The sequence below is a fragment of the Arthrobacter sp. efr-133-TYG-104 genome (genome assembly GCF_030208915.1).
GTDB lineage: Bacteria > Actinomycetota > Actinomycetes > Actinomycetales > Micrococcaceae > Arthrobacter.
In genome coordinates this window covers 171,093-221,127 of record NZ_JARVTA010000008.1, presented here as the reverse complement: position 1 = coordinate 221,127, position 50,035 = coordinate 171,093, and the positions used below count along the sequence as shown (strand labels likewise).

Here is a 50,035-nt window from a genome sequence, read left to right as displayed (position 1 = left end):
GGCCCTGGAAAAACACCTGGTCCCCGCCCGAGGGGTGGTCCTTGCCCCGGAAGAAATGATTGAACCCGACCTCATACAGGGTCGCAGCACCGGCGTAGGTGGAAATATGCCCGCCCACACCAATATCAGAACGCTGCGCACGATGAACCATCACCGCAGCGTTCCACCGCATATACGCCCGATACCGGCGCTCGAACTCCTCGTTCCCCGGGAACTGAGCCTCCTGATCCACCGGGATCGTGTTCACATAATCAGTGGTCGTCACCATCGGCACACCCACCGACCTCGCACCAGCACGCTGCAACAAACTCCGCATAATGTACTGGGCACGCTCGGTACCCTGCTCCGCGATCAACGCATCAAGGGACTCAATCCACTCAGCAGTCTCTTCCGGATCACGATCAGGCAGCTGGGCAGTCAACCCGCTGAGGATGTCTGAGGTCTCTTCTCCTACAGCCACGTCCAACCTCTCTTCATTGAATGTATGGGCGCTTTAGTGTGGAGCGCTCAATGGTCTCGCAGTAATCTCGTATTGTGAGAATAAAATTCTGTAATTCGAGATTACGCAGGGCGTTCGACGGCGTCAACACGAGCCACTGTCTGCGAAGCGGAAAGCTCATGCGGCAAGTTCCAGCAACGAAATGTGACCCGCCCTACAGTGCAAACGTCGTCGGCGAACCTTGACTGCACGTGATCTGAGTCATAGAGTGTTTTCACTATTCAATAACTAGTTTCCGTAATGTGGAAACAGTACGAAGTGGAGATCCACGATGCAGACGACTTCATCAGTCGGCGTCTCTGAGACTCCGGACGACAGTACAGGGGCCGCACCCATCCACCGTTCGGTGGGCAACACGGACCTCTGTGCCATTGCTTCCGAAGCCACGGACCGTACCATCAGCCCGAGCCTTTACAACACCGACCTCGCTCCCACTAAGGCCGCAGGCCGCAAATGGACGAGCTACAGCATCTTTACCCTCTGGGCCAATGACGTCCACAGCCTGGGTAACTATGCTTTTGCCATTGGCCTCTTCTCCTTGGGATTGGGAGGTTGGCAGATTCTCGTGGCACTCGGCATTGGCGCCGTGCTGCTCTTTACCCTCCTCACTTTCTCCGGGTTCATGGGACAAAAGACCGGCGTCCCTTTCCCTGTCATGAGCCGCATCAGCTTCGGCATTCGCGGAGCACAAATTGCCAGCCTGATCCGTGGCGCCGTCGCGGTCGCATGGTTCGGTATCCAGACGTACCTGGCCTCGGTGGTTCTCCGGGTCATGCTCGTCGCAATCTCCCCGGATTTGAAGCATTTGGACAGTAACTCCATCCTCGGCCTGTCCACGTTGGGCTGGTTTGCCTTCGTAGGCCTGTGGATCGTGCAACTGGTCATCGTCAGCTTCGGCATGGAGATGATCCGTAAGTACGAGGCGTTCGCGGGGCCCATTATCTTGGCCACCATGGCCGCAATCGCCGTCTGGGTCTTCATCAACGCCGGCGGCGCCATCCAATGGTCCGGGATCAAAGGCCTGGAAGGCGGCGAAATGTGGCTCACTATTTTCGCCGGCGGCGCACTGTGGGTCTCCATTTATGGCACGTTCGTCCTGAACTTCTGCGATTTCACCCGGTCTTCGGTGACCAGGAAGTCGATTGTCAAGGGGAACTTCTGGGGCATCCCGATCAACATGCTCGTCTTCGGTGCAATCGTCGTGATCATGGCCGGTGGCCAGTACAAGATCAACGGCACTATCATCCAGAGCCCGTCGGACATTGTTCAGAGCATTCCCAACACCCTGTTGCTGGTCCTGGCCTGCCTGGCACTGCTGATCCTGACCATCGCCGTGAACCTGATGGCGAACTTCGTGGCTCCCGTATATGCTCTGACCAACTTGTTCCCGCGGCACCTGAACTTCCGCAAGGCGGCTTGGGTCAGTGGAACCATTGGCCTGGTCATCCTCCCGTGGAACCTCTACAACAACCCGATCGTCATCGTGTACTTCCTGGGCGGTCTCGGCGCGTTGCTGGGCCCGTTGTTCGGAGTGGTCATGGCCGACTACTGGCTGGTGCGTCGGGGCAAAGTCAACGTCCCTGAGCTCTACACCGATGATCCACAGGGCGCCTACTTCTACAAGCGTGGCGTCAACCCCAAGGCCATCATCGCGCTGCTTCCGGCAGCAGCCTTGGCGCTGGCCATCGCGTTTGTTCCCGGATTGGCGGGAGCGGCACCGTTCGCCTGGTTCATTGGAGCCGGCGTCGGGGCTCTCACGTACTTCGCCGTCGCGGACAAGAAGCAAGTCCACCACGATGTTTCCGGCGAGCCGATCGCCGTCGCCAGCAACCACTGACCCGTCCGATATCCAGCGCGCCGCCCGTCCCGCCCTCACCGGCCGGGGCGGGCGCAGCCGTTGAAAGGAAACCCATGCGCATCCTCGTTGCAAACGTCAACACCACCCAGTCGATGACCGATTCCATTGCAGCCCAAGCCCGCGCCGTCGCGGCTCCGGGAACTGAGATCATCGGCATAACTCCCCGCTTCGGCGCCGACTCCTGCGAAGGCAATTTCGAAAGCTACCTTGCAGCCATCGCCGTCATGGACGCGGTGGTGAACTACCCCGAACCGTTCGACGCCGTCATCCAGGCCGGGTACGGCGAGCACGGGCGCGAGGGGCTCCAAGAATTGCTCGACGTGCCCGTGGTGGATATCACCGAGGCCGCGGCCAGCACAGCGATGTTCCTCGGCCACAAATATTCCGTGGTAACCACCTTGGACCGTGCCGTTCCCTTGATAGAAGACCGGCTGAAATTGGCCGGGCTGGATGCCCGCTGCGCTTCTGTGCGGGCAAGCGGCGTGGCGGTGCTGGAACTCGAGGAGTTCCCCGAACGCGCTGTTGAGGCGATCGTTGGGCAGGCGGAGGAGGCCGTGACCAAGGACAAGGCCGAGGTTGTGGTCCTTGGCTGCGGTGGCATGGCCGGTCTCGATGAGCAGATCCGCCAGCGGACCGGCGTTCCAGTGGTGGATGGGGTAGCCGCCGCGGTGACCATCGCAGAGTCGCTGGTTCGCCTCGGGCTGACCACGTCCAAGGTCCGAACCTACGCCACACCACGGCCGAAGGCTGTCATAGGCTGGCCCATGACAGCGGCCCCTTCAGCACAAGCCGCACGCTAAGTCCGCAGGAGCCAGACATATGAATCAGCCACGCCCGCCCGCGGCCCCGAGGGTCGCCGTCGTTACCGGAGCCGGTTCAGGTATCGGCAGGGCCGTCGCCCGGCTCATGCTGGCGGCAGGATATCGCGTTTCTTTGGCGGGGCGACGGGAGGCCCAGCTACTGGAAACGGCAGGGGATCACCCGGACGCGCTTGTGGTTCCGTGCGACGTGACCGAGTCCGACGACGTCGAGCGGCTCTTCGACGTTGTCCGCGAACGCTGGGGCCGGGTTGATGTCCTGTTCAACAATGCAGGCGTTTTCGGACCGGCCGGAGACGTGGGGGAGATCGGCCGTGATGAGTGGGAAGCTACCCTGCGCGTGAACGTCACGGGGTCCATGCTCTGTGCCGCCGAGGCCGTGCGGACCATGAAGGCCCAGGTGCCCCAAGGTGGGCGCATCATCAACAATGGTTCCATTTCTGCGCATTCGCCGCGTCCTCGGTCCGTTGCGTACACCGTGACCAAACACGCGATGACCGGGTTGACCAAGAGCATTGAGTTGGACGGGCGTGAATTCGGGATCACCTGCGGGCAGATCGACATCGGCAACACCCGCACGGAGATCATGGATACTATCGGGGTCGGCTCCGGCGCGCTCCAAGCCGATGGCAGCAGGCGCGTGGAGCCGATGTTCCCTGTGGAGGACGCTGCCCGGGCCGTGCTGATGATGGCGGATATGCCGGCGTCGGCGAGTATTGGTTCCCTGGTGGTGACGGCTGCCGGCATGCCTTTCGTCGGCCGCGGCTAGCCCGCCCAGCCCACCCTCCTGTACCGCAACCACCCACTTTGAAACCCGCCTGCCCGCGGCACGCCTGAGAAGGGGTGTGTCGCGGGTTTTTCGGCGTCAAAGTGGGTGGTGGAGGTACGCCCCTGACTTTCCCAACCAAATATTACTTCCATAATATGGAAACTAGATTTCCCCTTGCGGAATGATGTGAGCCGGATTACATTGAAAACATCCCCCGAAAATGTGGGGCTGTTCCCAAACTGATTGGTTCAGATCAATGAAGATCCCAGACCCCGCGGCGCTGAAGGCGAGTTCGGCCCCGCAGAAGAAAAAGCGGCTGTACCAGTCGCTCTTTTTTCAAATCCTGATCGCCGTCGTCGCAGGTGTGCTCATCGGTCATTTTTGGCCGAACATCGGGTCCGCCCTCCGGCCACTGGGTGATGGATTCATTCAACTCATCAAAATGATCATCGCCCCGCTGATTTTCCTGGTGATCGTCACCGGAATTTCAGCAGTCGGCGACGTCAAGGCGGTCGGTAGGGTCGGGGTCAAAGCACTCCTGTACTTCACCTGTGCCACCGTTTTCGCCCTTGTCTTCGGACTCATCGTGGGCAACCTGGTTCAACCGGGCGCAGGCCTGAACATTGACCCGTCCACGCTGTCCCAGGATGCCCTGAACGCGAAGACCGGTACTGCAGTTCCCAAGGATGCGGCTGCGTTCATCCTGGATATCATCCCCACCAGCGTCATCGGGGCGTTCGCGAGCAACAGTTTGCTCCAGGTCCTGTTTTTCTCCGTCTTTTTCGGAGCGGCCATCGTGGTCATCGGCCGTGAGCGGTGCCTGCCCGTCATCAGCCTCATGGAAACGCTGTTGGAACTGATCTTCAAGATCATGTCCTGGATCATGAAGGTCGCCCCTCTAGGCGCCTTCGGTGCCATGGCCTTCATTATTGGGCAATACGGCGTAGGCACCCTGGGTACTTACGCGTTGTTGATTGCTTCCTGCTACGGTGCGGCGCTCATCTTCATTGGCCTGCTGTTCCTGGTGGCGTGGAGTTTCGCCCGCGTGCCGCTATGGCAGTTCCTGAAGTACACCCGCGAAGAATTCCTCTTGGCACTCGGTACGGCCTCTACCGAAGCCGTCATGCCACGCATCATGACCAAGCTGACCAACGCCGGCTGCTCCCGGGCCACCACCGGACTGGTGGTTCCTACCGGCTATTCCTTCAATCTCGACGGCGCCGCGATCTACCTTTCGATCTCGCTGCTGTTTTTGGCCCAGGCATTCGGCCACCACTTGGACCTCGGCCAGCAGTTGGCCGCACTGGGAGTGCTGCTCCTGACCTCCAAGGGCATGGCCGGCGTTCCGGGGTCCTCATTCCTGGCACTCTCAGCCACAGCCGCCGCGCTCGGTATCTTCCCGGTGGCCGGCGTCGCCCTCCTTCTCGGAGCCGACCGGCTCATGGACTCCATGCGGGTGGTGGTGAACCTCTTGGGCAACTGCGTAGCGACGTTTATCGTGGCCAAGTGGGAGGGGCAGTTTGACCGCAGCGTCATGGTGCGCGCTTTCAATGGCGAAATCACCAACGAGGACACCGCGATCATGCTCGGCAAGGAAGACCTGTTCCAGCAGCAAGAGCTTGAACGGCTCAGCAAAGGACAGGAGCCTTCCCCGAAATTCCGCGGGGGCCCGGCTGTGGATGGGGTTCCACAGTTTGAGATGAGCAAACCCCGGCAAACAACCACACCGAGCAGCTCCGAATAGCGCACACGTTCCTGCAGTTGATGCCCCCAGGCCATGGTCTGGGGGCATCAGCCCTGTCGGAACACCGGAGATTCCGCCGATTCGTTCCCCTTACAGCCCTTACAGTGGCAGTAACTCGGAGAGGTTGGCCCGCAGCCCGGAGGCGGCAACCCGCCCGGCCGAGACAGCGTCGGCCCATGGGATCCGGCCGGTTACCAGCGACAGCCAGGTGGCGGCGTCGCACTCAATCACGTTCGGGGGGGTGCCCCGGGTATGGCGAGGGCCCTCCACGCACTGCGTTACACCGAAGGGTGGGACGCGGACCTCTACCGAGTTCCCGGGTGCACGGGCGGTGACTTCCTCGAGCGAATAGCGCACCGCCGTCGCAATTAAAGCCCGCGACGGCGGGATCCCGGCATCGGAGGCCGGCCCAGCGTCTGTTGAGGGCTCGACGGCGGCTTGCCAGGCTGCCAGCGCCGCTTGGCCCTCGTGGATATCAACGCGGCGACGTGCAACGGCCATCATGAACCTCCCTGTCGAGACGGATTGTCGAAACGGATTGTCCAAACAAACTAGTCGAGAAGAACTAGTCAAGAAGGGCGGAGACGGCGTGGCCCAAGCGGATCCGGCCCACGGCCCGGCCACCGCCGAGCACAGGTTCAACGATCCGTTCGAGGACGCTTGAAACGGCAGGAACGTCCACGGCGCCGCTAGCTGCAAGTAACGTCAAACCGACAAGGGATGTGGCGCGGACATTGCCGTCAAGTACCTTGACTGCCACTGCCGCACCTGTTGGCGTCGCAAGGACCAGCACACCCTCGGCCCCGATCTTGGCCAGTACGTCCAGTTCTTCCATGACAATCGTGTTGGACTCACCTCTGCCTTGGACGGCCCAGGGGTAATCGAGCATGGACGTAGCAATGGTGGCGGCGCGGGCGTTCGCGGACGAATCGCCGGGAGACTTAGCCAACCGGGAGAAGCCTCGGGCCAAGCCGATCAGCGAGATCGCGGCAACCGGAGCGCCGCAGCCGTCGATTCCCAAATGGGCAATTGGCTCGCCGCAGTATTCCTCAATAACCGAACGCACACGTTGTTGCAAGGGATGGTTGGGCTCCAGGTAGCTGCGGAGGTCCCACCCGTTTTCCGTGCACGCCCAGAGAAAAGCCGCGTGCTTACCGGAGCAGTTGAAGGCGAGCTTGGATTGCCCGCGATCGGAGCGAACAAGCCAACTGCGCGCCGTTTCATCCTGGGGCCAGGCGGCAGGGCATTGAAGGTGTTCTTCCCGAACGCCGGCCGCTTTCAGCATTCCTTCCACAACATCCATGTGGTCCAGCGAACCTGTGTGGCTTCCGCAGGCGACGGCCACTTGCGCGCCTCGAAGCGGAACTCCGGACTGCATGGACGCGAGGGCCTGGAAGGGCTTAAGGGTGGAGCGGGCGAAGACGGGGGCGTCGATGTCGCCCAGCCGAGTCACCACGGAGCCATCGCCGGCAATGAGCACCGCGGCACCTACGTGACGGGACTCGATAAAGCCGCTGCGTTCGATCACTGCAAGTTCGACGGCGGACTCAGCGTTGAACGTTTCGTGCGAACTCATGGGCATGAAGCAAGTCTATTGCTCAGCCACGGCGTTCCCGGGCCGCACCGCGCGGGCACAGGCATGGCGTGCCGATGAACCTGCCCATCCAGTGACACAGCTTAGGACGCGCGCCCTTCACAAAGTACCCTTGAAGACTGTGAAGGTACTCGTCATTGGCCCAGGCGGCCGCGAACACGCCATTGTCCGCTCTCTGCTTGAAGACCCCAACGTCTCCGAGGTCCACGCGGCGCCCGGCAACGCGGGCATCAGCAAGCTCGTCCCCACGCACGCCATTGATGGGAACAATCCCCAAGCCGTGGCCGCCCTTGCCGGCAAGCTTGGCGTGGACCTGGTTGTGGTTGGCCCGGAGGCCCCACTTGCCGCGGGCGTTTCCGACGCAGTCCGAGAAGCCGGCATTCCGGTGTTCGGCCCCAGCAAGGAGGCCGCGCAGCTCGAAGCGTCCAAGGCTTTCGCCAAGCAGATCATGGCCGAGGCAGGCGTTCCTACCGCGATGGCCCGGGTTGCCACCACCAGCGAGGAAGCAGCCGATGCGCTGGACACTTTTGGCGCTCCCTATGTGGTCAAGGACGATGGCCTGGCGGCAGGGAAGGGCGTGGTGGTCACCAATGACCGTAGCGAAGCCCTCGCCCACGCGCAGACTTGCTTCGACGCCGGCGGAACGGTGGTCATCGAGGAGTTCCTTGACGGCCCTGAAGTATCTCTGTTCGTACTCTGCGATGGCCGCACCACGGTCCCGTTGTCCCCGGCGCAGGACTTCAAACGTATCTTCGACAATGATGAAGGCCCCAACACCGGTGGCATGGGGGCATACACACCCCTTGAGTGGGCACCCGAAGGACTCGTCCAAGAGGTCATCGACAGGGTAGCCCAGCCAACCGTGGACGAAATGGCCCGCCGCGGCACACCCTTTGTGGGCGTGCTCTACTGCGGGTTGGCCCTCACCTCGCGGGGCACCCGCGTTATTGAATTCAACGTCCGGTTTGGTGATCCGGAAACGCAAGCTGTCCTTGCCCGCCTCAGGACGCCGCTCGGTACCCTGCTGCTGGCAGCTGCCAAGGGCGAACTCGACACCATCGAAAATCTGCGCTGGTCCGAGGACACAGCAGTCGCCGTCGTCGTTGCTGCCGAAAACTACCCCGATACTCCCCGCACCGGTGACCGGATCCGCGGCCTGAAGAAGGTCGATGACCTGGACGGCGTCCACGTGGTTCACGCCGGCACCACACTGGACGAAGAAGGCAAGGTCGTTTCGGCCGGCGGTCGCGTCCTCGCGGTGGTGGCGCTCGGTTCGGACCTGGTGGAGGCCCGCGAAAGGGCGTACGACGGCGTCGAACTGGTTCAGCTTGAAGGCTCACAGTTCCGCACCGACATCGCAGGTAAGGCCGCCCGCGGCGAAATCCGGGTGCCCCACGCGGCTACCGGCACCATCCCGAAAGTGCAGGCCTGACCATGACCGATTCACTTCCCACAGGCGGCCTTGAAACAGAAGCCTTGCAACTCCCCGGCTGGACCCACGTCTACTCCGGCAAAGTCCGCGACCTGTATGTACCGGCCGAAGAAGCGATCACGGAGAAGTTCGGCCAGGAGTGCGTCCTGGTTGTCGCCAGCGACCGCATCAGTGCTTACGACCATGTCCTGAGCAGCGAGATCCCTGACAAGGGGAGGGTCCTGACTCAACTGAGCCTCTGGTGGTTCGACCAGTTGGAGGTGGAGCACCACGTGCTCGCGTCCACCGTGGAGACCGGTGTGCCGACCGCCGTCGAGGGCCGTGCCATGATCTGCAAGAAGCTGGAAATGTTTCCGGTGGAGTGCATCGCCCGTGGCTACCTCACAGGTTCCGGGTTGGCTGAATACAAGGTGTCCCGCACCGTGTGCGACATCCCGCTGCCAGAAGGCCTCGTTGATGGTTCGCGCCTGGAGAAGGCGCTGTTCACCCCGTCCGCCAAGGCCGAAGTTGGTGAGCATGACGAGAACATCACCTATGACGACGTCGTAGCGATGGTGGGGGACGATATTGCCGCCCGCCTCAGCGACCTTACCCTGAAGATCTACACACGTGCCGAGGAAATCGCCCGGGAACGTGGCATTATCCTGGCCGACACCAAAGTGGAATTCGGCATCGACACCGCCTCGGGCATCATCACCCTGGGCGACGAGGTGCTCACTCCAGACTCTTCGCGGTTCTGGGACGCTGCAACGTACGCGCCCGGAAAGTCGCAGCCATCCTATGACAAGCAGTATGTCCGTGACTGGCTGACGTCCGCGGAATCCGGCTGGGACAAAGCCTCGGACACTCCTCCTCCCGCCTTGCCGGCCGACGTGGTGGAGCGCACCCGCGCCCGTTACGTGGAGGCCTACGAGAAACTCACGGGGCGCACCTTCGCCTAGCCCGCCCACCCCGCTCGATGAATGGGGCTAGCTGGCTTGGTGTTCCTTGGCGGCGCGGCGCTCGGCGAGGCGGATTTCCAGCACGGCGTCCATTGCCTGCTGAACCCTGTCCGATGCGCCCGCCGCGCTGAAGTCGTGCTGGGCCTCTTCCAGGAACCGCAGTGCCTCGGTGGTTTCGCCCGCAGCCTTGAGGGACTTGCCCAACAGCAGGGAAACTTCACCCGCGGTGTGCCGCGCCAAGACCTTGCGGTCCTCGTAGATCTCCCGGAGCTTCTCGACGGCGGCGGGAATGTCACCGTTCAGGTACAGCCACCGGGCACGAATGAAGGCGACCTCGAGTTGGTCCGTCTTGTTGCCGCCGACAATGGAGAGCGCCAGTTCCGCGCGCTCGATGGCGGACAGCGTCTCCGGCTCTACGATGCCTGAGGACAACCGCACGGCGGCCGATGCCTTGTTGAATCGCGCCCAGAGCTCGATGTCATTGGCGGGGGAGAGGAGCTGGGCCGCACGCTCGTGGTGCTTGACTCCCTCGGTGTAATCGTGGCGCATGAACGCCACATTGCCCACTACCCAAGAGACTTCGCCGGCCAGCTGGGTCATTGAATGCTCGTCCATATGCTCGATCATGGCCAGGCAGTACGTCCATGCTTCGTCGAGCTTGCCGCTCTCCGCCAACGCACCTATCAGCGCCCTGTGGGCGCCGATGATCAGCGTGGATCCTTTGGGTAATTGCTCGCTCAGCTTCACGGCATGGAGGGCATGTTCGACGGCGGTGGCCAGTTGACCTTGTCCGTGGCACACGGCGGCAAGCATCTGCCAGGCGCGCACTCCCAGGCCGGCGGACTCGGTAGCCATGGGGTGCTCAAGCAGGTGCTCCACGATCTGCTGGCATTCCTTTAGCTGGCCTTGTTTCATCATGCACTCGGCCTGCATGTACGTCATGTTCCACCAAGCACTGTTGTTCTTGGCTTCGAGGGCGATTTGGGCGGCCGTTGCCGCGTGGCTCGAGGCGAGCGGGTAGTCCCGTAGGTCCCAGGCCTGCCGGGCATACAGGCCTGCCAGGACGTACTCGGCGTCGCTCATGGAAACGGGCTGGCTCCACGCCTCCAAGGCCTTCGGCGCGAGCTCAAGGCGACGCGCAAGTTCCTCGATGACCTCTGCCGTGGGTTCACGCCGCCCGGTCTCCAGCAGGGAGATGTAGCTGGGTGAGTACAGGTTCTTGCCCAGTTCCGCCTGCGTCAGTCCGCGTTCGAGCCGTTCGGCACGTAGCTTCTCGCCGAATCCGTTTCCCACGGGGTCCTCCTGCAGGTGTCTTTTCCACCAAATCCTTGACAGTGTCTGTAGACAACATTTTACAATGTATGTCAACAGAGACCGAGTAATGACAGCAGTAAAATCCGACGTGTATTGGGGACATGATGTTCAAGAAAATCGCCGCTTCCGTTGCCCTTGCCGGCGCACTGACACTTTCAGTTGCGGCTCCCGCAGTGGTGTCGGCCGCACCGGCCTCGGGCACGGGCACGGTAAGCGCCATAGGTAACTGGCCGGATCCGATGCGCATCGTGGCGCCTACCAAATCGTCCGGCACCACGTACACGCCGTCATCCATTGGTAACTGGCCCGACCCCATGTAAGCCATCCGATCCTCTGTAAAGCAGAGGGGCGAAAAACACGATTAAAGACAAAAGAGGGTCTTCCATTTGGAAGACCCTCTTTTTGTTGGTCGGGATGACAGGATTTGAACCTGCGACCTCTTCGTCCCGAACGAAGCGCGCTACCAAGCTGCGCTACATCCCGATCCGCTGCGAAAGCAACTGTTCAAGGATAGCTGAATCGCTTCCTGATGCGAAATCGACGGGCGGTGGTCCCTGCTGCCAGCGACAACCCACAGAAACGCTAGACCAATGAGTCTTTCCAAGCCCCGTGCAGTTGCGCAAAGCGCCCTCCACCGCTGATCAGTTCCGCCGGTGAGCCGTCTTCCACGATGCGCCCGTCGTGGACCACGAGGACCCTGTCCGCGGTCTCCACGGTGGAGAGGCGGTGGGCGATGATGATGGCCGTCCGTGCCGAATTCTTGCCGGCCACCCCTTCGAGCAGATTCGCTAGGCCCTGCTGGACCATGCGTTCGGAAGGTATGTCCAAGGACGAGGTCGCCTCGTCCAGGATCAGGACGGCAGGGGCAGCCAAGAAGGCGCGGGCAAATCCGATGAGTTGGCGTTGGCCCGAGGACACACGGCCGCCGCGCTTATTGACGTCGGTGTCATATCCCTCGGGCAGCCCCGAAATGAATTCGTGAGCACCTACGGCCTTCGCCGCTTTTTCGATGTCTTCGCGGGATGCTTCGGGTCGGCCCAGGGCGATGTTATCGGCTACCGAACCGCTGAAGAGGAATGCCTCCTGTGTAACCATCACCACGGCCCGGCGGAGGTCGGTGGTGGAGAGGTCCCTCAGATCGATGCCGTCCAAGGTGATGGCGCCCGAGGTGACATCGTAAAAGCGGGCAATGAGCTTGGCCAGCGTGGACTTTCCGGCCCCGGTTTGGCCTACCAAGGCCACGGTCTGGCCTGCAGGGATGTGGAGGTCCATGGTGGGAACAACGATTGTCCCGCTTCCGTAGCCGAACTCCACCCCTGCGAAATCGATCTCCCCGCGGGAGCTTTTCAACGGAACAGGATTCTTGGGCGGGCGGACTGTTGGGACCTCTTCAAGGAGTCCCGACACCTTCTCCAGCGCAGCTTGGGCGCTCTGGAAGGAGTTGTAGAACATCGCCATCTGGTCCACCGGCTGGAAGAAACGCTTGGTGGAAAGAATCAGGGCCAACAGGACACCGACCGCGAGCTCGCCGCTGAGCACGCGGAAGCCTCCCATGAGCAGGACGACGGCGACGCAAACGTTTCCGATCAACACCAGGCCCGGTTGGAAGATGCCGTTCAGATTGATGGAGCGGACACTGTTTTTCCGGTATTCCTCAGCCAGTTCGCCGTACTGTGCCGCGTTCTCCTTCTCCTTGCGGAACGCCTTGACAGCCCGGATTCCGGTCATGGTTTCCACAAAGTGCACAATCAGCCGCGCCGAGACCACGCGCGATTCACGGTAGGCCACCTGCGAGTGCTTCTGGTACCAGCGGGACAGGAGGAACATCGGTACGCCCGCGGCGAGCATGATGACGCCGGTGCGCCAGTCCAGCGCAAATACGGTGAAGGCCGTAAAGATCATGAACAACAGACCAGAGGCCAAGGAACTCACACCCGAATCCAACAGGTCCCGCAGTGCCTCGAGGTCTGAGGTTTGACGGGCAATGATGCGTCCGGACGTGTACTTCTCATGGAATTCCAAGCTCAACCGCTGGGTGTGCCTAAAGACGCGGACCCGGAGGTCCAGCAGCATGGACTGGCTGAGTTGGGCTGTCGAGGTGACGTACAGGGCTGTCATTGACGCCGTGGCAATGGCGGCCGCGAGGTACAAGACACCGGCAAGCATCAAGGGACCGTTGTCGCCGGCTTTGAGCGCAGGCAGGGCATGGTCGATGCCGAACGCGATCAAGGCGGGCCCGGCTACGCGGGTGAGTTGGGAGACCACCACCATCGCGATCGTCATCCAGAAACGCAACCTGACCGGACGGATCAGCGAGGCAAGCAAGGCGAGGGACCGGCGTCGTACGGCTTTACTGTCTGCTTTGGTGAGGAGCGCGTTGTCCTCGTTAGCCGTTCCAAAGGTTGTGGCACTCACCGGCGGGCCTCCTCGGCTTCTTCGAGCTCGTCCAGTTCGCTATCGAGGTCCTTCGGACCGGAATCGAGGCTTGCGATGACGTAGCGGTAATGATCGTTGCCCGCCAACAGTTCCGTATGGGTTCCGACGGCGGTGATGGTTCCGTTTTCGAGCAAGGCCACGCGGTCCGCCAAGGCAACGGTGGAGGGTCGGTGTGCCACGATCAACGTGGTGGTCTCGCGCAGGACGTCGCGCAGGCGGGCTTCAACGCGTTCCTCGGTGTTGACATCGAGGGCGGAGAGCGGATCGTCCAGCACCAAGACCTCTGGCCTGGCGGCGATGGCGCGTGCCAGGGCGATCCTCTGACGCTGGCCACCGGACAGGCTGAGGCCTTCCTCGCCAATGAGGGTGTCCACACCGTCAGGCAGGGAATAGGCGAACTGCGCTTGGGCTACATCCAGTGCCTCGTCCAGGGCTGCTTCGCTGGGATCAGGGGCGCCGAGCAGGACGTTGTCCCGCACTGAACTGGAGAAGAGTGTGGTGTCCTCGAACGCAACGGAGACGATCCTGCGAAGTTCATGGAGGTCGTAATTCCGGACGTCCACGCCGTCGATGGTCACCGCGCCCTCGGTCACGTCGTAGAGCCGGGGGACCAGTTGGAGCAACGCACTCTTGCCGCTGCCGGTGATCCCCACGAGGGCCATCGTTTCGCCCGGACGGATCTCCAGGGAGACATCGCACAGGAGCGAACCGCCGTCGTCGAACCCGAATCCGGCCCGCTCAAAGCGCAAGGCACCCTTGCCATTTTCCGGGAACACGGGCTCTTCGGGAGAGGTGATCGTGTTCGGGGTATCCATGACTTCGAAGTGCCGGTCCACTGCCGTCTTGGCGGTCAGCGCCATCGCGAGCAAGGTCCCGGAGAACTCCACAGGAGTTGCCACTACGGCGGCCGTGGCGAAAAAGGCCACCAAAGATCCGATGCTCAGCTGCCCGCTGGCAACGAGCAGCACCCCCGCCACCAACCCAAAACCCAAGGCAAGTTCAGGCAGGAGCGTCACCACCAGCGTGAAACCGGCCTGTTGCTTGGCTTTCATGATCTCCGTCTGCCGGAGCTCCTCGGCCTGGCCATTGAAATTTTCCAAGGCCTCGCGGCTGCGGCCGAAAGCCTTGAGTACCCGGATGCCGTGCACGGACTCTTCCACGGTAGTGGCAAGGTCCCCGGCCTGGTCCTGGCTGAGCCGGGTCACCCGGCTGAAACGGCGCCGGAAGCGGAAGGAGTTGATCATGATCGGCACGGCGGCGGCCAGGAAAATGAGGGCCAATTGCCAGCTCATGGAGAACATCACGCCCACGCCGATGATCACCGTCAAGGTAGTGACAACGAGCATGATCGCTCCGAACGCCATCCAGCGCCGGAGGAAGCTGAGATCGGTCATGGCCCTGGAAAGCAGCTGCCCCGAACCCCAACGATCATGGAACGCCACGGTGAGCTCCTGAAGGTGCCCATACAAAGTGACACGCATCCTGGTCTCCACCGTGGTGGCCGGATTGATCACGAACTGCCGCCGCAGGGCTACTAGTCCAGCCTCAGCCACGCCTAAAGCAAGGATGACGACGGCGGCGGTCCACACCGCGGCCGGGTCACCGCCGCGCTGCAAGGAGTTGTTGACCAGCACCCGGAAAACCTGGGGGATGGTGAGTGCCACAATGCTCGCCAGCAAAGCGGACACCAAGCCCATGAACAGGCGGGGGAGGATGGGCCGCACATGGGGGTACAGGCGGCGGATGGAGGTAAAAAATGACGTTTGCTTGGACATGCCCGCTTCTCAACAGCTGGATCTTCAGATGGTGCGGAGATAGTTTCCCGTAGCAACTACCCTATGCCATGCCCATGCAGGGCTGTAGATGGGGCGCCTATGTGCGGGGCGTGAGGGTGAGCAGTACCGCTTCCGGCCGGCAGGCGATGCGGACCGGGGAGAAGCGTGAGGTGCCGATTCCGCCGGAGACGTTGACCGGCGTCGTCAGTCCGTTGCTTTCCCAATCGTGGAGGCCTTTGGCACGCCAGGTGGGGAGGTCGCAATTGGAGACCAAAGCGCCGTAGCCGGGGATGCAAATCTGGCCGCCGTGGGTGTGCCCGGCAAGAATCAGGTGGGCTTGGGCTTGCGTGAAATGATCCAGCACGCGCTGGTACGGGGCGTGGACGACGGCGACCCGCACATGCGGACGCGTGTCCTGATTGGCTGTGCCGCGATGCCAGTCGGCGTACCGTTCCCGTTTCAAATGGGGATCGTCCACGCCGGAAAAATCAAAGCGCAGGCCGTTCAGCGCGATGGACTGGGCACGGTTGGTGAGGTCGATCCAGCCACCCATCCCAAATGCCGTGCGCAACTTGGGCCAGTCGAGCTTGATCGGCTCTGTTTTCGGCCTGGAAGGTCCGCGGAAATAGCCTGCCGGGTTCTTGAACCTGGGCGCATAGTAGTCGTTGGAGCCCGGAACGAACACGCCCGGAAATTCCATCAACGGTTCAAGCGCTTGGATCAGCGGATCGATGGCGTGGGTGTGGCTGAGGTTGTCGCCAGTGTTGACCACGAGGTCCGGCTTCAACTCGGCCAAGGACTGCAACCACCGTGCCTTCTTGTCTTGCCCAGGGACGAAATGGATGTCACTGAGGTGCAGGATCCGGAACGGCGCGGAGCCTCCGGGGAGGATGGGCAACGTCTCGCGCCGGACTTCGAATTGGTCCTTCTCCCACCAACCGTAGGCTGCTGCCGCTGCACCTGCTGCTGCGCCGATGGCGGTGGTTGCGGCAAGACCGCGCCCGAGGGTTCGGGCGCGGTCTGCCAGCAAGTCAATCATGGACGCCATTAGTCGTGACCGGGCGTTCCGCTGTTGCTCGCGCCGCTGCTGTTGGGGGAGCTCGGGCTCCGCTGGGGAGCAGCACTGCCGAGCAGGTTGGACGGTGGTGTGGGGAAGGGGTTGGTTCCGTAGGCGGGGGCCACCGAGAGCATGTAGTTGGTGAATTGCGGACCGGCGATCATATAACCGTCAATGGACGGGTAGAACTTGCCGTTGACGGTGATGTTCCGTCCTGGCCGCTGCTGGGCATCCAGCGGGTCACCGAACCATGATGCCGTTGCCAGTCCGGACGTGTACCCCACCACCCACGTGGAGCTGTTGCTGTCATTGGTACCGGTCTTCGCTGCCACCGGGAAGTTGTTGTTGGTGTTCAGAGCCGGCCGGATCAGGGAGCCTGAACCATGGTTCAGCACTTCCTGCATGGCATAGGCAACGCCGTGGGCAACCTCAGGCTTGATGGCGTCCTTGCAGGAGGACGACTGGGCAGGCAAGTCCTTGCCCGCTTGGTCCTTGACGGAGGTGATGGCGATGGGTTCGCAGTACTTACCGTCAGCTGCAAAGGTCGCGAAGGCGGTGGCCATGGTCAACGGAGCGGTTTGCGTGGATCCGATGAGGTTACCGAGCGTGGTCATGGGGACCTTGGGATTCGGATCAGTGACGTTCCCAGATCCGTCCCGCGCCGGTACGCCGCCGTGTACCCCTGTAGCGTCGACGATGCCTTGGATGCCGCAGAGGTCCAACTGGGCAGCAGAGGCGAACGTGGCGGTGTTGATGGAGTTCATGAGGCCGTAGAGGACCGTCATGGGGCGGTAGTAGCCTTCGTCCGAGTTCTGCAGGTCAAAGGTGCCGCCGGTTGAGTCGTACCAGCCTTGTTCCGGGGTGGGGCAGGTGTTGCGCCATGGGAAACCTTGCCGGTATCTCCTGACCGACGCGTTGATCGTCGTGGTCATGGACTTGCCCTCATTAAGCCATTCCGCGAAAGTGAACGGTTTCATGGTGGAACCCGGCTGGAAGCCTCCAATGCCGTTGAGGTCATTGCCCTTGGCGTCCAGGACATCGACGTTGAAGTTCTGGGTCTGGTCGAACTTACCCGGTTGAGGCAGCATCACGGTGTTCTGGGCCATGCTGACGATCTGGCCCGTACCCGGCTGGACGGAAACGATGGAAGCCCCCCACTTGTCTGGGTTCGCACCGGCGGTGGCGTCAACCTGCTGCTGGGCGACGTTCTGCGCGGTCGGGTCCAGCGTGGTCTTGATAGTCAGCCCACCGCGCATGACAGTGTTCTGGCGATCCGTCGGCGTCTGCCCATACGCCGGGTTGTTCAAGAGCAAGTGCAGCACGTAATCACAGAAGTACGGTGCGGTAGCCGCGTATGCACAGCCTTGGCGGGCCGGAGTGACTTTGGTGGTGATGGGAGTAGCCACGGCTTGGTCGTACTGGGCCTTGGTGATCTTCTTTTGGTTGTACATGGCCGCGAGTACCAGATCGCGGCGCACCTTTGACGCGTCCGGGTGGACCACCGGATCAAAAGCTGCCGGGCTGTTCACGAGGCCTGCCAGGAGGGCGGCTTGCGGAAGCGTCAGGTCCTTGGCGCTGGTGCTGAAGAACAGTTTCGATGCGGCTTCGATGCCGTAGGCGTCCCTGTTGAAGAACACGATGTTGAGGTAGCCCTCAAGAATCTGGTCTTTGGTGAATTTCTTCTCCAAAGCGATGGCGAGCTTCATCTCGCGGAGCTTGTCTCCGATGCCTTTGTTGACACCGTTCAGCTTGACGTCACTGCTCTGGCCGGAGGCGACCAGCGACTCGTTGATCACGTTGTTGACGTACTGCTGCGTGATGGTTGAGGCGCCTTGTTTGTTGCCTTGGGCGGTGCTCACCAGCGCCCGCAAGATACCGGTGGTGTCGATTCCACCGTGCTCGTAGAACCGGTTGTCTTCGATGGCGATGACTGCATCTTTGACATACGGGCTCATCTGGTTCAACGGGATCTTGGTCCGGTTCTCCTCATAGATGGACGCGATCGGGGAGCCGTCCTTCGCCAGAATCGTGGTGTTCTGGCTGGGCGGATCTACCTGGAGTTCGGCCGGGAGGGTATCAAAGAACTGGATGGAACCACTTGCGGCACTGCCGGAGACGGCCGCGGCGGGGACCAAGAGGCCTGCCACCAGGACGCCACAAATCGCACTCACGCCAAGGAAGCCTAGAATCTTTCCGAGGGTGGTGGCAGTGTCGAAAAACGGGTTCGTGCGAGTCGCCATGTTTTCCACTTTACCGGCAAGGGCTAGGCTTTCTGTCATGACCAAATGGGAGTACGCCACGATTCCGCTCATTATCCACGCCACGAAACAGATCCTGGATCAGTGGGGTGAGGACGGCTGGGAGCTTGTCCAGGTCGTCGGCGGCCCCGATGGCAAAGGCCTTGTCGCATACCTGAAGAGGGAGAAGCAGTAATCATGACACCCCCCGCAGAAACCACATCTCCCGCGGATTCGGGCGCCCCTGCCTCGGCCGTGGAGCAGCGTCTTGCAGAGCTCGGACTGACCCTCCCCGAGGTCGCCGCGCCGGTTGCCGACTACGTTCCCGCCGTCGTGTCCGGTAACTACGTTTACACCTCAGGGCAGCTGCCATTTATTAACGGCAAACTCGAAGCTACCGGCAAGGTCTCGGTTGGCCAGTTGGCTACCTCGGATGAACCCACTGTGGATCCGGAAGAGGCCAAGCGCTACGCCGCCGTCTGTGCCATCAACGCCCTGGCAGCGGTCAAGAGCGTCATCGGTGACCTCGACCGCATCACTCGAATCGTCAAGGTAGTGGGTTTCGTGTCTTCAGAACCCACGTTCACTGGCCAGCCCGGAGTCATCAACGGTGCATCAGAGCTTCTCGGCCAGGTTTTGGGCGACGCCGGCAAGCACGCACGTTCCGCCGTCGGTGTGTCCGTCCTCCCCCTCGACTCTCCTGTTGAAGTCGAACTCATTGCTGAATTCAGCTAAGGAACCGGTTCACCCAATTGCCTCAGCTTTCCCGCCGTCTGTTTGCACTTCCTCCTCACCTCGAAGGGGCAGCACGGAACTGGCTTGATTTGGTCGAGCGGACCCCCAGGGCCGCACGCTACGCATCGTCCGTGGTCCTTCTGCGCGATTCCCCGACGGGTTTGGAGACCTGGCTCGGGTACCGGCCTGGCGCCTCCCCGTTGGGGGTTGTCTCGTTTCCGGGAGGGTCCCTGGAGCCGTCCGACGACAATTCCGTCGGCTGGCTGGGGCCTTCCCCGCAGCATTGGGCTGAGGTACTGGGAACGGACGACGTCGGACTCGCCCGCCGCCACGTAGTAGGCGCTATCCGGGAGCTCTTTGAGGAAACCGGCGTGCTGCTGGCCGGTCCTGATGCCTCATCCACAGTGGAGGCCAACTCCACCGTGGAGTGGATGAAGGCCCGCGAAGCCGTCGCGGCACAGGAGAAATCGTTCACCGACATCCTGACCAAGCGCGGACTGTCGTTGCGCACGGACCTCCTGAAATCCTTGGTGAACTGGGTCAGCCCTGACTTTGCGCATACCCGGTTCAATACGCGCTACTTCGCGGCCACTGTTCCCGTGAATCAGCAGCCGAGCATCCTGGCGAGCAAGGGTGTGTGGGGGCGTTGGGTGTGCGTGGCCGATGCCATTGCCCTGCGGGACACCACGGCCTTGGGCGACGAAGTGAACCAGGAAAACACCGTGGGGCTCACGCTGGGACAGTTGTTGGTGCCCGGGTCCGAAATCATGCTGGAGAAAATGGCCGCAGCCAACGGTTGCATCGCTTACCTCAGTTACAAGCGGAAAGCCCACGTTTACCAATCCCGGCTCGTCAACGAGGACGGCGAACTGATGCTTGAGGTTGCCGCTGCCCGGACCGTTGCCGGTGAACCGCAGCGCGAACGCTAAACATACAACAAAAGAGCCGCCCGTTCCCTGGAATCCAGGGACCCTTGGAATCCAGGGAACGGGCGGCTCTTTTTGGTTTTGCTTTGGTTACCGCGAACGCTGGCGGAGGCGCTGCATGTCCAGGATGACCACGGCGCGGGCTTCCAGCCGGAGCCATCCGCGCTGGACGAATTCGGCCAGGGCTTTGTTGACGGTTTCACGGGAAGCGCCGACCAGTTGGGCAAGTTCTTCCTGGGTCAGCTCATGGGCGACCAGAACGCCGTCGGTAGCCGGGCGGCCAAAGCGGTCCGCCAAGTCCAGGAGGGCCTTGGCAACGCGGCCCGGAACGTCTGAGAAGACGAGGTCCGATAGCGAGTCGTTCGTGCGGCGGAGACGGCGGGCGAGGGCCTGCAGCAGCTGGGCGGAAACCTCGGGACGGGTCCGGAGCAAAGCGTTGAGGCTCTCGTTCTTAAGGCCAGCCAGGCGGGTTTCCGAAACGGCTGTAGCCGTGGCAGTGCGCGGGCTGGGGTCGAACAATGCCATCTCGCCGAAGAGCTCACCCGGGCCGAGGATGGCAAGCAGGGATTCGCGGCCGTCGGGGGAGGTGCGGCCGAGCTTCACCTTTCCGGAAACGATGAAGTAGAGCTGGTCACCCTGGTCGCCTTCGCGGAACACCGAGGCTCCACGTGAAAGGTCCACCTCTGTGAGTTCGTCCGTCAGCAGGCGGAATGCGTCGTCGTCAAGGGTGGCGAAGAGGGGTGCGCGGCGCAGTACCTCGATGTCCATGAAGTCTCCTGAGTATAAGTTTCGGTCGTGGCGCTCCAGCCATTGTTTCAGAATTTTTGGGCTTCTGTGACGTAGTTGGCATGCGAAACGCTGAAACGGCGCGGGTTCCGGGCGTTCAACACCGTATCAGCAGGCTCAAACAGCAAGGTGAAATCACCGCAGGCTGAACTGCGGGGGCCACGAATCACCGGCTGCCGGCGAGCCTTCCTGGCGGTTGCTTGTCAGGGTGCCCAACTACAATTGGCGCAACGCGGCATAGAGGAGCATTGGTGTTTGGGTTGACGATATTGGATTTGGCTCTGATCTTGATGCTGCTGTCCTACCTGATTTACGGGCTGCGCAATGGCTTCGTTGTCACCTTGGGCGGGATTGCGGGCTTCGTGGTGGGTGCCATTGCGGCCTTCGTCGCAGTTCCGCTCGTCAGTGGCTGGGTGACCGACAGCGGCTGGAGGCTTGCCGCCACGGTGGGGGCCGCCGTCGTGCTGATCGCTTTGGGCCATGGGTTGGGCACCATGATTGGCCGCAGAGTCCGCCATGCCGTGCGGATCAAGCCCCTGCACACGGTGGACCGGTTGATCGGTGGAGTGGTCAGCGTGGTGGTTGCAGCGTTGGTGATGTCCATGCTGGCTTTCAGCATCAGCTCGCTGGGTGTTCCGTTCGTTTCACAGCAACTGGCTGAATCGCGGGTGATCCGCTACATCGATTCAGTGACGCCCACCCCCGTCAAGAGCACCATGGCGCAGTTGCGCTCCACGGTCATCGGCGATGGCATACCCCAGCTCTTTGAGGGCATCAGCCCCTCAGCTCCCGTCCAAGTGCCCAATGAATCCACCGACACCCCGGCGCTGAACCAAGCCGCGAAGTCGGTCCTCAAAATCACGGGGACGGCGTTCGAATGCGGCCAAAACCAGACCGGATCCGGATTCGTTGTTTCCCCCGGGCGCGTCGTTACCAATGCGCACGTCGTCGCGGGCGTGTCGCAGCCGGTTGTTGAGATTCCCGACGGCGGTGCGTTGCCGGGCAGCGTGGTGTATTTCGATCCGCAGCGGGACCTCGCAGTCCTTGCAGTGAACGGGCTGGCCTCATCTCCGCTGCCCCTCAGTTCTGACTTACCGGACGGCAGCAACGCGGCCTTCGCCGGCTATCCGCACGGCGGTCCGTTCCAATCAAAACCGGCCACCGTCCAAGGAATTTCACCGGTCCTGGTCCCCGATATCTATGGAAACAACCCGTCGTTGGAGTCCGTCTACAAGCTGGCGGGCGATGTCCAGCCGGGCAATTCGGGTGGCCCCCTCCTGACAGCCCAAGGCCAAGTGGCGGGGTTGGTTTTTGCCAAGACCACCACCAACGCAGCCTTGGGTTTCGCGCTGACGATGTCGGACCTGGAACCGGTTGCGGAAAAGGCGGCCGGGCTCAGCAGCCCGGTATCGGCTGGCCAGTGCACCCGGAAGTAAATTCCCTGCACCGTATAGATTGGGAGTCATGACTGAAGCCACCCCCGCCTCTGAAGCCGGTCGCGGTACCATCCTCGTGATCAACGGACCCAACCTGAACCTTCTCGGCAACCGTGAGCCCGAGAAGTACGGCACCTCCACCTTGGCCGACGTCGAGCAGCTTGCCATGGCGGCCGCCACTTCCCATGGGTTCACCGTGGATTGCGTTCAGTCCAACCACGAAGGTGACCTTCTGGACGCCATCCACGCGGCGCGGGGGACCGCCGTCGGAATCGTGATCAACGCCGGGGCCTTCACCCACACCTCGGTGGCCCTGCGTGATGCGCTGGCGGCAGTGCAGTTGCCCGCGGTCGAGGTCCACATCACCAACGTGCACCAGCGCGAAGAGTTCCGCCACCACTCCTACTTGTCGGGGGTCTGCAGCGCGATCATCGTCGGAGCGGGCGTGCTGGGATACAAGCTCGCCATCGATTACTTGGCGGAAACGGCCTGACGCCCATCTGGCGGCGACGGCTTTCCCGCAATCGTCAGCTTGGCAACGTTCTCAGCCAGCACCCGCCGGGCGTCCTCGCCAAGCAATGAATCCGTGATGAGCTCGTCTGCCTCCTCCAGCTGCGCGATCGAAGCAATCCCGGTCACGCCCCACTTGCTGTGGTCGGCCAGGACGATGGTGCTCCGGGCGGACGCCATGAAGGCGCGATCGGTTTCGGCCTCCAAAAGGTTCGGGGTGGTGAAACCGGCCTGGGTGTCCATGCCGTGAACCCCCAGGAATAAGGCGTCCAAATGGAGCTGCTTCAACGCGGACGTAGCAATAGGTCCAACTAAGGCATCCGACGGCGTTCGCTCACCGCCGATCAGGATGACCGTGGATCCGAAACGGCCCGCGCCCGACGACGCGCCGTGGTGGAAGAGGTCGGCGATCCGCACGGAGTTGGTTACCACGGTGATGCGTGGACCGTGGACCAGTTCCTTGGCCAAGGCCCATGTGGTGGTGCCGGCGCCCAGGCCAATGGCCATGCCTTGCTGCACTATCCGGGCGGCCTCAACCGCGATCGCGTGCTTTTCCTCGGTCAGCTGAGTCGATTTGAGCTCGAAGCCGGGCTCGTGGGTGCTTGAATCGCCAGGCAGCTTGGCGCCACCGTGGATGCGCTCCACACGCCCGGAGTCCTCCAAGGCCTCGATGTCCCGGCGCACCGTCATGGCGGAGACACCCAGCATCTGCGCCAAGTCCGAGACCCGGACCACGCGTTCGCGTTGGACGGCGTCGATGATGGCCGAGTGGCGGGCTGCTTGGAGCATCAGGGCCTTTCTGGGCGGTTCGTCAAACACTTGCTTGACTCTGGCATCAGTCTAGGACCGAACGCACGACGACGCCGCTCACCACGGTGGCGAGCGGCGTCGTCGTCGAGCGTTCTTGGCTTGGCGGAAAGCGCCGGACGCTACTTGCGGAGCGATTCGGCGATCTGGGTCATGATGCCGGGGTCTGCCAACGTGGTGGCGTCGCCGGTGTCGCGGCCTTCTGCGATGTCCTTGAGGAGGCGTCGGACGATCTTTCCGGAGCGTGTTTTAGGCAGTTCGGGCACGATCAGCAGTTGCTTGGGCTTGGCGATCGGACCGATTTCCTTGCCTACGTGGTTGCGCAGTTCCAAGACGGTTTCGTCGCCTCTGTTCACGGCGTCACCGCGGAGGATGACGAAGGCGACGATGGCCTGCCCGGTGGTGTCGTCGGCGGCGCCCACAACGGCGGCCTCTGCAACGGACGGGTGCGAGACCAGCGCGGATTCGATTTCGGTGGTGGACAGGCGGTGCCCGGATACGTTCATCACGTCATCCACACGCCCCAGCAGCCAGACGTCGCCGTCGTCGTCCTTCTTGGCCCCGTCGCCTGCGAAGTACATGGCCTCGAAGCGCGACCAGTAGGTGTCCTTGAAGCGCTCGGGGTCGCCCCAAATACCGCGGAGCATGGAGGGCCACGGTTCGCGGACCACCAAGTAGCCGCCTTCACCGTTGGCCACCGACTCGCCGGCTTCGTCCACCACGTCCACGGCGATTCCGGGCAGCGGCACCTGCGCGGAGCCGGGCTTGGTGGCCGTGATGCCGGGCAGCGGCGCGATCATTTGTGCACCTGTTTCGGTCTGCCACCAGGTGTCCACGATCGGGGCAGGGTTTTCCTTGCGTTCGCCGTTCTTGCCGGCGTTGCCGCCGATGACCTCCCGGTACCACATCCACGCCTCGGGGTTGATGGGTTCGCCCACGGATCCCAGAACGCGGATGGAAGAGAGATCGTACTTGGCGGGGATTTCCCGGCCCCACTTCATGAACGTCCGGATCGCGGTGGGGGCGGTGTAGAGGATGGAAACCTTGTACTTCTCCACGATTTCCCACCAGCGGCCCTGGTGCGGGGAGTCCGGGGTTCCCTCGTACATGACTTGGGTGGCGCCGTTGATGAGCGGTGCGTAGGTGACGTAGGAGTGCCCGGTGACCCAGCCGACGTCGGCCGTGCACCAGTACACGTCCGTTTCCGGGTGGAGATCGAACACCGCCTTGTGGGTGAATGCGGCCTGGGTGAGGTAGCCGCCGGTGGTGTGCAGGATGCCCTTGGGCTTGCCGGTGGTGCCGGAGGTGTACAGGATGAAGAGCGGGTGCTCGGAATCATGCCCGACGGCGGTGTGTTCGCTCGACGCCTTTCCCACAGTGTCGTCCCACCACAGGTCACGGCCTTCCACCCAGTTGACGTCCTCGCCGTTGCGCTTGACCACCACCACGTGGTTCACAGAGTGTGCGCCGGTGTTTTCCATGGAGGACAACGCCTCGTCCACGGCCGGCTTCAGGGCGCTGGGCTTGCCGCGGCGGTACGTGCCGTCCGCGGTGACTACGAGTTTGGCTTCGGCATCCTCGATGCGGGAACGCAGGGCGTCCGCGGAGAAACCGCCGAACACCACTGAGTGCACAGCGCCGATCCTGGCGCAGGCAAGCAGGGTGATGACTGCCTCGGGAATCATCGGCAGGTACACGGCCACGCGGTCGCCCTTTGCGACTCCGAGGGCTTCGAAGGCGTTGGCGGCCTTCTTAACTTCTTCGGTGAGCTCCGCGTATGTGTACGTGCGTGTATCTCCGGGTTCGCCCTCAAAGTAGATCGCTACCCGGTCACCGAGGCCGTTCTCGACGTGACGGTCCAGCGCGTTGTAGGCCGCATTGACCTCACCACCGACGAACCACTTGGCAAAGGGCGGATTGGACCAATCCAGGGTTTCAGTGAAGTCCTTGTCCCAGCTCAGCAGCTCACGGGCCTGCTTGGCCCAAAACGCCGGGCGGTCGGCGTCTGCTTCTGCGTAAACCCCTGCCGAGACCACCGCGTTCGCTGCGAACTCAGCCGACGGCGCGAAGTGGCGGTTTTCGTGGAGGAGGTTTTCGAAGGCATCGACGTGGGGGGCTTGGCCTTGAGCGGTTGAAGCTGCAGCGGTGGCCGTGGATCCGGTGGTGTCCTGAGACATGGTGAACCTCATCATTCATCGATCTTTGCTGCCACGGACGCTGCCCTGCGCCCGCACCCGGGCCGGCGTCCGGCGTCGTGCGGTCAGAGGACGTTCCGTAGTGCTCTGTCCGCCATCAACACTATCGCTTTGGGGGACATCGCACGTGTGCGTCGTCACAAAGGGGGGGGGCGAAGTCGGAGTGTCCTTCCGCGAAGCCGGTCTGTGTGCCAGCTTGGAGTTTGCTGTGGGCGAGGCCATCGAAGGGGTTTGCGCTGGAACAGTGTCTGAGGGGTGGCATAGGCTGAAGTGGTCTTGGGACTCATCAGAGGAGTGTCCTGTCCGCCCGCGCAATTCGGCGGGATTACCGGACCCGACTGTCCAAGGCGTCGCCGTACGAAGGAGAAATACATGACCCAGCTGAGCCCTGACCCGAACGACTCACAGCCGACGGGACCGGACACCACGGCTGGCGCGCCCCATTCCACGGCGGGTAGCGGACAGAAGTACGACGCCGTTGTGGGCCCCTTCACCGTCCGCGACCTGACGGTTTTTGGTTCCACCCTCCTGATGTTTGTCGCGTCGTTGCTGCCTATGTTCGCGGGTGTCTACAACCTCTGGAACGTGGGCAACCTCTTCTTCTTGCTGCTGGGAATCATCCTGCCGTTAGTGGTGGTGGCCCTCTTTGTGGCACGTCGGCTGCGCCCCAGCGTGCACCTGCGGATCGGTTCGCTCTCGATCGACCAATTTGCCTCGGTCACGGCGTCTTTCGCGGTTCCGTTGTTCTTCCTGACCATCGCCAATTCCTATAACACCGGCGTCCTGGTGGGCCTGGTGGGTTCCGTCGGCTTGCTCGTCGCTACCGTGCTGGCTCCCCACCTGCCCTTGCTTTCCACCGATTTCAAGGCACGTGTGGAAGTACCTGCGCACATCGTGGCCCGCGAAGCCGCCATACCGAGCCGAAAGCCGGTAGCGCCGCGTCCGCCGAAAGCACCCAAGACACCGAAACCCGCCGCCGCGCCTGTGTCATCCGTGCCCGCCCAGACCGTTGTTTCGCCCGCCGCGCCTGTGTCATCCGTGCCCGTCTCATCCGCGCCTGCGGCGGCCGGTGTTTCAGGAACGGCAGGAGGCGGAGCCAGCCCAACGTCGGCCGCTCCCGGCGTTACTTCTGGGGCGTCGCCGGCGCCCGCTTCAGGTCAGGCGGCACCGCCGCAGCCCGTGGGTCCGCAGCCTGTAGTTCCACAGACCACAGTTGCCCAGGCGCCCGGTGAGCGTCCTTGGGCGGCCACCATGGCGACTCCCATCGTGTCGGGCAGCACCGCCGCCGTGGCGGATTCCATCGGCGCCACCGTTGATCCCGCCAACCGCCCGGATGAGTCCGCTCCGGTGGCTTACGAGGCGTTTTGGTTCGCTGTTGCCCAACCACGCACGGCCTACGATGAGCGTTCCGGTGCGCCCGCATTCACCATCGACCCAGGAGGTTGGGTGCTCGCCTTGGAGGACCGCGGCCATGAATTCCTGGTCCAGGACACCGACGGCAAGGTTGGAGTTCTTCGCGAACTCAGCAACATCGAGCGCGGTTAGCAGGGACGCCATGGCCGCTGCCCAAGCTGGTTCGATGCTCGCCCTCAAGCGCCGGGCCCGCAAGATCAACAGGGTTCTTGCGGACAAGTACCCATACGCGCATGCGGAGCTGGATTTCAGGAATCCGTTTGAGCTGGTTGTAGCCACTGTCCTCTCGGCACAGACCACGGACGTGTTGGTCAATCAGGTCACAAAAATCCTGTTCGCCCGATACCCCGATGCGCGCGCCTTGGCTGAGGCAGACACGGCGGAGTTGGAAGCAATCCTCCAGCCCACGGGTTTCTTCCGCGCCAAGGCCCGCAATGTTCTGGCGCTGAGCAACCGTTTGGTCGATGAGTTCGACGGCGAGGTCCCGGGTCGTCTGGAAGATCTGGTGACGCTTCCCGGCGTCGGGCGCAAGACCGCCAATGTGGTGCTGGGTAACGCGTTCGGCGTGCCGGGAATTACCGTGGATACCCACTTTGGCCGTTTGGCCCGTCGATTCGGTTGGACCGAATCCGATGATCCCGTGAAGATCGAATTCGACGTCGCCGAGCTTTTCGAGGCCAGGGACTGGACCATGCTTTCCCATCGCGTGGTGTTTCATGGGCGCAGGGTCTGCCACGCCCGGAAGCCAGCGTGCGGGGCCTGCCCGGTAGCAAGCCTCTGTCCCAGCTACGGGGATGGTGAAACGGATCCTGTGAAGGCAGCCAAGCTCTTGAAGTACGAGCTCGCGCCCGGCAACGAGGCATTGCTTGAGAAGTTTTTGGCGGAAACCCATCGTGCTGCGGATATTCGGATGGAAGCACAAAGGAGGCCCGAGTGAGCGCCCTTGAGGACCTGGCCGGACTCGTGACGCGCTTCGAGCTGGGCGAAGACCATGTCTCCTCCCACTGGGCGCAACTGGCAGTCAGCCCGGAGACCACTCGGCCTGCCGCGGTCTTGATGCTTTTCGGCATGCTGGACGGCGCTTCAGCTGATCTGCGCCGAGCGATTGCGCCCACGGATCTTGACGTACTTTTGCTGGAGCGCGCCCACACCTTGGGTGAGCATCCCGGCCAAGTGGCGTTCCCGGGAGGGAGTGTGGATCCGGGCGATGAATCGGTGGTCCACGCCGCCCTTCGTGAAGCGGTCGAGGAGACCGGCCTCGATGCCAGTGGCGTGAGGGTGTTGGGTGTGATCCCTGAACTGGGGCTCATCCGCAGCAATTTCCGGGTCACTCCGGTGTTGGCGTGGTGGGACTCGCCCTCACCTGTTCGCGTTGTGGATTACGCCGAATCCGCCCAGGTGTTCCGCGTGCCCGTGCGGGACCTGCTCGATCCTGCCAACAGGGTCACAGCAACCATTTCGCGGTTCGGGCGGACTTTCAGCAGCCCGGCATTCACCATCAATGGCCTCCTGGTGTGGGGTTTCACTGGGATGGTGCTCAGCGGACTATTCGAGGAACTTGGATGGACCGTTCCGTGGGATAAGGACCGAACGCACGAGATCTCCCTGTAGCTGGGAGGCTACTTAGCCTTGTCATAAGAGTCGACGACGGCGATGCTCACCGGAAACTCGACCGGAATTGGGCCGAACATGAGCTCCTTGGCTGCGACGGCGGCCTCCTCGATCGCGCTGATGCAGGCGTCCACCGTGTCCTCCCTGGCGTGCACCATGACTTCGTCGTGCAGGAAGAAGACGAGCTCGGCAGGGCGGCCGTCGGCACGCAGGGCGCGCAGCCGCCGTCGTAATTCTGCCAACCAGCACGCTGCCCATTCGGCGGCCGAGCCTTGGACTACGAAGTTTCGCGTGAATCTTCCGCGGGAGCGCGCGAGGTTGTCGGCGCGTCGTTGCTCCTCCGCTGTGGTGGATTGCTGGCTGAGGAACCAACCGTTCGACGGCACCGGGCTGCTCCGCCCGAGACGCGTGGTGACAGTCCGCCCAGCTTCGCCCTCCCGCGCCGCCTGCTCGACGAAACCCACGGCCCGGGGATAAGTGCGCGTCAGCTGTGGCATGAGCCTGCCGGACTCGCCAGTAGTCGCGCCGTAGATGGCACCGAGGAGTGCCACCTTTGCCTTCGCCCTGTCGCCACCAAAGCCTTGAGCGGCGATGCCGGCATAGAGATCCTTGTCCCGCGCAGCTTCGGCCATTTTGGTGTCTTGGGCCAAAGCCACCAGCACGCGCGGTTCGAGCTGCGAGGCATCGGCAACGATGAGTTTATGGCCCGGATCGGCCCGCACCGCCGACCTGATGTTGCGCGGAATCTGGAGGGCCCCGCCGCCGCGGGAGGCCCAGCGGCCAGAGACGACGCCGCCCACCACGTACTCGGGGTGGAAGCGCCCGTCGTGCACCCAGGCGTCCAGCCACGCCCACCCGTTTGCTGTGTGCAGGCGGGAGAGCTTCTTGTAGGCCAGCAGCGGGGCGATGGCAGGATGGTTCGATTCCTGGAGCTCCCATTTCCGGGTGCTCTTAACCTCGATGCCGTTCCGATGCAGCGCCCGCATGAGCTCCTGGGGCGAGTCCGGGTTCAGCGCCGGGGAGTTCAGGATGATCCGCAACTCCCTGCACAGTTCCTCCAGGGCCGGTGGCCTGTGGCCGGGATGCGGACGTTCCCCGAGGACGTCCGCAAGTATCTGTCGGTGCGCGTCCTCATGCCACGGGACGCCGGTGTGTTGCATTTCGACGGCGATCATACCGCCCGCCGATTCTGCTGCGAGCAGTAGCTGCAGGCGTTGACGGCGTTGGCCTTCCGTTGTCACGTGTGCCACCGCGCGCTGCTGGGCCGCGAACTCTTCCTTCAGTTCCGCTAATCCGAGGGTTGGGAGGGAAGGGGTGATTTCCTCAAAGAGGGCTCCCTGCTCTGACGGGACGGGAGGTGGTTGCAAGGCCCGTGCGGGAACAATATCCTCGTCGAACCTCGCATGCGCGGCCTGGCGTGGATAGTCGGTATGGGCAGTGAATTCCGAGTTCGCCAGGATGGCTCGGCAGAGGGCCAGGTCGTGGCAGCGCTCGAGCTCAACGCCCTCGGCCACAAGCACGGGGTACCAGTCCTGCGCCCGATGCCAGACCCAGCGCGGACGTTGGGTCTCATATTCACGTACGACGCCGGCCAACTCACCCCGCGTGACCACGCGAGCGTCATTCGTGGCTGTCCCGGCGGGGGAGATCCTTTGTATGGCTGCCCCTTCAGGGTGGGGAGCGAGCAGCAGATACATGGGTTCCATTCTGCCTTGTTGATGGGGGGTGTTTTGGCCCGAGACCAGGCAGCAGGGCGAGCCAGCGGGGACCACCCGGTGGATCGCCCGGCGGTGCCGCGGCGGGGGACGGACCACCTTCCCTCAACAAGAGCCCGAACACGCTATTTATGCACATAGCGCCAGCCGGAACTTACCAACATCCGTGGGCTTGGACAGAGTAGCTGCATGAGCAGGCGAGAACTTCGGCACTTCCCATCCGGCAACCACCCCGCAACAGAGGACACGGCCGGGTCATGGCCGCCGCCTGGCAACGCGGAGATACTCCTGGTCACTGCTGACCCGTATCTGCGGGGAGAGGTTGAACGTGTTGTGGCGGCCGCTGGTGGGAGCCTGCGAACAGCACCCGACGTGGCAGCTGCCATGCGCGAATGGGATAACGCTGATGTCGTGTTGGTGGGCAGCGACATCCGCGAGATTCCCCCACGACGCCAGGCACCGGCCGCGCTGATTGGCAGGGCCTCGGAGGGGGACGGGCTTTGGCGGCTGGCCACCGCTTTGGGAGCTGAAAGAGTTGCTGTTCTCCCCGAAGCTGCTACGTGGCTGGCGGAGCACCTCAGCATGTCTGGCGCCCCCGAACCCGGAGGGGAGGTCCTCGGACTTATTGGCGGTAGCGGCGGGGTGGGAGCGACCACGGCTGCAATCTGGCTGGCCCAGGGTGCCGCTGGAGAAGGAATCAGCACGTTGCTGATCGACGGAGACCCATGGGGCGGAGGTATTGAGTTAGCAATTACCACGGAAGACGTTCCCGGCCTCCGGTGGCCGGACTTCTTTGAAACGCGGGGGAGCCTCGATCCCACCCAGTTCCGGGATTCGCTGCCGGTCTCCGGAGGATTCGCCTACTTGTCATGGCCGGGAAAGCGCGAAGCCGTTACCACCGCTGATGCCAGCGCAGTGGCCGCCGTCCTTGATGCTGCCAGGAGAAGTTTCGAACTGATCCTCGTGGATGTAGGACGCAGCGGAGAGGGGCTGATGGCGCTCGCATGGGAATGCGACAGGATGCTGATTCTGTCCACACCCCAGCTCAAATCCGCAGTTGCCACGGCCCGCCTCCTGAGCGATCTTCCGCCGGTCGATACCGGGCTGATTGTCCGTGGCTCTGGCACTTCGGCCGTGGACGCCCCGCTGATAGCGGAATCCCTGGGGCTACCGCTGTCGGGGCTCCTGCCCGAGGTACGGGGCGTCGCGGCCGGAACAGAGCAGGGCCGCCTCTTGGAGTTGGGTCGGCGTAAACAGGTGAATCGGTTTGTTCAGGACGTACTTGAATTGAAGGGTACAAAGCAGTGAATCCCACAGTGAATCCGCGGCGTGCGGGCCGGGCACTCCCTGAACCAAGTGACTGGCGAAGGGGTGCGGAGAGGGTGGATCGTCGCCTACCGGGCAGCCGGATTGATGCAGGCCTACTTGAGACAGTCCGGGAGTCGATCCTCGCTGGCGCTGGACCTGTGACGCCATCCGTGGTCGCCGCCGCGGTCCAAGCCAGCGGCAGATTGCTGGGAACGGCCGGCGCCTTGGAAGCTGCGGAGTCCATCAACGCCGAGTTAAACGGCTTGGGACCCTTGCAGCAGGCCGCCCAAGACCGGTCGGTCACGGACATCTTCGTCAATGGGCCGGACTCTGTGTGGCTGGACCGTGGCCATGGCTTGGAACGGACATCCATCCGCTTTGTCAACGAACACCAGGTCAGGGCTCTTGCTGCCCGCCTGGTCGCCGCAGGTGGACGTCGCTTGGACGATGGCTCCCCTTGCGTGGACGTACGGCTCCCGGGCGGATACCGGGTCCATGCCGTCCTCCCACCCATTTCCACGGCCGGGACATTGCTCTCCGTCCGAATCCGCCGGGAGGAAGTCTTCACTTTGGCCGAATTGCGGGAGTTGGGGATGTTCACGGAGGAAGTTGAAACTGTGCTTCGAGCGATCGTCGACCGTAGGCTCAGCTTCCTGATTTCGGGTGCAACCGGCTCCGGAAAGACCACCTTGCTATCGACGATGCTGGGGTTGAGCCACCCCGCCGAGCGCCTCGTGCTGATCGAAGATGCCGCAGAACTTAACCCCGTCCATCCGCACGTGGTGACGCTTGAGTCCCGCCACGGGAACCTCGAGGGCGGAGGCGCCTTGGATCTCGGAGACCTGGTCCGCCAGGCCTTGCGCATGCGCCCGGACAGGCTGATAGTCGGCGAATGTCGAGGGGCGGAAGTTCGGGAATTGCTGACGGCACTGAACACCGGACACACCGGTGGTGGCGGGACTATCCATGCCAACACTGCTGAAGCGGTCCCGGCGCGGCTGGTCGCCCTTGGGGCACTTGCCGGCCTCAATGCTGAGGCAGTGCGGCTACAAGTGGCCAGTGCCTTGGAGGTGGTGATTCATGTGGATCGGACTCAGTCCGGACGGAAAGTCACGTCGATCGGTGTTCTCGTAGATTCCGCTGGCGGACAAACGGTGGTCGCGGCACTACGATGGGGCTCCCACGGATTCACTCGCGAAGCCGCGTGGGAGGTTCTCGCATCCAGGCTCTCCTTGGATAAGCCTCATGATGCGTTCAATATCCCTCAGGGAACCCCTCGTGGAACCAGTCCGGTACATGGCGAGGGTGCGGCAACGTGACAGCAACAATCATTCTGGTAGCGCTCGCCGCATGGCTGCAGCTACGCCGTCCCCGGATCGACCTCCGACATCTCAGCGCGAGCCGTGGAGTCGACTTCCCAGAACGTGGACGAGCTGCAGGTTTCATCCGGATAGTGCGACGACTCCGTTTCTCGGCAGGCGCGCCGCAGCCCCTGTCCCTGGGGGTTTTGGTTCAACAGTTAGCCGCATTGCTACGGGGTGGGCGTGGATCATCGAGACTTTGGGAGGAACTATGGGTGGTCCACGCTCCCCCTCCGGAAGAGGACCACCACCACATGGATCGCAGCAGGGCCGCGTTGTCCCCGACAGCCTTGAAAGTAGTTTCCGCGGCAAGGGCAGCGGCAACTGTTGGAAGCTCTCCGGCCCAAGCGATCCGCGCAGCTGCAGCCAAGGGTTACACCCAGAGAAGAAGCCCCGAACGAAGAGTTTGGATGGAGCTTGTAGCCTGCCTCGATATCGCCGAAACAAGTGGTTGCCCACTCGCCGCCCTACTGACACGGTTTGCCGCCCAGCTTGAAGCCGAAGAAGATTCCGAAGCAGCCCGTCAAACGGCGCTCGCAGGCCCCAAGGCCACCGTGCGCTTGCTCTCATGGCTACCGGTCGTGGGACTGGTGCTGGGGATGGCCTTGGGAGTGGACCCCCTGGGAATCCTGCTCGGCAACATCTTCGGAGCAGCCACACTTGCAGCAGGGCTTGTGCTGACTGTGGCCGGCCGGGTGTGGTCCACTCGGTTGGTGTCATCTGCAGCCCAAGGGCCGGCATGATGCTTCAGCCCGGGGCGATGGTGGCACTCTTGGCAGTTGCCGCGTTCCTGTGGTTCGCATCGCCGTCGCATGTTCGAAGGCAGTTGATTGCCCGCTCCGGGCGTCCGTCCGCCCGGCAAGGGACGCCCGGTTTGGGCAGTTCCACAGCCCTTCTCGAGTTGGACGTACCCGTGGACGGCGTCAGTGACTTGGACGGCCTCAGTGATGTTGCGATGATGCTGGAACTCGTGGCGTCGATGCTCGACGCCGGCGCGGGTATCGGCCGGGCACTGGAACTGGTGGCCAAGTGCGCTTCGCCCCCGGTCAGCCGCTCGCTACGTCCCGTTGTAGCAGCCCTCGCCATCGGAGCCGACTGGGAGACAGCCTGGCGAACGCCCACTCAGCCAACGCCTGAAGTTTCCCGCCTGAAAGATGCCCTGGCCTTTGCGGCGCTCACAGGGGCACCTTCCGCCTCACTCCTCTATGCGCAGGCGGCAAGGGAACGCCGTGAGCAATTTCGGGCTGCCGAGAAACGGGCTGCGGCGCTTGGCGTGAAGCTAGTGGTTCCTTTGGGCTTGTGCTCCTTGCCTGCCTTTATCTGCCTGGGCATCGTTCCGGTCTTGATTGCCATGCTGCCCCCGGCTTGAGCGGAGAAAGGCGCTCTTACCTTCCCTCCACATCCGACGAATCTCAGCAGTTATCCACTTGCGGAAAGCCGGCTCTGTGCACGATGAGCAGGCAAAGGAAGAGTTGAGCCTGCGAGCCACTGAGAGTCAGTTCGTGAAAACAAAGCCTGAGCTAACCACTGAAAGAACCACGAAAGGAAACCATGAAAATCTCGGCAAAGATCCTATTCGCCACATCGAGGATTCTCTTCGGCCGGATCAGCGGCCGGCGTCCCGCTGCGGGCGGAGGCCGCCGGAGAATCCCTATGCTGACAGCCGTTCGCAGGTTCCTCGGCCCGTGGAGTGCCCCACGTCGGGGCCGCCTGTTGTGCGGCGAAGCGGGCATGGCCACGGCCGAATATGCCATCGCCACCCTCGCGGCAGTTGGATTTGCGGGCCTGTTGGTGGTCATCCTTCGGAGCGAGGAAGTTCGTGGTTTCCTGCTGAACCTGGTTCGCACCGCACTTTCTTTGCCATGATTCCAGTGGTAGCGGCAAGCAGCGGGGACGGTGTGACGCCACGGTTGTGCCAGGTCCGGACGCCGGTCCCGGCACAACAGGTCATTTCGGCCAAGGAGCTCGGCGCGGTCACAGCGGAGTTTGCGGTCGCGTTGCCCGCGGTGGTGTTGCTGTTGTCCTTCCTTTTGGCAGGTGGAGCTGCGGGCATTACGCAACTGCGTCTGGAGGAAGCCGTGAGGGCAGGAGCACGGGCTTCCGCCCGCGGTGACAGCTCCACGGCAGTGGAAGGTACCGTTCGCCGTCTTGCGGGCGAAGGTGCGAATTTAGCGGTAGCCAACGACGCCGGCTGGGTGACGGTCAGAGCCTCGGCGCGGGTGGGAGGTGCATTGGGGCCAATCATCCCGTGGACCTTGACTGCTGCAGCTTCGGCCAAGTCAGAGTCAGGCATCCCATGACGTGTCGGAGAGCCAGGGCGGCCCAGGACCACGGCGATCGCGGTTCGGGAACTGTGCTGGCTTTGGTCCTGGGGATGGTGGTGTTGGCGCTGTTAGCCGGGTTGTTGATGCTTGCCCAAGCAGGGGTGATGACAGCACGGGCGGAGTCTGCTGCCGACCTCGCGGCACTAGCCGCGGCCGATGCTGCCCGTGGGCTCGCACCGGGGGAACCGTGTAGTGTCGCGGCGGATGTCGCTGAGCACGAAGGCGCAAGGCTCTCATCGTGCTCAGTGGCGGGGAAGGAGGTGGTGGACGTGTTGACAGAACTCGCCCAACCACCGATCCCGTGGGGTTCGGCAACTGGACGCGCACGCGCAGGACCTCCGCCCTAGACCTACACGGCCTCGGATCAGCTGGCATCCCGGAGCAGGACATTTAAGAGGGTGATGGCGGCTGCTTTGTCCAGCGGATTGTTCTTGTTCCCGCACTTGGGGGACTGGACGCAGGACGGGCAGCCGGCTTCACACTCGCAGGCTTTAATCGCGTCTTTGGTAGCGGTCAGCCAAGTCTTCGCCTTTTCGAAGCCGCGCTCGGCAAACCCGGCCCCGCCGGGGTGCCCGTCGTAGACAAAGATCGTCGGCACTCCCGTGTCAGCGTGCAAAGCCGTGGAAACACCACCAATGTCCCAACGGTCACTGGACGCGACCAGAGGCAGAAGCCCGATTGCGGCGTGCTCGGCAGCGTGCAGCGCCCCGGGGAACTGTGCCTCCACAAGGCCCGCAGCGTGCAGGGAACGGTTCTCCACCACGAACCAGACCGCTTTCGTGAAGAGGTCACGGGCGCCAAGATCCAAGGGCTCTTCACCCAGGATCTCATTGGAAATGAGGGCTTTGCGTTGAAAGGAAACCACTTGCGTCGTCACTTTGACATCACCGAAATGCACCGTGATGTCGCCCCACTGTGCCGATCGGGATGTTTCGAGGACCTCTATCTGGGTCACATCCCGTGCCGTGGTGTAGAAGTCGGGATTTACCCGCCTGACCATCACACAGTGGTCTACCTCGTTGAGTTCCTCCACAAGGTAGCTGTCGCCCTGGTGGACGTAGATGGCCCCGGTGTGGGCCTGGTAGTGGGTTTGTGGCGAATCCATCGTCCCCAACAAAGAACCCGTTTCGGCGTCCACGATGCTTACCGGTCCGCCGCCGTCGGCCCTGAGGTTAACCATGCCGGCGGCGCTTTCCGGGTGGGTCCAAAACCATCCAGCCGGGCGCTTCCGCAAGTACCCCTGATCCACGAGGCGATCAAGGAGACCCTCCGCCGACGGACCGAAGAGGCTGAGCTCTGCGTGACCGATGGGCAGCTCGGCCGCAGCGGCACACAGGTGCGGCCCCAAAACATAGGGATTCCCGGGATCGAAAACCGTGGCTTCCACCGAGACGTCAAACACGGCCTCGGGATGGTTTACCAAGTACGTATCCAAGGGATCGTCGCTGGCAACAAAAGCAGCGATGGCATCTTGTCCGGCACGGCCCGCGCGTCCGATCTGTTGGAACAACGAGGCCCGCGTGCCTGGCCAGCCGGCAATCAAGACGGCATCAAGTCCCGAGATGTCGATTCCAAGTTCCAACGCCGAGGTACTGGAGACTCCCAACAACTGCCCGGACCTCAAAGCTTGTTCCAACGCGCGCCGCTCTTCGGGGAGGTAGCCGGAACGGTAAGCGGCCACCCGGCCGGGCAGGCTCGGATCCACCTCGTCCAACAATCTCTTGGTGATGGACGCTATCGATTCCGCACCACGCCTGGACTTGATGAACGCAATGGTCCTCACCCGGGAGGAAACGAGGTTGGCAAGGATATCTGCGGTTTCTGCCACTGCCGTCCTGCGTTGCTTGGCCTCATTCTCGCCCTTGACCTCCGTAAGCGCGGGCTCCCAGAAAGCTACCGTGGTGGACCCGTGCGGCGAGCAGTCCTCCGATACTTCCCGGACCGGTGCGCCGATCAAGCGGCCGAAGGAAACACCGGGCTCCGAGGCCGTAGCCGAGGCTGCGATGAATACGGGCTCAGGGAAGGACGAGCCTGCTCCGTAGTACGCACAGATCCGGCGGAGCCGCCTCATCAAGTTGGCTACGTGGGAGCCGAAGACTCCGCGGTAGCTGTGTGCCTCGTCCACGATCACGTATCGGAGTCGCCGGAAGAACCGTGCCCACCAGGTGTGGTTGGGAAGGATGCCAAAATGCAGCATGTCGGGATTGGCCAAGATGAAATTGGCGTGGTCACGAATCCAGCGCCGGGACGCGGGGTCCGTGTCGCCGTCGTAAGTCTCTGCTCGAACGGTCGGCAACTTCAACGCGCGGATCGCGGCCAATTGGTCCGCCGCCAAGGCTTTCGTAGGGGAGAGATACAGCGTCACAGCACCGTCGTCGTGGATCTTCCCCGGATCGGCGAGCACGCGCAATTCAGACCGGTGTATCGCGTCCAGCGCCGGCAGTTGATACGCGAGGGACTTTCCGGAAGCCGTACCGGTGGCGATAACTACGTGTTGACCGGAATGGGCGAGTTCCGCTGCTTGGATCTGGTGCCGGTAGGGCTCGTGGATGCCCAAGGTCTGGTAGGAACCCACGACGTCGGGGTGGACCCAACCCGGCCAAGGTTCGTTCACGGCCTTCCTGGCCGGAATGGTGTGGACATGGCGCAACTGTTCGGGGTCCGGGGTCCGGCCCAGCAAGGAGATCAGGGAATGAGGTGCAGCCACCGAATCATTCTGTCACTGTGCGGTGGCAACCCGTGCCGACAGCGGCACGCACCCGTTCGCCGGGCGCTCCAGACTCGCTATCGGCTACGCGCCCGAAAGGTCAGAATCCTCATCAGTACCGGCAGACATCATCAGCACGTGGCAAACAACGTCCCAACCCAGGTGGGAGTAGAGCTTTTGGCCGTCCAAGGAGGCGAGGAGGAGCCCGTTTTCGACGTCGTTCGCATACGCCTGTGCTGCGAGCGCCTTCATGATGAAGGTTCCCAGCCCGCGCCGCTGGAATGCAGGCTCGGTGACGATCTTGTCGAAGACTGCGGTTCCATTGACAACGAACACTCGTCCGCTGGCGGCGACTTGCTCACCTGAATGGACCACTGCGTGGTGGACGCCTTTGGCCTCCGAGGTCGCCAGTTGCAGGTCGTCGTCCGGCAGCCAGGGGTCCTCGGCGTCCTGGGTTTGCATGTCCACGATCATCATCGTTTGGGAGGCTGAGGTGACCTTGAGGCCATGAAGTCCGGCCAGGTATTTGTAGCGTTGAACGTCGTTGGTGAGGACGGTCAGTATCCGGTTCTTGGCTTCAGCGGTCGTGGCTGCCAAGGCCGTGAATTCTTCATCGGAAGGATCGTGGGCGAAGTACTCCCAGTCACCGGTTTTGTCGGCCCGCAGTGCCGCAGTGAAGCGTCCCTCCGGGCGTGTTTCGTAACCCCGGCACCCGGACCAGCCGGCCACCCACACTTCCAAGAGGTGCGCAATGTCTTCAACCAAGGCATCTGGATTCATGTAGAGAGACTATGCCAGCGTTCCGGGAATCAACAGAGCGTTGCCATCGGAGTGAGTGTTGCTTATGCAATTGTGACTTCTTCTTTTGACGGCCGCCGGGGCCTTGGGGAACCAGTCCTTGGAAGCCGCCGATTTTGGCCCACCCAGTACCCTTGGATAGTGGCTTTAAACAGGATTGTTCTCTTCTACGGCTTTACCCCGATCGCCGACCCGGACGCTGTGCGTCTGTGGCAGCGTGCCCTGTGCGAGAAATTGGGGCTGAGGGGCCGGATCCTCATTTCGAAAGACGGCATTAATGCTACGGTCGGCGGCCGTCTGGAGGACATGAAGCAGTACGTCAAGACGACGCGGGAGTACAAAGGCTTCCATGACATCGACTTCAAGTGGTCCGAGGGAGGCGCGGCTGACTTTCCGCGACTAAGCGTCAAAGTGCGGGACGAGATCGTCTCGTTCGGAGCCCCCGGGGAACTGAAAGTGGACCAGAACGGCGTCGTCGGCGGTGGCACCCATCTGCAGCCCGAGGAAGTTCACGCACTCGTGGAAGCAAAAAAGTCCGGTGGCGAGGACGTGGTGTTTTTCGACGGCCGGAACGCGTTCGAGGCCCAAATAGGCAAGTTCAAGGACGCCATAGTGCCGGACGTGGAGACGACCCACGATTTCATCAAGGAACTGGATTCCGGAAAGTACGACGCCCTGAAGGACAAGCCCGTGGTGACGTATTGCACCGGCGGGATCCGATGCGAGGTACTTTCAAGCCTGATGGTGAATCGTGGCTTCAAAGAGGTTTACCAGCTCGACGGCGGCATCGTCCGCTACGGCGAGACGTTCAAGGACAAGGGCCTGTGGGAAGGATCGCTCTACGTTTTCGACAAGCGCATGCACGTCGAGTTCAGCGAGGAAGCCAAAACCATCGGGGAGTGTGTCCGTTGCTCGGCTCCGACCAACAAGTTCGAGAACTGCTCAAATCCCACTTGCCGGACCCTGACCCTGTACTGCGGCGACTGTGCCTCGAGCCCGGAAACTCTTCGTTGCCCGGAGGGCTGCAAAGCTGCCGAAGTGGCTGGCTAAAGCCGGCTCACCCTGTAAGCAAAATTCGCCTCGAATTTCGAGGCGACTGTGATCGAAAGTACGCCGTCCTTAACCACCTGGACAACGCTGACCCTCGCAGAGGCGCAGCTCAAGGTGAGGTTCAACAGGGTGGAGTCACCGGCCTTAACGGTAAAGGACACCCTGCGGGTAGCGCGGCAAGCCATGGTGACCGCATAGGTGCCCGCAGGCAGTGAAACGGTTTGCCCCGACGCTGATTCCCCGGCGTTCACATACCCGCTGCTGGCGAAGAACGATTGTCCTTGGGATTCCGGCAGTGCGGCCTGAGCCCATGCGTCCAAGTCTTCGCCGGTGACTGCTTGTTCTTGCGTTGGGTCGGGCGGAACCGTAGCGGTAACAGCAGCAGTGCTCACGGCTGCTCCTGGGCCACCGGACTCGTCGTAGGCGTACTCACAGGCACTGACCATGCTCGCCACGGTTAAGAGCCCGACGGCGGCCCGCACCAGCCGCTGAATGGTTGCCGAGCGAGCTGCGTTGCTGCCCATGCATCGACTTTACGCCCGCGTCAGCTCACCCATAAAGGCTAAGCGGCTTTAGCCGGCTGCCGGGACAAGGCGATACGCGAAGATTTGCGGCACGTCCACGCTGGTTGTCGAAATGGTGAGCGCCGAGGCACTGGGGACTTTGATTTTCACAACGTCGGGGTTCGCGTTGCAGGCCGCGGTCGCGTCTGCGATCTTGTTGCTGCCTGCCGAAATAGCGAAAAAGGCTTTGCCGCCGCCGTCGCAGATCATGGTGAACGTGTAGGTCCCGGCAGGCATGCGGGCAGAATTTTTGGTCAAGGGTTCCCTGTTCAGGATCTTCCCGGCGTCCTCTACTACGGTGCCGCTCACGGTGGGGAGAACCTTTGCCTTCCAGGCAGCAACGTCGGCCTTTTCGATCGTGGCCGGTGCTTGGCACGCGCTGGCAGCCAGCATGGTGGCCGCGGCTATGCCGACAAGGCCGATGCGCCGCTGGGGCAAGGAGAATTTGAGCATGTGTTAACGCTACCGGTTTTGGATCTGGTCCTTTGTCCACATACGCCATGGCCGGGAGCCGGGGCACGGCGTACCCGCCCTAGACTTGCAGGGTGATTGACGCAGCCACCTCGTTTACTTCAGGCAATACTCCCGATGCCCCCCGCAGCGACCAGCCGGGCCTTCTGGCCGCTCTGGCTTCGGACCTTCGCACCCTCTTTTACACGGTGGATGGCGTCGCCGAGTTCCTCGGAGAATCTGCCTCGGAGGCGCTCAGCCGGGATCAATTGGTCCCCGCTCTGGTGGTGACGGAACGGCGCTCAACGTCGGAGGACCCGGCCGTCCGCGCCCTCGGGGTGTTGGTGGGGTTGTGGCTGCTGGCAGTCCCTCAATCCGAGGCAGACGTTGATGCTGCGCTCCCGGGCGTGCTTACGCGAGGGCTGGCGGATTTGGGCCTCGCGACGGTGGATTCGGGGGTCGTGCGCGCCAAGGTAGATCTTCGCCCGTATGGCTGGGACGCCAATTCAGATGGGAGCGGGGGAGCGAATCTCTGGGTAGCCAGCGATCTTGCCGCCCATCAGCAACCGGGTGTGCTGCGGCACGACCACGTCTTGGGGATCGGGCGTGCATCCACCACCCTTGTGCAGGCCACCATCAGGGAAAACGTCAAGCGCGCACTGGATGTCGGCACTGGGTGCGGCATCCAAACGTTCCACTTGCTGCATCACTGCGAACACGTCACGGCCACAGACATCTCGGAGAGGGCCCTTGCTTTCACCCGCTTCAACCTGCTGTTGAACGCCGTGGAACTGGGCTTGGATCCGGATCATCTGGAGAGGCGTGTCACGCTTCGCCGTGGATCCCTTCTGGAACCAGTGGCGGGGGAACACTTCGGGCTCATCGTCTCCAACCCTCCCTTTGTCATCACGCCACGCACGGGCGGCGAATCAGTTGCTGACCAATTCACGTACCGGGACGGCGGACTTGCAGGGGACGGAATCGTGGCTGCCCTTGTGACGTCATTGGCCCACGTACTTGAACCTGGTGGGATCGCCCAGATGCTGGGCAACTGGGAGATACCTTCGGGCAACCGCTGGATGGGCCGTCCCGCCGACTGGGTAAGGGACTCCGGCCAGGATGCTTGGTTTATCCAACGGGAGCAGGTAGGGCCTGAACAATATGCGGAGACGTGGTTGCAGGACGCCTCCCAAAACCGCGACGACGGCCACTATAAGGCGTCGTACGCGGCCTACCTTGACGACTTCGCCTCCAGGAGTGTCCAGGGCATCGGGTTCGGCATGATCTTTCTGCGCAGGCCGTTCGCGTCCTCTGGCCCCATCATCGATCGCTTTGAAGAAATCACGCATCCGATCGAGCAACCGGTGGGCCCGCATCTTCGAGCAGCTGTGCACCGCGCGGATTGGATGGCGGCCAACACCTTGGCCGAAGCCCATCTGCTGGTTGCCGAGGACGTCACCGAGGAACGCCATCAACGGCCCGGGGCGGAGCATCCAGGAGTCATCCTTTTGCGCCAAGGCGCCGGCCTGCGCCGGACCAACCTGCTCAGCACCGAACTCGCCGGATTTGTCTCCGCATGTGATGGTCAGCTCACCGTTGGCCAGATAATCTCGGCCTTGGTAGCGCTTCTGGGAGGTGCGGAGGACTTCGACGAGCAAGGCTTCCGGGACCGCCTGCTGCAGGACGTCACCAACCTGGTCCTGGAGGGCTTCCTGCTCCCGTACACCGATCAGGCGAGTCAGGCCACCGCAACTCAGGCCACCGCGACGCAGGTCATGGCATGACCGGCAACGCACCGCCGCTGCCGGTAGGTACCCGCCTCCTTCGGTGTGACGCTGACTACACTGAGGGAGTGATAGCCAACAACCCAGCATCCCAGCCGGACCACGAGGTGACTCGGGGCAAGCGCGCCGAGAAGACGGTTGAGATCACTGATCCAAAAGCTATCCGCGCCTTGGCCCACGCTGCCCGCCTCGAGGTCATCTCAGAGCTCTACGCCACGCAGGTGAGCCACACCGCCACGGAACTGGCAGCGAGGACGGGACTCACCCCCAGCGCCATGAGCTATCACCTCCGTGCACTCCAGAAGTGGGGGATCGTGGCCCCGGCCGAAAATTCCGGTGATGCCCGGGAACGCCGCTGGAGGGCTGCCGGCACAGACTTCACTATTTCGGGAGGCAGCATAGCCAGCCCGGAAATTGCAGTTGTGGACCTCGAGCTCGACGCGTTCCGGCGTCGGGCATCCGCATTTGCCAAGGCCCGCGGGGAACGCAAGCAAAAGGGACAAGCGGCCGAGGAAGCTGCGGCGGTGGTCTTGGCGAGCAATTTGCTGTACCTTACCAAAGCGCAGCGCAAGGAGCTTTCGGAACGCATTCGTGAGGTCTTGCGCGAGTACGAACTTGAGGATCCCAGTCGTATACCTGAGGGCGCCGAGCGCATGGCCACCCTGTGGTCGATGATCCCGGATGACCGCGTGGCACCGGGGCAATAACTGCCCGGCTGGACCTCTGAAAGACCCTCCCGGTTCCCGGCCGAAAACGCAGGATTCTGCAATCTATGGTGAACTAGGCCAGTATGGGCACCAGCCCAATCACACATTTTTTCTGTAGGAGCACCGTGCCCAGCAAGGCAAAAACCGGCAAGAAACTCGTGATCGTGGAGTCTCCCGCCAAGAGTAAGACCATCGCCAAGTACCTTGGCGAGGGCTTCATTGTCGAGGCCTCGATCGGCCACATCCGGGACCTACCCCAACCCTCGGACCTTCCTGCAGAACTGAAGAAGACCTCGCTGGGCAAGTTCGCCGTCGATGTCGAAAACGACTTCAAGCCTTACTACGTTGTCTCGCCGGACAAGAAGAAGAAGGTCGCCGAGCTCAAGGCCCAACTCAAAGACGCCGACGCGCTCTACCTCGCAACCGATGGGGACCGCGAAGGTGAAGCCATTGCGTGGCACCTGCTGGAGGTTTTGAAGCCCAAGGTTCCGGTGTACCGGATGACCTTCGGTGAAATCACCAAGGAAGCAATCCACCGCGCCATGGACAACCTTCGCGACGTCGACACAGCCCTGGTGGACGCCCAGGAGACCCGGCGCATCCTTGACCGGCTCTACGGTTACGAGATTTCCCCGGTCCTCTGGCGAAAAGTGGCCCGCGGCCTCTCCGCCGGACGCGTTCAGTCCGTGGTCACCCGCATGGTGGTGGACCGTGAACGTGAACGCATGGCCTTCCGGGCAGCCTCCTACTGGGACCTGACCGGACAGTTCGGTGCGGACTCTGGATCCTTTAAGGCCAAGCTTGCAGCCGTGGACGGCGCCAAAGTTGCCAGCGGCCGTGACTTCAATGACAACGGCCAGCTCACCTCATCGAACGCCGTGCACCTCGACGAGGAACGCGCAACGTCCTTGGCTGCCGGCCTTGAGAACGCGGATTTCCGCGTCCGATCTGTCGATACAAAGCCGTACACCCGCCGCCCCGCAGCACCGTTCACCACCTCCACGCTGCAACAGGAGGCCGGACGCAAGCTTCGCTTCTCGTCCAAGAGCACCATGCAGGTAGCGCAGCGCCTGTATGAAAACGGTTACATCACCTATATGCGTACTGACTCGTCAGCACTGAGCAATGAAGCCGTCACGGCTGCGAGGCGTCAGGCGTCTGAGCTTTATGGGCCCGAGTACGTCCCCACGAGCCCCCGCGTCTATGCCAACAAAGCCGCAAACGCGCAAGAAGCCCACGAGGCCATCCGCCCCGCCGGTGACTCCTTCCGCACCCCGGCACAGGTGGCCAAACAGCTGAGCGGCGACGAGTTCCGGCTCTACGAACTCATTTGGAAGCGCACGGTCGCCTCCCAGATGGCAGACGCCAAGGGTTCCACGGCCACCATTCGTCTCGGTGCGATCGCCGCGGATGGCCGCGACGCCGAGTTCTCCGCGTCCGGCACCGTCATCACTTTCCCGGGGTTCTTGGCCGCTTACGAAGAGGGCAAGGACGAAAGCCGCGGGGATGACGATTCCGACGAAGCACGGCGCCTGCCGAACGTCGCCAAAGATGATGAACTGACGGCCTCGGAAATCCTGGCCGTGGGCCACGAGACCTCACCGCCCCCTCGGTACACGGAAGCATCGCTGACCGCAGAGCTGGAAAAGCGCGGCATTGGACGCCCATCCACTTACGCTTCAACCATTTCCACCATCCAAGACCGCGGTTACGTCCGGAAACAAGGGTCCGCCCTGGTTCCCAGCTGGATCGCCTTCTCCGTGATCCGGTTGCTCGAGCAGCACTTCACGGACTACGTGGATTATGAGTTCACGGCGGATATGGAAGGCGACCTGGATAAGATCGCCAACGGCCAAGCAGCCGGAACTGCATGGCTCAAGCACTTCTATTACGGCGAAGACGCAGACCCCGGCCTGTTGAGCATCGTGAACAACCTCGGTGAAATCGACGCCAGAGAGATCAACTCCGTGCCCATCGCGGAAGGCATCACTCTGCGCGTCGGTAAGTTCGGCCCTTACCTGGAAAGCTCAATTCCAACCCTGGATGAGAAGACCGGCGAGGTAGTGGAGTCGGCCCGGGCGAACGTGCCCGAAGATCTGGCTCCGGACGAGCTCACAGCGGCTAAAGCCAAGGAACTCATGGAGACCGCTGCCCCGGAGGAGCGCGTCTTGGGTGCCGATCCGCACACAGGACACACGGTGGTGGCCAAGAACGGCCGGTATGGAGCCTACGTCACCGAGATCATCCCCGAGATGACCGAAGAAGAGCAGTTGGCCAACCAGCCGGTGGAGTACTACAAGAACGGCAAGCCCAAACCGCCCAAGAAGCCCGTCAAGGCCAAGCCGCGCACGGGATCCCTCTTCAAGTCCATGACGGTAGACACTGTGACCCTTGACGAGGCGCTCCAGCTCATGAGTTTGCCGCGCGTCCTGGGTGAAGATGCGGATGGCAACCCGATCACGGTTCAAAACGGCCGTTTTGGTCCCTACCTGAAGAAGGGCACCGATTCACGCTCCATCGGGTCCGAAGAAGAGATCTTCACCATCACGTTGGAACAAGCGCTGGAGATCTATTCGCAGCCCAAACAGCGTGGCGCGCGTGCCGCAGTTCCACCGCTTGCGGAGTTTGGTCCTGATCCGGTGTCCGAGAAGAACATCGTGGTCAAGGAAGGCCGTTTCGGTCCTTACATCACCGATGGCGTCACCAATATTACCGTGCCTCGTTCCACCTCCCTGGAGGAGCTGACCCGGGAACGCGCCGTCGAACTTTTGGCGGAAAAACGTGCCAAGGGGCCTGTCAAGCGCACCACCACCCGGAAGGCTCCCGCCAAGAAGGCCGTGGCCCGGAAATAAGATTTCCGGGTCCCAGAGGTTGGCCGGGCCGGTTCACGTGAATTGCGTCCCGGCCGGCATCGTGGTCGAGTAGGACTATGACTGAACAGACCGTTTCACCGGAAAACGAGCCCGAAAGCGCCACCGAGGCAACAGGGGGCGGCCAGCACGACGCGCAGCCGCTGAACGAACTGGAGCTGAAGCTGGCCGCCGCCGAGCAGCCGGATGCGAACCCTGTGGAGGTCATCCTTGCCTTCCTCAACAACGAGGTCTACCTGGTCAGCTCCGAAGGTGTGGACGGTCCAGATTCCTCCGTGGAACCCTTGGTTCTTGCCAACGCGGACGGGCAGCCGGTCCTGGCGGTCTTCAGCCACCCCAGCCGGGTGGACGAGAGGTTCCTTGAGGCCGCCCCGCATGTCCTGGGTACGTTGGGTTCGGCCATTCTTGGGAACATCGGCAATGAGTTGGGCATGGTCATTAACCCGGGCAGCGAGTACGGGTTCGAAATCGACCCCGAGGGCATCGCGAACATCCGCCGGGACTTCAAACGGGCAGACGACGCCGGAGAGCCTGCGGAATAGGCAGGCAAGCATCAGCCCCCACCGCCCGGACCCGCATGGCTATGCCACCGGAGGCGCGAAACGTGGCCCAAAGTTACTTCCCGGGCTTCGAATCGGTGAATAATGGCAGAATGCGTCTTGGCGTTCTCGACATCGGGTCAAACACCGTCCACCTCCTGCTGGTGGATGCCCACCCCGGCGCGCGCCCAGTACCGTTCGCTTCGCACAAACGGCCACTCTCGCTGGTTCAATACCTGGACGGCGACGGGAATATCAGCGATGCCGGCCAGCATGAGCTCATCGAGTTCGTGTTGGAGGCGTGGGAATTCGCGGCCGCCCACAAAGCCCAAGACCTCTTGGCTTTCTGTACGTCAGCCATCCGCGAGGCCACCAACGGTGCCGATGTCCTGGCCCGGGTAAAGCACGAGACCACGGTGACGCTCCAGGAACTGACGGGAAGCGAAGAAGCGTCCATGACCTTCTTCGCAGTCCGCCGTTGGTACGGCTGGGGCGCCGGTCCGATCCTGGACCTCGACATCGGCGGCGGCTCCTTCGAAATGGCGTACGGAACTGACGAGCTGCCTGAGTTTGCCACCTCTGTGCCGCTAGGTGCGAGCCGTTTGACCAGGGATTGGCTGCAGGATGACCCGCCCACGGCCAAGAGCGTCAAGGAACTTCGGCGTTACATCCGCTCTACGTTGAAGCCCGTTGCCCGCAGCTTCCAGGAGGTTGGACGGGCAAACCTTGTGGCCGGGACGTCCAAAACGTTCCGTTCCCTGGCCCGGATCGCCGGGGCTGCCCCCAGTGGCGCTGGACCCTACGTCAAGCGGGAGTTGCACGCAGCAGACCTCGGCTTGTGGGCGCAACGGATCTCCGCGATGAGGGTGGAGGACAGGCTATATCTCCCGGGCGTTTCGGACGCCCGCGCGCACCAGCTCCTGGCCGGTGCGCTGGTTGCCGAGGCGGCCTTGGAACTCTTTGAGTTCCCGAAGATGGAAATTTGCCCATGGGCTTTGCGTGAGGGATTGATTCTCCGCCGCTTGGATCAGCTGGTATTCGAAGAAGCGCTGGACCCCGCCCCGCACGTTGGTAAACGCAAGGACAAGTCCAAAAAGAAAGCAGCCAAGGAAGCCAAGAAGATATTGGATATCGATCAATCCCGCCACGAGTCACTCGACTTCCCGGCCCCCGCAGACACCCCGCCCCTTGCCCCTATCCCAGCCCCTGCTGCAGGCGGGCTGGTCTCCTGAGATGAGTAACGACGTCGAACCCGAACTGAATGACCGCCAGATCCCTGTGGCGCTGTCCAGCGCCTCCGTCTACCCGCTCAGCGTCCACGATGCCTTTGCCGTGGCCCAGGACCTGGGCTACGAGGGCGTGGAGGTGATGGTTACCAACAATGCCGTGAGTCAGAACCCCAAAGCCCTTATCCAACTTAGCCATCGATACCATCAGGAGATTGTCTCCATCCACGCACCCACTTTGCTGTTGACGCAACAAGTGTGGGGTACGGCGTGGAACAAGATCGAAAAATCCTGCCAGATGGCCGTGGAGGTCGGGTGTGACACCGTGGTGGCGCACCCGCCGTTCAGGTGGCAATCCAACTATGCCGAAAACTTCGTTGAGGGCGTCAAAGAACTCGCGGAGACCTACCAAGTACGCATCGCGGTAGAGAACATGTACCCGTGGCGCGTTCGCGGGCGGGAAGCCGTGGCCTACCTGCCGCACTGGGACCCGCTGGGCCAGGATTACGACGACGTCACATGGGACTTCTCGCACGCCGCCACAGCGGGAGCCAACAGTTTGGAAGCCATCAAGTCGCTGGGCAGCAAACTCCGTCACGTCCACCTCACGGATGGTTCGGGGTCGGGGAAAGATGAGCATCTGGTTCCCGGTACCGGCACCCAGCAGTGCGCGGACGCGCTGCAGCATTTGGCGTCGAGCGGTTTTGACGGCGTTGTAGTGGCGGAGATTTCCACCCGAAAAGCGAAAGTAGCCGGGGAACGCGAGGAGATGCTGGCTGAGACCTTGCGCTTCGCGCGGCAGCACTTGAGCGTGCCGCTGGTGCGCAGCGCGGATCAGTAAGGCAGCGCGGATCAGTAAGGCAGCGCGGATCAGTAAGGCAGCGCAGACCAGTAAGGCACCTGACACAGTAACGGGCGCGCTGGCCCAGTAACGGCCTCGCCCGTTCCTGGGTCGGCCCGGGCCCCGTCAGGTGGGCCGGTTAAAAGCGAAAGCACCGGCGGCCGAATCGGGAAATGGGGGAAAACCCGCCCGGCCACCGGTGCTGCTGGCGGACATCCCCATGCCCGCCTCATCACTCGCACCCTCAATGAGGTAGTACCAACGTTAGGGACCGAGCATGGGTGTCCCCTGCAATAACCTTGGGAACAAGCTGGGAATCCGGATCCGGGGACCGTTAGACCCGATCCTTGGCGAACTGCAATGATGGACCAATGAGCAACCGAATCGCATTCCTTGGCTGTGGATCCATGAACGAGGCTATCCTGGGCGGCCTGCTGGCCGCCGGGAAAGACCCGTCCGACGTCGTCGCAACTGTCCGGCGGGCTGCCCGCGCGGAGGAACTTGCCCACCGTCACGGAGTCATGGCGATCGCCGGTGATGAGGAGCCGGATAACAACCAATTGGCTACCAAGGGCGCGGGGATGGTCATCCTCGGCGTCAAGCCCGTGGGGATTGCGGACCTTGCCCGCGAGATCAGCCCGGCGCTGGCTGAGGACACCATTGTGGTCAGTGTCGCGGCCGCTGTTTCCATCGCCCAGCTCGAAGCCGCGTTGCCCGAGGGGCAGCCCGTCATCAGGACCATGCCCAATACGCCGGCACGGTTGGGCCGCGGCGTCATTTCTGTCTCTCCCGGAACTCACTGCACACCTGAACAGCTGGACATGGTGAAGACCGCTCTGGCCGGTGTCGGCACGGTAGTGCAGGTTCCCGAGGACCAGGTGGATGCGTTGTCCGCGATC

At 62.5% G+C, this 50,035-nt stretch carries 46 protein-coding genes and 1 tRNA gene (1 of these 47 running past the window's edge); 30 read left to right on the top strand and 17 right to left on the bottom strand.

What is annotated here, in order from left to right; translation table 11 throughout:
- The coding region (locus QRN04_RS08615) for a pyruvate dehydrogenase E1 component-related protein (protein WP_502868776.1) at positions 1-460 on the bottom strand (460 nt) is incomplete at its 3' end.
- 310 nt (positions 461-770) lie between these two features.
- Between QRN04_RS08615 and QRN04_RS08610 the strand changes: the two genes are divergently transcribed.
- The 4 genes from QRN04_RS08610 to QRN04_RS08595 all read left to right on the top strand — a co-directional run bounded on the left by QRN04_RS08610 (position 771) and on the right by QRN04_RS08595 (position 5,688).
- Positions 771-2,336: an NCS1 family nucleobase:cation symporter-1 gene (locus tag QRN04_RS08610; protein ID WP_284975592.1), complete on the top strand. Its 1,566-nt coding sequence runs from the start codon at positions 771-773 to the stop codon at positions 2,334-2,336.
- A gap of 74 nt (positions 2,337-2,410) precedes the next feature.
- Positions 2,411-3,157, top strand: a complete 747-nt coding sequence (locus tag QRN04_RS08605; protein ID WP_284975591.1) for an aspartate/glutamate racemase family protein — start codon at positions 2,411-2,413, stop codon at positions 3,155-3,157.
- A gap of 19 nt (positions 3,158-3,176) precedes the next feature.
- Positions 3,177-3,944 carry an SDR family oxidoreductase gene (locus QRN04_RS08600; protein WP_284975590.1) on the top strand — a complete coding sequence of 256 codons (768 nt, stop codon included), beginning with the start codon at positions 3,177-3,179 and terminating at the stop codon, positions 3,942-3,944.
- 256 nt (positions 3,945-4,200) lie between these two features.
- Positions 4,201-5,688, top strand: a complete 1,488-nt coding sequence (locus QRN04_RS08595; RefSeq protein ID WP_284975589.1) for a cation:dicarboxylate symporter family transporter — start codon at positions 4,201-4,203, stop codon at positions 5,686-5,688.
- Between the two features lie 99 nt (positions 5,689-5,787).
- On the opposite strand, the gene QRN04_RS08590 is transcribed toward QRN04_RS08595, so the two are convergent.
- Positions 5,788-6,189: a sterol carrier family protein gene (locus QRN04_RS08590; RefSeq protein ID WP_284975606.1), complete on the bottom strand. Its 402-nt coding sequence runs from the start codon at positions 6,187-6,189 to the stop codon at positions 5,788-5,790.
- 64 nt (positions 6,190-6,253) lie between these two features.
- Positions 6,254-7,270: an asparaginase gene (locus QRN04_RS08585; protein WP_284975588.1), complete on the bottom strand. Its 1,017-nt coding sequence runs from the start codon at positions 7,268-7,270 to the stop codon at positions 6,254-6,256.
- 133 nt (positions 7,271-7,403) lie between these two features.
- On the opposite strand from QRN04_RS08585, the gene purD reads away from it, so the two are divergent.
- The gene (gene purD / locus QRN04_RS08580) at positions 7,404-8,714 is read left to right on the top strand and encodes a phosphoribosylamine--glycine ligase (RefSeq protein ID WP_284975605.1); all 1,311 of its coding nucleotides are present in this window, start codon (positions 7,404-7,406) and stop codon (positions 8,712-8,714) included.
- 2 nt (positions 8,715-8,716) lie between these two features.
- Positions 8,717-9,655, top strand: coding sequence for a phosphoribosylaminoimidazolesuccinocarboxamide synthase (locus QRN04_RS08575; protein ID WP_284975587.1), 939 nt, complete (start codon positions 8,717-8,719; stop codon positions 9,653-9,655).
- 27 nt (positions 9,656-9,682) lie between these two features.
- Here QRN04_RS08575 and QRN04_RS08570 read toward each other — a convergent pair whose 3' ends face one another.
- Entirely contained in the window at positions 9,683-10,948 is a 1,266-nt protein-coding gene (locus tag QRN04_RS08570) for a helix-turn-helix domain-containing protein (RefSeq protein ID WP_284975586.1), read from the bottom strand.
- A gap of 122 nt (positions 10,949-11,070) precedes the next feature.
- Between QRN04_RS08570 and QRN04_RS08565 the strand changes: the two genes are divergently transcribed.
- Positions 11,071-11,289 (top strand): hypothetical protein, encoded by a 219-nt coding sequence (locus tag QRN04_RS08565; RefSeq protein WP_502868775.1) that lies wholly within the window; start codon positions 11,071-11,073, stop codon positions 11,287-11,289.
- Between the two features lie 86 nt (positions 11,290-11,375).
- On the opposite strand, the gene QRN04_RS08560 is transcribed toward QRN04_RS08565, so the two are convergent.
- The 5 genes from QRN04_RS08560 to QRN04_RS08540 form a co-directional block, all read right to left on the bottom strand.
- Positions 11,376-11,452, bottom strand: a tRNA-Pro gene (locus QRN04_RS08560).
- Between the two features lie 99 nt (positions 11,453-11,551).
- Positions 11,552-13,384 (bottom strand): ABC transporter ATP-binding protein, encoded by a 1,833-nt coding sequence (locus QRN04_RS08555; RefSeq protein ID WP_284975585.1) that lies wholly within the window; start codon positions 13,382-13,384, stop codon positions 11,552-11,554.
- Complete coding sequence (locus QRN04_RS08550) at positions 13,381-15,180, bottom strand: ABC transporter ATP-binding protein (protein ID WP_284975584.1); 1,800 nt, start codon at positions 15,178-15,180, stop codon at positions 13,381-13,383. The genes QRN04_RS08555 and QRN04_RS08550 overlap by 4 nt, the downstream gene beginning before the upstream one ends.
- 97 nt (positions 15,181-15,277) lie before the next feature.
- Positions 15,278-16,219 carry a metallophosphoesterase gene (locus tag QRN04_RS08545; protein ID WP_284975583.1) on the bottom strand — a complete coding sequence of 314 codons (942 nt, stop codon included), beginning with the start codon at positions 16,217-16,219 and terminating at the stop codon, positions 15,278-15,280.
- A gap of 8 nt (positions 16,220-16,227) precedes the next feature.
- Positions 16,228-18,477, bottom strand: coding sequence for a transglycosylase domain-containing protein (locus QRN04_RS08540; protein WP_284975582.1), 2,250 nt, complete (start codon positions 18,475-18,477; stop codon positions 16,228-16,230).
- 37 nt (positions 18,478-18,514) lie between these two features.
- On the opposite strand from QRN04_RS08540, the gene sp36 reads away from it, so the two are divergent.
- The 3 genes from sp36 to QRN04_RS08525 are packed head-to-tail and all read left to right on the top strand — an operon-like array spanning position 18,515 to position 20,138.
- A complete protein-coding gene (sp36, locus tag QRN04_RS08535; RefSeq protein ID WP_011775990.1) occupies positions 18,515-18,670 on the top strand; it encodes a Sp36 family protein in 156 nt (51 codons plus the stop codon).
- A 2-nt stretch (positions 18,671-18,672) separates the two neighbouring features.
- On the top strand, positions 18,673-19,209 hold the full coding sequence (locus tag QRN04_RS08530; RefSeq protein ID WP_284975581.1) for a RidA family protein: 537 nt from the start codon (positions 18,673-18,675) through the stop codon (positions 19,207-19,209).
- A gap of 17 nt (positions 19,210-19,226) precedes the next feature.
- Positions 19,227-20,138 (top strand): NUDIX hydrolase, encoded by a 912-nt coding sequence (locus QRN04_RS08525; RefSeq protein ID WP_284975580.1) that lies wholly within the window; start codon positions 19,227-19,229, stop codon positions 20,136-20,138.
- An 87-nt stretch (positions 20,139-20,225) separates the two neighbouring features.
- Here QRN04_RS08525 and QRN04_RS08520 read toward each other — a convergent pair whose 3' ends face one another.
- A complete protein-coding gene (locus tag QRN04_RS08520) occupies positions 20,226-20,903 on the bottom strand; it encodes a Crp/Fnr family transcriptional regulator (protein ID WP_011775987.1) in 678 nt (225 codons plus the stop codon).
- 269 nt (positions 20,904-21,172) lie between these two features.
- Here QRN04_RS08520 and QRN04_RS08515 point away from each other — a divergent pair, with 269 nt between their 5' ends.
- Positions 21,173-22,357 (top strand): MarP family serine protease, encoded by a 1,185-nt coding sequence (locus QRN04_RS08515; RefSeq protein WP_284975579.1) that lies wholly within the window; start codon positions 21,173-21,175, stop codon positions 22,355-22,357.
- A 28-nt stretch (positions 22,358-22,385) separates the two neighbouring features.
- Entirely contained in the window at positions 22,386-22,850 is a 465-nt protein-coding gene (gene aroQ, locus QRN04_RS08510; RefSeq protein ID WP_284975578.1) for a type II 3-dehydroquinate dehydratase, read from the top strand.
- Here the strand turns inward: aroQ and QRN04_RS08505 are convergent.
- Both QRN04_RS08505 and acs read right to left on the bottom strand, forming a co-directional pair.
- The gene (locus tag QRN04_RS08505) at positions 22,829-23,656 is read right to left on the bottom strand and encodes a DeoR/GlpR family DNA-binding transcription regulator (RefSeq protein ID WP_284975603.1); all 828 of its coding nucleotides are present in this window, start codon (positions 23,654-23,656) and stop codon (positions 22,829-22,831) included. The two genes, aroQ and QRN04_RS08505, sit on opposite strands and share 22 nt — an antisense overlap.
- A 140-nt stretch (positions 23,657-23,796) precedes the next feature.
- Positions 23,797-25,851: an acetate--CoA ligase gene (acs, locus tag QRN04_RS08500; RefSeq protein WP_284975577.1), complete on the bottom strand. Its 2,055-nt coding sequence runs from the start codon at positions 25,849-25,851 to the stop codon at positions 23,797-23,799.
- Between the two features lie 390 nt (positions 25,852-26,241).
- Between acs and QRN04_RS08495 the strand changes: the two genes are divergently transcribed.
- Genes QRN04_RS08495 through QRN04_RS08485 form a run of 3 tightly spaced genes read left to right on the top strand, consistent with a single transcriptional unit; the run spans position 26,242 to position 28,893 of the window.
- Positions 26,242-27,414, top strand: coding sequence for a hypothetical protein (locus tag QRN04_RS08495; protein ID WP_284975576.1), 1,173 nt, complete (start codon positions 26,242-26,244; stop codon positions 27,412-27,414).
- A 10-nt stretch (positions 27,415-27,424) separates the two neighbouring features.
- Positions 27,425-28,219 (top strand): endonuclease III, encoded by a 795-nt coding sequence (gene nth, locus QRN04_RS08490; protein WP_284975575.1) that lies wholly within the window; start codon positions 27,425-27,427, stop codon positions 28,217-28,219.
- Positions 28,216-28,893: an NUDIX hydrolase gene (locus QRN04_RS08485; RefSeq protein ID WP_284975574.1), complete on the top strand. Its 678-nt coding sequence runs from the start codon at positions 28,216-28,218 to the stop codon at positions 28,891-28,893. The genes nth and QRN04_RS08485 overlap by 4 nt, the downstream gene beginning before the upstream one ends.
- Before the next feature lie 8 nt (positions 28,894-28,901).
- On the opposite strand, the gene QRN04_RS08480 is transcribed toward QRN04_RS08485, so the two are convergent.
- Entirely contained in the window at positions 28,902-30,590 is a 1,689-nt protein-coding gene (locus QRN04_RS08480) for a bifunctional 3'-5' exonuclease/DNA polymerase (protein WP_284975602.1), read from the bottom strand.
- A gap of 207 nt (positions 30,591-30,797) precedes the next feature.
- Between QRN04_RS08480 and ssd the strand changes: the two genes are divergently transcribed.
- The 7 genes from ssd to QRN04_RS08445 all read left to right on the top strand — a co-directional run bounded on the left by ssd (position 30,798) and on the right by QRN04_RS08445 (position 35,948).
- Positions 30,798-31,916: a septum site-determining protein Ssd gene (gene ssd / locus QRN04_RS08475; RefSeq protein ID WP_284975573.1), complete on the top strand. Its 1,119-nt coding sequence runs from the start codon at positions 30,798-30,800 to the stop codon at positions 31,914-31,916.
- 74 nt (positions 31,917-31,990) lie between these two features.
- A complete protein-coding gene (locus tag QRN04_RS08470; protein WP_284975572.1) occupies positions 31,991-33,235 on the top strand; it encodes a TadA family conjugal transfer-associated ATPase in 1,245 nt (414 codons plus the stop codon).
- Positions 33,236-33,492: 257 nt separating this feature from the next.
- Complete coding sequence (locus QRN04_RS08465) at positions 33,493-34,020, top strand: hypothetical protein (protein ID WP_350224925.1); 528 nt, start codon at positions 33,493-33,495, stop codon at positions 34,018-34,020.
- Positions 34,017-34,646 carry a type II secretion system F family protein gene (locus QRN04_RS08460; RefSeq protein WP_284975570.1) on the top strand — a complete coding sequence of 210 codons (630 nt, stop codon included), beginning with the start codon at positions 34,017-34,019 and terminating at the stop codon, positions 34,644-34,646. The genes QRN04_RS08465 and QRN04_RS08460 overlap by 4 nt, the downstream gene beginning before the upstream one ends.
- 182 nt (positions 34,647-34,828) lie before the next feature.
- Positions 34,829-35,143 (top strand): DUF4244 domain-containing protein, encoded by a 315-nt coding sequence (locus QRN04_RS08455; protein WP_284975569.1) that lies wholly within the window; start codon positions 34,829-34,831, stop codon positions 35,141-35,143.
- Positions 35,140-35,577 carry a TadE family protein gene (locus QRN04_RS08450; protein ID WP_284975568.1) on the top strand — a complete coding sequence of 146 codons (438 nt, stop codon included), beginning with the start codon at positions 35,140-35,142 and terminating at the stop codon, positions 35,575-35,577. Before QRN04_RS08455 ends, QRN04_RS08450 begins: the two co-directional genes overlap by 4 nt.
- Positions 35,574-35,948 carry an Rv3654c family TadE-like protein gene (locus QRN04_RS08445; RefSeq protein ID WP_284975567.1) on the top strand — a complete coding sequence of 125 codons (375 nt, stop codon included), beginning with the start codon at positions 35,574-35,576 and terminating at the stop codon, positions 35,946-35,948. Before QRN04_RS08450 ends, QRN04_RS08445 begins: the two co-directional genes overlap by 4 nt.
- A gap of 17 nt (positions 35,949-35,965) precedes the next feature.
- Here the strand turns inward: QRN04_RS08445 and QRN04_RS08440 are convergent, their stop codons facing one another.
- Entirely contained in the window at positions 35,966-38,308 is a 2,343-nt protein-coding gene (locus QRN04_RS08440) for a DEAD/DEAH box helicase (protein ID WP_284975566.1), read from the bottom strand.
- A gap of 84 nt (positions 38,309-38,392) precedes the next feature.
- Positions 38,393-39,088, bottom strand: a complete 696-nt coding sequence (locus QRN04_RS08435) for a GNAT family N-acetyltransferase (protein WP_284975565.1) — start codon at positions 39,086-39,088, stop codon at positions 38,393-38,395.
- Positions 39,089-39,247: 159 nt separating this feature from the next.
- Here QRN04_RS08435 and trhO point away from each other — a divergent pair, with 159 nt between their 5' ends.
- Positions 39,248-40,156: an oxygen-dependent tRNA uridine(34) hydroxylase TrhO gene (gene trhO, locus QRN04_RS08430; protein WP_284975564.1), complete on the top strand. Its 909-nt coding sequence runs from the start codon at positions 39,248-39,250 to the stop codon at positions 40,154-40,156.
- Here the strand turns inward: trhO and QRN04_RS08425 are convergent.
- Positions 40,153-40,680 (bottom strand): DUF6023 family protein, encoded by a 528-nt coding sequence (locus QRN04_RS08425; protein WP_284975563.1) that lies wholly within the window; start codon positions 40,678-40,680, stop codon positions 40,153-40,155. The two genes, trhO and QRN04_RS08425, sit on opposite strands and share 4 nt — an antisense overlap.
- Before the next feature lie 48 nt (positions 40,681-40,728).
- Positions 40,729-41,172 carry a DUF6023 family protein gene (locus tag QRN04_RS08420; RefSeq protein WP_284975562.1) on the bottom strand — a complete coding sequence of 148 codons (444 nt, stop codon included), beginning with the start codon at positions 41,170-41,172 and terminating at the stop codon, positions 40,729-40,731.
- Between the two features lie 92 nt (positions 41,173-41,264).
- On the opposite strand from QRN04_RS08420, the gene QRN04_RS08415 reads away from it, so the two are divergent.
- The 7 genes from QRN04_RS08415 to proC all read left to right on the top strand — a co-directional run.
- On the top strand, positions 41,265-42,953 hold the full coding sequence (locus QRN04_RS08415) for a DUF7059 domain-containing protein (protein ID WP_284975561.1): 1,689 nt from the start codon (positions 41,265-41,267) through the stop codon (positions 42,951-42,953).
- Positions 42,950-43,660 (top strand): ArsR/SmtB family transcription factor, encoded by a 711-nt coding sequence (locus QRN04_RS08410; RefSeq protein ID WP_284975560.1) that lies wholly within the window; start codon positions 42,950-42,952, stop codon positions 43,658-43,660. The genes QRN04_RS08415 and QRN04_RS08410 overlap by 4 nt, the downstream gene beginning before the upstream one ends.
- 125 nt (positions 43,661-43,785) lie before the next feature.
- Entirely contained in the window at positions 43,786-46,512 is a 2,727-nt protein-coding gene (gene topA, locus QRN04_RS08405; RefSeq protein WP_284975559.1) for a type I DNA topoisomerase, read from the top strand.
- Between the two features lie 77 nt (positions 46,513-46,589).
- Complete coding sequence (locus QRN04_RS08400) at positions 46,590-47,072, top strand: SseB family protein (protein WP_284975558.1); 483 nt, start codon at positions 46,590-46,592, stop codon at positions 47,070-47,072.
- Positions 47,073-47,182: 110 nt separating this feature from the next.
- Positions 47,183-48,301, top strand: coding sequence for a Ppx/GppA phosphatase family protein (locus QRN04_RS08395; RefSeq protein ID WP_284975557.1), 1,119 nt, complete (start codon positions 47,183-47,185; stop codon positions 48,299-48,301).
- A 1-nt stretch (position 48,302) separates the two neighbouring features.
- Positions 48,303-49,136 (top strand): sugar phosphate isomerase/epimerase family protein, encoded by an 834-nt coding sequence (locus QRN04_RS08390; RefSeq protein ID WP_284975556.1) that lies wholly within the window; start codon positions 48,303-48,305, stop codon positions 49,134-49,136.
- Positions 49,137-49,507: 371 nt separating this feature from the next.
- Positions 49,508-50,035, top strand: partial view of a pyrroline-5-carboxylate reductase gene (proC, locus tag QRN04_RS08385; protein WP_284975555.1) — the 5' portion only. Its footprint extends 303 nt past the window's final position; only the first 528 of its 831 coding nucleotides appear in the window; its start codon is at positions 49,508-49,510; the stop codon falls past the right edge of the window.

Bases quoted from the DNA above. Each gene is read 5' to 3' on its own strand.
- QRN04_RS08420 (WP_284975562.1), bottom strand. From the start codon at position 41,172: ATGCTCAAATTCTCCTTGCCCCAGCGGCGCATCGGCCTTGTCGGCATA.
- acs (WP_284975577.1), bottom strand. From the start codon at position 25,851: ATGTCTCAGGACACCACCGGATCCACGGCCACCGCTGCAGCTTCAACC.
- sp36 (WP_011775990.1), top strand. From the start codon at position 18,515: ATGACCAAATGGGAGTACGCCACGATTCCGCTCATTATCCACGCCACG.
- QRN04_RS08540 (WP_284975582.1), bottom strand. From the start codon at position 18,477: ATGGCGACTCGCACGAACCCGTTTTTCGACACTGCCACCACCCTCGGA.
- QRN04_RS08400 (WP_284975558.1), top strand. From the start codon at position 46,590: ATGACTGAACAGACCGTTTCACCGGAAAACGAGCCCGAAAGCGCCACC.
- QRN04_RS08545 (WP_284975583.1), bottom strand. From the start codon at position 16,219: ATGATTGACTTGCTGGCAGACCGCGCCCGAACCCTCGGGCGCGGTCTT.
- QRN04_RS08425 (WP_284975563.1), bottom strand. From the start codon at position 40,680: ATGGGCAGCAACGCAGCTCGCTCGGCAACCATTCAGCGGCTGGTGCGG.
- QRN04_RS08565 (WP_502868775.1), top strand. From the start codon at position 11,071: ATGATGTTCAAGAAAATCGCCGCTTCCGTTGCCCTTGCCGGCGCACTG.
- QRN04_RS08575 (WP_284975587.1), top strand. From the start codon at position 8,717: ATGACCGATTCACTTCCCACAGGCGGCCTTGAAACAGAAGCCTTGCAA.
- QRN04_RS08395 (WP_284975557.1), top strand. From the start codon at position 47,183: ATGCGTCTTGGCGTTCTCGACATCGGGTCAAACACCGTCCACCTCCTG.
- QRN04_RS08435 (WP_284975565.1), bottom strand. From the start codon at position 39,088: ATGAATCCAGATGCCTTGGTTGAAGACATTGCGCACCTCTTGGAAGTG.
- QRN04_RS08600 (WP_284975590.1), top strand. From the start codon at position 3,177: ATGAATCAGCCACGCCCGCCCGCGGCCCCGAGGGTCGCCGTCGTTACC.
- QRN04_RS08390 (WP_284975556.1), top strand. From the start codon at position 48,303: ATGAGTAACGACGTCGAACCCGAACTGAATGACCGCCAGATCCCTGTG.
- QRN04_RS08495 (WP_284975576.1), top strand. From the start codon at position 26,242: ATGACCCAGCTGAGCCCTGACCCGAACGACTCACAGCCGACGGGACCG.
- QRN04_RS08460 (WP_284975570.1), top strand. From the start codon at position 34,017: ATGATGCTTCAGCCCGGGGCGATGGTGGCACTCTTGGCAGTTGCCGCG.
- QRN04_RS08595 (WP_284975589.1), top strand. From the start codon at position 4,201: ATGAAGATCCCAGACCCCGCGGCGCTGAAGGCGAGTTCGGCCCCGCAG.
- QRN04_RS08590 (WP_284975606.1), bottom strand. From the start codon at position 6,189: ATGGCCGTTGCACGTCGCCGCGTTGATATCCACGAGGGCCAAGCGGCG.
- QRN04_RS08480 (WP_284975602.1), bottom strand. From the start codon at position 30,590: ATGTATCTGCTGCTCGCTCCCCACCCTGAAGGGGCAGCCATACAAAGG.
- QRN04_RS08605 (WP_284975591.1), top strand. From the start codon at position 2,411: ATGCGCATCCTCGTTGCAAACGTCAACACCACCCAGTCGATGACCGAT.
- QRN04_RS08530 (WP_284975581.1), top strand. From the start codon at position 18,673: ATGACACCCCCCGCAGAAACCACATCTCCCGCGGATTCGGGCGCCCCT.
- nth (WP_284975575.1), top strand. From the start codon at position 27,425: ATGGCCGCTGCCCAAGCTGGTTCGATGCTCGCCCTCAAGCGCCGGGCC.
- QRN04_RS08520 (WP_011775987.1), bottom strand. From the start codon at position 20,903: ATGGACATCGAGGTACTGCGCCGCGCACCCCTCTTCGCCACCCTTGAC.
- QRN04_RS08445 (WP_284975567.1), top strand. From the start codon at position 35,574: ATGACGTGTCGGAGAGCCAGGGCGGCCCAGGACCACGGCGATCGCGGT.
- aroQ (WP_284975578.1), top strand. From the start codon at position 22,386: ATGACTGAAGCCACCCCCGCCTCTGAAGCCGGTCGCGGTACCATCCTC.
- QRN04_RS08550 (WP_284975584.1), bottom strand. From the start codon at position 15,180: ATGTCCAAGCAAACGTCATTTTTTACCTCCATCCGCCGCCTGTACCCC.
- QRN04_RS08610 (WP_284975592.1), top strand. From the start codon at position 771: ATGCAGACGACTTCATCAGTCGGCGTCTCTGAGACTCCGGACGACAGT.
- QRN04_RS08410 (WP_284975560.1), top strand. From the start codon at position 42,950: ATGACCGGCAACGCACCGCCGCTGCCGGTAGGTACCCGCCTCCTTCGG.
- QRN04_RS08455 (WP_284975569.1), top strand. From the start codon at position 34,829: ATGAAAATCTCGGCAAAGATCCTATTCGCCACATCGAGGATTCTCTTC.
- QRN04_RS08585 (WP_284975588.1), bottom strand. From the start codon at position 7,270: ATGCCCATGAGTTCGCACGAAACGTTCAACGCTGAGTCCGCCGTCGAA.
- ssd (WP_284975573.1), top strand. From the start codon at position 30,798: ATGAGCAGGCGAGAACTTCGGCACTTCCCATCCGGCAACCACCCCGCA.
- QRN04_RS08505 (WP_284975603.1), bottom strand. From the start codon at position 23,656: ATGCTCCAAGCAGCCCGCCACTCGGCCATCATCGACGCCGTCCAACGC.
- QRN04_RS08450 (WP_284975568.1), top strand. From the start codon at position 35,140: ATGATTCCAGTGGTAGCGGCAAGCAGCGGGGACGGTGTGACGCCACGG.